52 protein-coding genes and 1 pseudogene are annotated in these 54,845 nt (G+C 68.0%); 36 read left to right on the top strand and 17 right to left on the bottom strand.

Annotated elements, in window-relative coordinates; translation table 11 throughout:
* The 3 genes and pseudogenes from DID96_RS29060 to DID96_RS29050 form a co-directional block, all read right to left on the bottom strand.
* Nucleotides 1-122, bottom strand: a pseudogene (locus DID96_RS29060) (ferredoxin--NADP reductase); the annotation flags it as partial.
* A 266-nt stretch (nt 123-388) separates the two neighbouring features.
* Nucleotides 389-1,207 carry an endonuclease/exonuclease/phosphatase family protein gene (locus DID96_RS29055; RefSeq protein ID WP_124602679.1) on the bottom strand — a complete coding sequence of 273 codons (819 nt, stop codon included), beginning with the start codon at nt 1,205-1,207 and terminating at the stop codon, nt 389-391.
* A 5-nt stretch (nt 1,208-1,212) separates the two neighbouring features.
* Nucleotides 1,213-1,695, bottom strand: coding sequence for a hypothetical protein (locus DID96_RS29050; protein WP_124602678.1), 483 nt, complete (start codon nt 1,693-1,695; stop codon nt 1,213-1,215).
* Nucleotides 1,696-1,972: 277 nt separating this feature from the next.
* Here DID96_RS29050 and DID96_RS29045 point away from each other — a divergent pair, with 277 nt between their 5' ends.
* From DID96_RS29045 to DID96_RS29000, 10 genes are all read left to right on the top strand, one after another.
* Nucleotides 1,973-2,953 carry an AAA family ATPase gene (locus DID96_RS29045; protein ID WP_124602677.1) on the top strand — a complete coding sequence of 327 codons (981 nt, stop codon included), beginning with the start codon at nt 1,973-1,975 and terminating at the stop codon, nt 2,951-2,953.
* 200 nt (nt 2,954-3,153) lie between these two features.
* Nucleotides 3,154-4,263 (top strand): NAD(P)/FAD-dependent oxidoreductase, encoded by a 1,110-nt coding sequence (locus DID96_RS29040; protein WP_124602676.1) that lies wholly within the window; start codon nt 3,154-3,156, stop codon nt 4,261-4,263.
* 162 nt (nt 4,264-4,425) lie between these two features.
* Nucleotides 4,426-4,740, top strand: a complete 315-nt coding sequence (locus DID96_RS29035) for a high-potential iron-sulfur protein (RefSeq protein WP_124602675.1) — start codon at nt 4,426-4,428, stop codon at nt 4,738-4,740.
* A gap of 182 nt (nt 4,741-4,922) precedes the next feature.
* Entirely contained in the window at nt 4,923-6,230 is a 1,308-nt protein-coding gene (locus DID96_RS29030) for an MFS transporter (RefSeq protein WP_124602674.1), read from the top strand.
* A 247-nt stretch (nt 6,231-6,477) separates the two neighbouring features.
* Nucleotides 6,478-8,106, top strand: coding sequence for an ABC transporter substrate-binding protein (locus tag DID96_RS29025; RefSeq protein WP_124602673.1), 1,629 nt, complete (start codon nt 6,478-6,480; stop codon nt 8,104-8,106).
* A 119-nt stretch (nt 8,107-8,225) separates the two neighbouring features.
* Entirely contained in the window at nt 8,226-9,236 is a 1,011-nt protein-coding gene (locus tag DID96_RS29020) for an ABC transporter permease subunit (RefSeq protein ID WP_124602672.1), read from the top strand.
* A 4-nt stretch (nt 9,237-9,240) separates the two neighbouring features.
* On the top strand, nt 9,241-10,158 hold the full coding sequence (locus DID96_RS29015; protein ID WP_124602671.1) for an ABC transporter permease subunit: 918 nt from the start codon (nt 9,241-9,243) through the stop codon (nt 10,156-10,158).
* Nucleotide 10,159: 1 nt separating this feature from the next.
* Nucleotides 10,160-11,158 (top strand): ABC transporter ATP-binding protein, encoded by a 999-nt coding sequence (locus DID96_RS29010; RefSeq protein WP_124602670.1) that lies wholly within the window; start codon nt 10,160-10,162, stop codon nt 11,156-11,158.
* Nucleotides 11,155-12,171, top strand: a complete 1,017-nt coding sequence (locus DID96_RS29005; RefSeq protein ID WP_124602669.1) for a peptide ABC transporter ATP-binding protein — start codon at nt 11,155-11,157, stop codon at nt 12,169-12,171. The genes DID96_RS29010 and DID96_RS29005 overlap by 4 nt, the downstream gene beginning before the upstream one ends.
* Complete coding sequence (locus DID96_RS29000) at nt 12,164-13,309, top strand: TraB/GumN family protein (protein ID WP_124602668.1); 1,146 nt, start codon at nt 12,164-12,166, stop codon at nt 13,307-13,309. Before DID96_RS29005 ends, DID96_RS29000 begins: the two co-directional genes overlap by 8 nt.
* A gap of 483 nt (nt 13,310-13,792) precedes the next feature.
* Here DID96_RS29000 and pxpA read toward each other — a convergent pair whose 3' ends face one another.
* From pxpA to pxpB, 3 genes are all read right to left on the bottom strand, one after another.
* Nucleotides 13,793-14,557 carry a 5-oxoprolinase subunit PxpA gene (gene pxpA, locus DID96_RS28995; protein ID WP_124602667.1) on the bottom strand — a complete coding sequence of 255 codons (765 nt, stop codon included), beginning with the start codon at nt 14,555-14,557 and terminating at the stop codon, nt 13,793-13,795.
* Nucleotides 14,558-14,619: 62 nt separating this feature from the next.
* A complete protein-coding gene (locus DID96_RS28990) occupies nt 14,620-15,687 on the bottom strand; it encodes a biotin-dependent carboxyltransferase family protein (protein WP_124602666.1) in 1,068 nt (355 codons plus the stop codon).
* Nucleotides 15,684-16,340 (bottom strand): 5-oxoprolinase subunit PxpB, encoded by a 657-nt coding sequence (gene pxpB, locus DID96_RS28985; protein WP_124602665.1) that lies wholly within the window; start codon nt 16,338-16,340, stop codon nt 15,684-15,686. The genes DID96_RS28990 and pxpB overlap by 4 nt, the downstream gene beginning before the upstream one ends.
* A 148-nt stretch (nt 16,341-16,488) precedes the next feature.
* Here pxpB and DID96_RS28980 point away from each other — a divergent pair, with 148 nt between their 5' ends.
* Nucleotides 16,489-17,001 carry a winged helix DNA-binding protein gene (locus DID96_RS28980; RefSeq protein WP_124602664.1) on the top strand — a complete coding sequence of 171 codons (513 nt, stop codon included), beginning with the start codon at nt 16,489-16,491 and terminating at the stop codon, nt 16,999-17,001.
* A 97-nt stretch (nt 17,002-17,098) separates the two neighbouring features.
* Here DID96_RS28980 and DID96_RS28975 read toward each other — a convergent pair whose 3' ends face one another.
* The gene (locus DID96_RS28975) at nt 17,099-17,707 is read right to left on the bottom strand and encodes a 5-formyltetrahydrofolate cyclo-ligase (RefSeq protein ID WP_124602663.1); all 609 of its coding nucleotides are present in this window, start codon (nt 17,705-17,707) and stop codon (nt 17,099-17,101) included.
* Nucleotides 17,708-17,715: 8 nt separating this feature from the next.
* Between DID96_RS28975 and DID96_RS28970 the strand changes: the two genes are divergently transcribed.
* The 4 genes from DID96_RS28970 to DID96_RS28955 all read left to right on the top strand — a co-directional run bounded on the left by DID96_RS28970 (nt 17,716) and on the right by DID96_RS28955 (nt 22,645).
* Nucleotides 17,716-19,668 carry a lytic transglycosylase domain-containing protein gene (locus DID96_RS28970; protein WP_124602662.1) on the top strand — a complete coding sequence of 651 codons (1,953 nt, stop codon included), beginning with the start codon at nt 17,716-17,718 and terminating at the stop codon, nt 19,666-19,668.
* A 99-nt stretch (nt 19,669-19,767) separates the two neighbouring features.
* Nucleotides 19,768-20,727, top strand: a complete 960-nt coding sequence (locus DID96_RS28965; RefSeq protein ID WP_124602661.1) for a complex I NDUFA9 subunit family protein — start codon at nt 19,768-19,770, stop codon at nt 20,725-20,727.
* Nucleotides 20,728-20,759: 32 nt separating this feature from the next.
* Nucleotides 20,760-21,407: a glutathione S-transferase family protein gene (locus tag DID96_RS28960; RefSeq protein ID WP_124602660.1), complete on the top strand. Its 648-nt coding sequence runs from the start codon at nt 20,760-20,762 to the stop codon at nt 21,405-21,407.
* The gene (locus DID96_RS28955; protein WP_124602659.1) at nt 21,404-22,645 is read left to right on the top strand and encodes a multifunctional CCA addition/repair protein; all 1,242 of its coding nucleotides are present in this window, start codon (nt 21,404-21,406) and stop codon (nt 22,643-22,645) included. Before DID96_RS28960 ends, DID96_RS28955 begins: the two co-directional genes overlap by 4 nt.
* Nucleotides 22,646-22,654: 9 nt before the next feature.
* Here the strand turns inward: DID96_RS28955 and DID96_RS28950 are convergent, their stop codons facing one another.
* Nucleotides 22,655-23,485 carry a helix-turn-helix domain-containing protein gene (locus tag DID96_RS28950; protein WP_124602658.1) on the bottom strand — a complete coding sequence of 277 codons (831 nt, stop codon included), beginning with the start codon at nt 23,483-23,485 and terminating at the stop codon, nt 22,655-22,657.
* A gap of 332 nt (nt 23,486-23,817) precedes the next feature.
* Here DID96_RS28950 and DID96_RS28940 point away from each other — a divergent pair, with 332 nt between their 5' ends.
* Entirely contained in the window at nt 23,818-25,668 is a 1,851-nt protein-coding gene (locus tag DID96_RS28940; protein ID WP_124602657.1) for a M24 family metallopeptidase, read from the top strand.
* A 10-nt stretch (nt 25,669-25,678) separates the two neighbouring features.
* Here the strand turns inward: DID96_RS28940 and DID96_RS28935 are convergent, their stop codons facing one another.
* The 3 genes from DID96_RS28935 to flgA all read right to left on the bottom strand — a co-directional run bounded on the left by DID96_RS28935 (nt 25,679) and on the right by flgA (nt 27,832).
* Entirely contained in the window at nt 25,679-26,119 is a 441-nt protein-coding gene (locus tag DID96_RS28935) for a flagella synthesis protein FlgN (RefSeq protein WP_124602656.1), read from the bottom strand.
* 76 nt (nt 26,120-26,195) lie between these two features.
* Nucleotides 26,196-26,531, bottom strand: a complete 336-nt coding sequence (gene flgM, locus DID96_RS28930; RefSeq protein WP_124602655.1) for a flagellar biosynthesis anti-sigma factor FlgM — start codon at nt 26,529-26,531, stop codon at nt 26,196-26,198.
* 152 nt (nt 26,532-26,683) lie between these two features.
* Nucleotides 26,684-27,832, bottom strand: a complete 1,149-nt coding sequence (gene flgA / locus DID96_RS28925) for a flagellar basal body P-ring formation chaperone FlgA (protein ID WP_124602654.1) — start codon at nt 27,830-27,832, stop codon at nt 26,684-26,686.
* 204 nt (nt 27,833-28,036) lie between these two features.
* On the opposite strand from flgA, the gene flgB reads away from it, so the two are divergent.
* From flgB to DID96_RS28860, 13 genes are all read left to right on the top strand, one after another.
* Complete coding sequence (flgB, locus tag DID96_RS28920) at nt 28,037-28,528, top strand: flagellar basal body rod protein FlgB (RefSeq protein WP_124602653.1); 492 nt, start codon at nt 28,037-28,039, stop codon at nt 28,526-28,528.
* A 60-nt stretch (nt 28,529-28,588) separates the two neighbouring features.
* Entirely contained in the window at nt 28,589-29,014 is a 426-nt protein-coding gene (flgC, locus tag DID96_RS28915; RefSeq protein WP_124602652.1) for a flagellar basal body rod protein FlgC, read from the top strand.
* A 37-nt stretch (nt 29,015-29,051) separates the two neighbouring features.
* Nucleotides 29,052-29,801: a flagellar hook assembly protein FlgD gene (locus DID96_RS28910; RefSeq protein ID WP_124602651.1), complete on the top strand. Its 750-nt coding sequence runs from the start codon at nt 29,052-29,054 to the stop codon at nt 29,799-29,801.
* Between the two features lie 25 nt (nt 29,802-29,826).
* Nucleotides 29,827-31,068, top strand: a complete 1,242-nt coding sequence (gene flgE, locus DID96_RS28905; RefSeq protein ID WP_124602650.1) for a flagellar hook protein FlgE — start codon at nt 29,827-29,829, stop codon at nt 31,066-31,068.
* A 19-nt stretch (nt 31,069-31,087) separates the two neighbouring features.
* A complete protein-coding gene (flgF, locus tag DID96_RS28900; RefSeq protein ID WP_124602649.1) occupies nt 31,088-31,846 on the top strand; it encodes a flagellar basal-body rod protein FlgF in 759 nt (252 codons plus the stop codon).
* A 36-nt stretch (nt 31,847-31,882) separates the two neighbouring features.
* Nucleotides 31,883-32,671 carry a flagellar basal-body rod protein FlgG gene (gene flgG, locus DID96_RS28895; RefSeq protein WP_124602648.1) on the top strand — a complete coding sequence of 263 codons (789 nt, stop codon included), beginning with the start codon at nt 31,883-31,885 and terminating at the stop codon, nt 32,669-32,671.
* Between the two features lie 21 nt (nt 32,672-32,692).
* Nucleotides 32,693-33,382, top strand: a complete 690-nt coding sequence (flgH, locus tag DID96_RS28890) for a flagellar basal body L-ring protein FlgH (protein WP_124602647.1) — start codon at nt 32,693-32,695, stop codon at nt 33,380-33,382.
* Complete coding sequence (locus DID96_RS28885; RefSeq protein ID WP_409333825.1) at nt 33,376-34,584, top strand: flagellar basal body P-ring protein FlgI; 1,209 nt, start codon at nt 33,376-33,378, stop codon at nt 34,582-34,584. Before flgH ends, DID96_RS28885 begins: the two co-directional genes overlap by 7 nt.
* Nucleotides 34,585-35,568 (top strand): flagellar assembly peptidoglycan hydrolase FlgJ, encoded by a 984-nt coding sequence (flgJ, locus tag DID96_RS28880; RefSeq protein ID WP_124602646.1) that lies wholly within the window; start codon nt 34,585-34,587, stop codon nt 35,566-35,568.
* A 256-nt stretch (nt 35,569-35,824) separates the two neighbouring features.
* Nucleotides 35,825-36,580, top strand: a complete 756-nt coding sequence (locus tag DID96_RS28875) for a flagellar brake protein (RefSeq protein ID WP_124602645.1) — start codon at nt 35,825-35,827, stop codon at nt 36,578-36,580.
* A 120-nt stretch (nt 36,581-36,700) separates the two neighbouring features.
* The gene (gene flgK, locus DID96_RS28870) at nt 36,701-38,698 is read left to right on the top strand and encodes a flagellar hook-associated protein FlgK (protein WP_124602644.1); all 1,998 of its coding nucleotides are present in this window, start codon (nt 36,701-36,703) and stop codon (nt 38,696-38,698) included.
* A gap of 25 nt (nt 38,699-38,723) precedes the next feature.
* On the top strand, nt 38,724-39,959 hold the full coding sequence (gene flgL / locus DID96_RS28865) for a flagellar hook-associated protein FlgL (RefSeq protein ID WP_124602643.1): 1,236 nt from the start codon (nt 38,724-38,726) through the stop codon (nt 39,957-39,959).
* 199 nt (nt 39,960-40,158) lie between these two features.
* Entirely contained in the window at nt 40,159-41,466 is a 1,308-nt protein-coding gene (locus DID96_RS28860; RefSeq protein WP_124602642.1) for a solute carrier family 23 protein, read from the top strand.
* A 74-nt stretch (nt 41,467-41,540) separates the two neighbouring features.
* Here DID96_RS28860 and DID96_RS28855 read toward each other — a convergent pair whose 3' ends face one another.
* Entirely contained in the window at nt 41,541-42,425 is an 885-nt protein-coding gene (locus DID96_RS28855) for a transcriptional regulator GcvA (protein WP_124602641.1), read from the bottom strand.
* Between the two features lie 96 nt (nt 42,426-42,521).
* On the opposite strand from DID96_RS28855, the gene DID96_RS28850 reads away from it, so the two are divergent.
* From DID96_RS28850 to gor, 7 genes are all read left to right on the top strand, one after another.
* A complete protein-coding gene (locus DID96_RS28850) occupies nt 42,522-43,211 on the top strand; it encodes a chromate transporter (RefSeq protein ID WP_260464034.1) in 690 nt (229 codons plus the stop codon).
* On the top strand, nt 43,208-43,735 hold the full coding sequence (locus DID96_RS28845) for a chromate transporter (RefSeq protein WP_124602640.1): 528 nt from the start codon (nt 43,208-43,210) through the stop codon (nt 43,733-43,735). The genes DID96_RS28850 and DID96_RS28845 overlap by 4 nt, the downstream gene beginning before the upstream one ends.
* Nucleotides 43,736-43,850: 115 nt before the next feature.
* Nucleotides 43,851-44,192, top strand: a complete 342-nt coding sequence (locus DID96_RS28840; RefSeq protein WP_124602639.1) for a zinc ribbon domain-containing protein YjdM — start codon at nt 43,851-43,853, stop codon at nt 44,190-44,192.
* A 106-nt stretch (nt 44,193-44,298) separates the two neighbouring features.
* Nucleotides 44,299-44,988 carry a YoaK family protein gene (locus DID96_RS28835; protein WP_124602638.1) on the top strand — a complete coding sequence of 230 codons (690 nt, stop codon included), beginning with the start codon at nt 44,299-44,301 and terminating at the stop codon, nt 44,986-44,988.
* A gap of 232 nt (nt 44,989-45,220) precedes the next feature.
* Entirely contained in the window at nt 45,221-46,342 is a 1,122-nt protein-coding gene (locus DID96_RS28830; protein ID WP_124602637.1) for a porin, read from the top strand.
* Between the two features lie 399 nt (nt 46,343-46,741).
* Nucleotides 46,742-46,969 (top strand): hypothetical protein, encoded by a 228-nt coding sequence (locus tag DID96_RS28825; protein WP_124602636.1) that lies wholly within the window; start codon nt 46,742-46,744, stop codon nt 46,967-46,969.
* Between the two features lie 241 nt (nt 46,970-47,210).
* Nucleotides 47,211-48,566: a glutathione-disulfide reductase gene (gene gor, locus DID96_RS28820; RefSeq protein ID WP_124602635.1), complete on the top strand. Its 1,356-nt coding sequence runs from the start codon at nt 47,211-47,213 to the stop codon at nt 48,564-48,566.
* Between the two features lie 63 nt (nt 48,567-48,629).
* Here gor and DID96_RS28815 read toward each other — a convergent pair whose 3' ends face one another.
* The 5 genes from DID96_RS28815 to DID96_RS28795 form a co-directional block, all read right to left on the bottom strand.
* Nucleotides 48,630-49,931, bottom strand: coding sequence for an FAD-binding oxidoreductase (locus tag DID96_RS28815; RefSeq protein ID WP_124602634.1), 1,302 nt, complete (start codon nt 49,929-49,931; stop codon nt 48,630-48,632).
* 25 nt (nt 49,932-49,956) lie between these two features.
* Nucleotides 49,957-51,261: an FAD-binding oxidoreductase gene (locus DID96_RS28810; RefSeq protein WP_124602633.1), complete on the bottom strand. Its 1,305-nt coding sequence runs from the start codon at nt 51,259-51,261 to the stop codon at nt 49,957-49,959.
* A 100-nt stretch (nt 51,262-51,361) separates the two neighbouring features.
* Nucleotides 51,362-52,936, bottom strand: coding sequence for a DUF3138 family protein (locus DID96_RS28805; RefSeq protein ID WP_124602632.1), 1,575 nt, complete (start codon nt 52,934-52,936; stop codon nt 51,362-51,364).
* A gap of 103 nt (nt 52,937-53,039) precedes the next feature.
* Nucleotides 53,040-53,879 (bottom strand): ABC transporter permease subunit, encoded by an 840-nt coding sequence (locus DID96_RS28800; protein ID WP_124602631.1) that lies wholly within the window; start codon nt 53,877-53,879, stop codon nt 53,040-53,042.
* On the bottom strand, nt 53,876-54,845 hold a 970-nt coding region (locus tag DID96_RS28795), incomplete at its 5' end, for an ABC transporter permease subunit (RefSeq protein WP_409333824.1). The genes DID96_RS28800 and DID96_RS28795, both read right to left, overlap by 4 nt.

Genomic DNA, 54,845 nt, shown 5'->3' with positions numbered 1-54,845 from the left:
CCGACCATCGTGAATTCGCCGTTGTTGAAGCGCAGGCCCGGCTCACGGGTGCAGGTGAAGCTGAAAAGCGTATCGGTCCAGTGGTGGACGGATTGGACGGTGGCGGTGTCGTATTTGCTCATGACTTCGAAAACGGACGCGTGTAACGAGCCCACGGACGGGCGAAAAACGAGGGGCGTCGGCCCGATCGGGGATCGGCCGGCCGGCGCGCCGAATACGCGCCTTCTCGATGACAGACGTTTGATGAACTGCTTATTTTACCTTGACTGTGCGAATCGCGTGCTTGCCCCCGGTGGATGCGCGGATTTGGCGCAACATTCGCTTTCGGATGGCTTTCGGCGATTGGCGACGATTGACGGAGAGCTTCGCGCGCGGCACGCCGCCGCGCTTACTGCGGATCGAGCCGCAGGCGGGCGATGTACGGCAGGTGATCCGACAGCCATGCGGTCTCGCCGGACGGCGCGCTCCATTCGAGCGGCGTCATCCCGCGCACGAACATCTTGTCGAGCGCGAGCGCCGGCGAGAACGCGGGGAACGTGCGCCCCGATTCGCCGAGCAGCGTCGCGACTTCGGACAGGCCGATCTCGGCGAACAGCGCGATCGAGTCGTTGCGCCAGTCGTTGAAGTCGCCGGCGAGCACGAGCGGGCCGTCCTTCGCGTTGCGCACGATCCAGTGCGCGATCCAGTGCATCTGGCGCAGCCGCGCCGCGCGCGTGAGCGCGAGGTGCGCACACAGCAGCGTGACGGGACGCGATCCGGCGAGGGTCGCGCGCGCGACGAGCAGGCCGCGCCGCTCGAAGCGGTGCGCGGAGATGTCCCAGCGGCCGCCGAGATCGAGCGGGTGCGGCGACAGGATCGCGTTGCCGTGCCGCCACGATGGCTTGAACACGTTCGGGCCGAGCGCGATCTGCCAGTCGAGCGCATGCGCGATCTCGGACGCCTGGCAATGCCAGACGTCGTCGTACGCGTCGTCCATCTGCGCGCCGAAGCCGGGCGCGAGCACCGGGCGCGGCAAGCGGCGCGCCATCGCTTCCTGCAGGAAATACACGTCCGCGTGCGTCGACTGCATCCAGTTGCGCATCGCGTTCCACGCGGTGAAGCCGAGCGGCGAGCGGCCCTTGTGCAGGTTCCAGCTCACCGCGGTGAGTTCGTCGGGCGCGGCGTGCGGCTCGGCGAACGGGACGGACAGGGCATCGAGCGCGTGCATGTCGGTCAGTCCTTCGCGACGTGCGCGCGCACGCGATAGACGAGGTGCGGATGTTGCTCGATCAGCGTCCAGTCGGTCCACGCGTCGCTGCCGACCGACAGCCCGGGGTGGCTTGCGACGATCTGTCGCGGCGACGCCGGCGCACACGGCGCAGCCGGCTTCGCGTTCGGATCGTCGAGCGTTTCCTGCACGTCGAGCGCGAGCGAGATTGCGTTCGCGTCGACCGTGAGCGGCGCGACGCTCACCGAGCGCGAGCGCTCGGTCGGCACCACGCGCGCGTTGTCGCCGCAGCCGACGGACACGTCGGACGGATAGCGATGGGTATCGGTGCGGGTCTGACCCACGGTGGTGTTCTGCTGGAACGTGTCGATCGTCTGACCGTCGCGCACCACCTGGATTTCCCATGCGACGACAGCGGGCGCGGGGCTCTGCGCATGAGCGGCAAGCATGACGCTCGCCAGCATGACGGCCAGGCCGTGTTTCAGCATGAAGCCTCTCCGGATTCGCGGGTAGCGGGGGAAACGGACGCACATCTTACGCCCGATCGGCAGCGTCATCGATGTGACCGGATGCGGCACGACAGGTTCGTCGCGCGACGCGGCCCTGCTAGAAAGGTAAGTGCGCGCCGCGCGTTTTCAAGCAAAAAAAAGCGCGACCTGTCAGCAGCACACGGGCGCGGCTGCTTGCTTGCACTGGGATGTCATCCCGCTACACTGAAATCGAAAGGGTCTGATGGTGCGGCAAGCAAGCGGTAGCGAGGTTCGTATGACGACGGCGATGGTGAAACAGGAACTGGCGGTCGCGTCCTTCAGCACGGTGTACGACCTGGAGCAGGTCGAGACCGCGCTGAGCGACCTGAACGAAGGCGCGAGCGACGCACTGCGCGCCACTTACGAGAGGATGCTCAAGACCGGCAATCTGCGCTTTTGCGTGAAGCCGAACCGGATGCCGTCGTTCGACGCGCTCGGTGAGGTGCTGCCGAATTTCACCGAGCCGCTCGACGACGTGCGCAAGCAGGTCGCGCTGTGCCTCGAGACCGACGACCGGCTCGAGCTGATGCCGATCCTGCTGCTCGGCCCGCCGGGCATCGGCAAGACGCATTTCGCGAAGGCGCTCGCGCAGTTGCTCGGCACGTCGTATCACTACGTGCCGATGAGTTCGCTGACCGCGGGGTGGATCCTGTCGGGCGCGTCGTCGCAATGGAAGAACGCGAAGCCCGGCAAGGTGTTCGACGCGCTCGTGAACGGCAGCTACGCGAACCCGGTGATCGCGGTCGACGAGATCGACAAGGCCGGCAGCGACGCGCAATACGATCCGCTCGGCGCGCTGTACGCGCTGCTCGAGCACGACACCGCGCGCGCGTTCGTCGACGAATTCGCGGAAGTGCCGATCGATGCGGGCAACGTGATCTGGGTCGCGACCGCGAACGATGCGCAGGCGATTCCGGAGCCGCTGCTGAACCGCCTGAGCGTGTACGAGATCGCGCCACCCGACGCGGCCGGCGCGCGCCGCATCGCGCAGACGATCTATGACGAGATCCGCACGTCGCACGCGTGGGGCCGGCGCTTTCCGGACACGCTAGGCGACGACGCGCTCGACGTGCTCGCCGCGACGCCGCCGCGCACGATGCGGCGTGCGCTGCTGCACGCGTTCGGCGCTGCGCGCCTCGACGGGCGCGATGCGATCGAGCCGCGCGACATCCGTGCGGACGAAGGCGCGACGAAGCGCCGGCCGATCGGGTTCTGATGCGGGGATCAAAGCGAGGGAGGGGCGCAGCGTTCAGGGGCGAGGATCAAGCGAGAGGGGGCGCAGCGTTCGGCGGCGGAGCCGGCGTGAAATATCCGGCTACACATGTCGCCGGCAAGCTACATATGTGGCCGGCAAGCGGGCGAACCGGGACGTACAATCAACTTCTCCCCCTCGACGCGCTAACGACGCGAAAAGCCATGGAGCAGATGGACTGTGTGGTGATCGGTGCGGGTGTCGTCGGGCTCGCGATCGCCCGCGAACTCGCCGCGCGCGGCCGCGAGACGCTCGTGCTCGAGGCGGCCGACGCGATCGGCACCGGCACGAGTTCGCGCAACAGCGAGGTAATCCACGCGGGGCTCTACTATCCGCGCGGCTCGCTGAAGGCGATGTCGTGCGTGCACGGCCGCGACCTGCTGTACGAATTCTGCGACACACATCATGTGCCGCATCGGCGCGTCGGCAAGCTGCTCGTCGCGACGTCGGCTGCGCAGGTGAAGCATCTGAAGGCGATCGCCGCGCGCGCCGAGGAAAACGGCGTGCTCGACCTGATGCCGCTCACGCGCGGCGAGGCGCAGACGCTCGAGCCCGAGCTCGAGTGCGTCGAGGCGCTGTTCTCGCCGAGCACGGGCATCGTCGACAGCCACCAGCTGATGCTCGCGCTGCTCGGCGATGCGGAACGCGACGGCGCCGTTTGCGCGCTGAAATCCCCGGTCGAAGCGATCGACGTGCTGCGCGGCGCGCGCTTCGTCGTGCGCACGGGCGGCGACGCGCCGACCGAGTTCGAGGCGGCCTGCGTGATCAACAGCGCGGGCCTCGGCGCGCAGGCGCTCGCGCGCCGCACGCGCGGCCTCGATCCGCGCTGGGTGCCGCCGCTCTATCTCGCGCGCGGCCACTACTTCAGCCTGTCCGGGCGCGCGCCGTTCTCGCACCTGATCTATCCGATGCCGGACCGCGCGGGCCTCGGCATCCACCTGACGCTGGACCTCGCTGGCCAGGCACGCTTCGGCCCGGACGTCGAATGGGTCGATGCGTTGCGCTACGACGTCGATCCGGCGCGCGCGGATGCGTTCAGCGCGTCGATCCGCGCGTACTGGCCGGCGTTGCCGGACGACGCGCTGCAGCCGGCCTATGCGGGCATCCGCCCGAAGCTCGCGGGGCCTGGCGAGGCGCCTGCCGATTTCATCGTGCAGGGCGCCGCGCAGCATGGCGTGCGCGGGCTCGTGAACCTGTTCGGCATCGAATCGCCGGGGCTCACCGCGGCGCTCGCGCTCGCGCAGCGCGTCGGCGACATGGCCGCGTACGGGTGATCGTGTACGGACGATGGCGGGAATGTGGCTGTCATGTTGAGCCGATTGCGAAATCCCTTATCTCCGGCATTTCGGGCCGCACATTCGCGCGTCTCAGCGTTATGCTGTCAATCGGCTGTCGCTAGAGCAGCTTTCGAATCGATAACATTGGAGCGAGTCCCCATGAAAACATCCCGTCGGAGTTTCCTGATTACGAGCGTTGGCGTCGTGTCGGCAATGGCCCTGTCGCGCGAGGCAGTGGCTGCCGATCTGCCGATGCTGTCGGAAAGCGATCCGACCGCGCAGGCGCTCGGCTACAAGGCGGACGCCACGAAGGTCGACAAGGCGAAGTATGCGAAGTACGCCGCGGGTCAGGATTGCGCCGCGTGCATGCTGTACCAGGGCAAGGCCGGCTCGGCATCGGGGCCGTGCGGCGCGTTCCCGGGCAAGCAGGTGTCGGCGAAGGGCTGGTGCAGCGCATTCACGAAGAAGGCGTGACGCTGCGCGGCATCGTGCGGTGCCGCAATCCCGCGAAAATCGCGTAACGCCCGCCATCAGCTGATGGCGGGCGTTTTTTATTGCTTGAAAACGGTTCCGTACCTTTCTACACTCGCACCAGACCGGCGCGCAGCCGCAGCGCCGCGCGCACCAAGACGGCCACCTCACGAGGCGAGACACGCATGGCGACGATTGCGGGTTCAACGAAGACGGTCAGGCCCGATCGCGCGCTGAACCGGCGCGCGGTGGCGGCGGCGGTGATCGGCAACGCGCTCGAGTGGTACGACTTCACGGTCTTCAGTTTCATGGTGGTCGTGATCGCCGAGCTGTTCTTCCCGACGACGAGCGAATACGCGTCGCTGTTGCTCGCCACCGCGACGTTCGGCGTCGCGTTCTTCATGCGGCCGATCGGTGGCATTGTGTTCGGGCTGTATGCGGACCGCGCGGGCCGCAAGGCCGCGTTGTCACTCGTGATCCTGTTGATGACGGCCGGCATCTTCCTGCTCGCGGTCGCGCCGCCGTATGCGGCGATCGGCATTGGCGGCCCGCTGATGATCGTGTTCGGCCGCCTGCTGCAGGGCTTCTCCGCGGGCGGCGAATTCGGCAGCGCGACCGCGCTCCTGATCGAAGCCGCACCGTTTTCGAAGCGCGGCTTCTACGGCAGCTGGCAGATGGCGAGCCAGGCGGCGGCGCTGCTGATCGGCGCGCTCGTCGGCGCGGCCGTCACGCGCGGCCTCACGCCCGATGCGCTGCGCGCATGGGGCTGGCGCGTGCCGTTCATCGTCGGGCTCGTGATCGGCCCGATCGGTTTCTACATCCGCCGCCATCTCGGCGATTCGGAAGCATTCCTGCACGCGCAGCAGAGCGCGCGCCGCGCGACGCTCGGCGAAGTGTTCACGCGCCATTCGCGCGAAGTGCTGTGCGGGCTCGGCTCGGTGGTCGCACTCACCGTGACGATCTACGCGCTGATCGGCTATCTGCCGACCTTCGCGGTGAAGCAGCTGAAGCTGCCGTACGCGCAGTCGTTCTACGCGGTGATCGTCGGCAACCTGCTGCTCACCGTGCTGTCGCCGGTCGCGGGCGCGTGGTCCGATCGCATCGGCCGCAAGGGGCTGTCGCTGTGGTCGCTCGTGCTGACGCTCGCGCTGATGTATCCGCTCTTCACGTGGCTCGACGCGGCGCCGAGCATCGCGCGGCTCATTACCGTGCAGGCCGTGCTGTCGGTGACGCTCGCGGGCTATTACGGGCCGTTCGGCGCGATGATCGCCGAGCTGTTCCCGGCCAACGTGCGCTCGACCGGGCTGTCGATCGCTTACAACGTCGCGGTGATGCTGTTCGGCGGCTTCGGGCAGTTCGTCGTCACGTGGCTGATCAAGGAGACCGGCACGCCGCTCGCGCCGACTTATTACGTGATGGCGGGGCTCGCGGTGTCGATCGTCGCGGTCGCGTTCGTGCCGGCGCGCAGCGCGGATCTCGACGCGCGCGGCTGAAGCGCTGCGCCCGTTCGCCGCAGCGCGGCAGATGTTTAGTTGTCAGACGAAACAGGCGCGACGTAGGCGCAATCGTCGCCGCTGCGTGCCAGTGCATCTTTTACGTGCCGAAAACATCCGCAAAAACCCGCGTTGTCGCGTGTGGAAGAGTTTTTTCTCCAGCTTGTTGCAGGATCGCCGGCTCAAGTAATATCCGCGTACACCGGCCCCCTGGGGGTCCGGATCCGAACCGGAGATTGGAGGAAACATGGAATACAACCGTCTGTTGCACACCCTGCGTGTTACCGCCATCGCAGGCGTGGCAGCGGCATCGTTCGGTATCGCGGGATCTGCATTCGCACAGGTCCCGAACAAAACGCTCGTCTACTGCTCAGAAGGCAGCCCGGCGGGCTTCGATTCCGCGCAATACACGACTGGCGTCGACTTCACTGCAGCGACGTTCCCGATCTACAACCGTCTCGTCGAATTCGAGCGCGGCGGCACGAAGGTCGAGCCGGGCCTCGCCGAGTCGTGGGACATCTCGCCTGACGGCAAGGTCTACACGTTCCACCTGCGCCACGGCGTCAAGTTCCACACGACGGACTTCTTCAAGCCGACCCACGAGTTCAACGCGGACGACGTCGTGTTCACGTTCGAGCGCATGCTGGATCCGAACCAGCCGTTCCGCAAGGCCTACCCCGTGTCGTTTCCGTACTTCACCGACATGGGCCTCGACAAGCTGATCACGAAGGTCGAGAAGGTCGATCCGTACACCGTGAAGTTCACGCTGTCCGAGCCGAACGCGCCGTTCATCCAGAACATGGCGATGGAATTCGCGTCGATCCTGTCGTCCGAATACGCGGACCAGCTGATGAAGGCCGGCAAGGCCGCCGACATCAACCAGAAGCCGGTTGGCACGGGCCCGTTCATCTTCCGCAGCTATACGAAGGATGCGACGATCCGTTTCGACGGGAATCCTGACTACTGGAAGAAGGGCGACGTGAAGATCGCGAAGCTGATCTTCTCGATCACGCCCGACCCGGGCGTGCGCGTGCAGAAGATCAAGCGCAACGAGTGCCAGGTGATGAGCTATCCGCGTCCGGCGGACATCGCGACGCTGAAGGCCGACTCGAACATCGACATGCCGTCGCAGCCGGGTTTCAACCTCGGCTACCTCGCGTACAACGTCGAGCACAAGCCGATGGACAAGCTCGAGGTGCGTCAGGCGCTCGACCTGGCGATCAACAAGAAGGCGATCCTCGAGTCCGTCTACCAGGGCGCCGGCCAGGCGGCTTCCGCACCGATGCCGCCGACGCAATGGTCGTACGACAAGAACCTGAAGATGCCCGCGTACGACACCGCGAAGGCGAAGGCGCTGCTCGCGAAGGCCGGTTTCGCGAACGGCTTCGAGATCACGCTGTGGGCGATGCCGGTGCAGCGCCCGTACAACCCGAACGCGCGCCTGATGGCCGAGATGATCCAGGCCGACTGGGCGAAGATCGGCGTGAAGGCGAAGATCGTCACGTACGAGTGGGGCGAGTACATGAAGCGCTCGCACGCTGGCGAGCACGACACGATGCTGATCGGCTGGACGGGCGACAACGGCGACCCCGACAACTGGCTCGGCACGCTGCTCGGCTGCGAGGCGGTGAAGGGCAACAACTTCTCGAAGTGGTGCTACAAGCCGTTCGACGACCTGATCCAGAAGGGCCGCACGACGACGAGCCAGGACGGACGCACGAAGATCTACACGCAGGCGCAGCAGATCTTCGCGCAGCAGGTGCCGTTCTCGCCGATCGCGAACTCGACCGTCTACCAGCCGGTGCGCAAGACCGTCGTCGACATGCGCATCGAGCCGCTCGGCTACGCGCGCTTCGACGGTGTTAGCGTGAAGTAACACGACAGGCGTAAGCTAGTCGCAGTTGAGAAGACCGGCTTGCAATCATCCGGCGGCGCGGGGCCACAAGCCCCTCGTCGCCGGTCGCACATTTCCCACGAGAAAATACGAGACGCATCATGCTCCGATTCGTGTTGCGCCGCGTGGGCATGGTGATCCCGACCTTCATCGGCATCACCATCCTCGCATTCGCGCTGATTCACCTGATACCGGGCGACCCCATCGAAGTGATGATGGGCGAGCGCGGCGTCGATCCCGTCATGCACGCAGAGGCGATGAAACGCCTCGGGCTCGACCAGCCGCTGCCCGTGCAATATGTCCACTACATCGGCCGCGCGCTGAACGGCGACCTCGGCACGTCGATCGTCACCAACACGAGCGTCGCGGGCGAGTTCTTCGCGCGCTTCCCGGCGACCGTCGAACTGTCGCTGTGCGCGCTCATGTTCGCGCTCGCCGTCGGCCTGCCGGCCGGCGTGATCGCGGCGCTGCGGCGCGGCTCGGTCGTCGACCACGGCGTGATGGGCACCGCGCTCACCGGCTACTCGATGCCGATCTTCTGGTGGGGCTTGATCCTCATCATGGTGTTCTCGTCGTATCTCGGCTGGACGCCCGTGTCCGGGCGCATCGCGGTCGAATACGACTTCCCGCACCCGACGGGCTTCATGCTGATCGACGCGCTGCTCGCGCCCGATGAGGGCTCGTTCAGGTCGGCGGTGAGCCACCTGATCCTGCCCGCGATCGTGCTCGGCACGATCCCGCTCGCGGTGATCGCGCGGATGACCCGCTCGTCGATGCTCGAAGTGCTGCGCGAGGACTACATCCGCACCGCGCGCGCGAAGGGGCTGTCGCCCGCGCGCGTCGTCGTCGTGCATGCGCTGCGCAACGCGCTGATCCCGGTCGTCACCGTGATCGGCCTGCAGGTCGGCACGCTGCTCGCCGGCGCGGTGCTGACCGAGACGCTGTTTTCGTGGCCCGGCGTCGGCAAGTGGCTGATCGATGCGATCAGCCGCCGCGACTACCCGGTCGTCCAGGGCGGCATCCTGCTGATCGCGACGCTCGTGATCGTCGTGAACCTGGTCGTCGACCTGATGTACGGCGTGCTGAACCCGCGCATCCGCCACACGAGGTAATTCCATGAGCAATCTGCAAAACACCCTGCCGAGCGAAGTTGCGGCGGTCAGCGGCCGCACGCTCGCGCTGCGCGAATTCTGGGCCAACTTCTCGCGCAACCGCGGCGCGGTGGGCGCGGGCATCGTCGTGCTCGTGCTGATCGTGGTCGCCGTGTTCGCGCCGCTGCTTGCGCCGCACAGCCCGGTCGAGCAATACCGCGACTACGTGAAGGTCCCGCCCGCGTGGCTCGACGGCGGCAACTGGAAGTTCGTGCTCGGCACCGACGAAGCGGGCCGCGATATCCTGTCGCGGCTGATGTTCGGCGCGCGGATGTCTTTCTGGATCGGCTTCGTGTCGGTCGTGCTCGCGCTGATCCCCGGCATCGTGCTCGGGCTCGTCGCCGCGTTCTTCCAGAAGTGGGCCGACACGGCTGTGATGCGCGTGATGGACGTGCTGCTCGCGCTGCCGTCGCTGCTGCTCGCGGTCGCGGTGGTCGCAATCATCGGCCCGGGCCTCACCAACACGATGTTCGCGATCGCGATCGTCGCGCTGCCCGCGTACGTGCGCCTCACGCGCGCGTCGGCGCTCGGCGAGCTGCAGAAGGAGTACGTGACGGCGTCGCGCGTGGCGGGCGCCGGCACGCTGCGCCTGATGTTCTCGCAAGTGCTGCCGAACTGCACGGCGCCGCTGATCGTGCAGGCGACGCTCGGCTTCTCGTCGGCGATCCTCGATGCGGCCGCGCTCGGCTTCCTCGGCCTCGGCGTGCAGCCGCCTACCGCCGAGTGGGGCGCGATGCTCGCATCGGCGCGCGACTACATCGACAACGCATGGTGGATCGTGACGATGCCGGGCCTGTCGATCCTGATCTCGGTGCTCGCGATCAACCTGCTCGGCGACGGGCTGCGTGACGCGCTCGATCCCAAACTGAAACGGATGGCCTGAGATGAGCAATAACCTACTGACCATCCGCAATCTGGCGGTGAACTTCAACGGCCTGCCCGCCGTCGACCGGATCAACCTGTCGATCGCGCCGGGCGAGGTGGTGGGCGTCGTCGGCGAATCGGGCTCGGGCAAGAGCGTGACGATGATGGCGCTGATGGGCCTGATCGACGCGCCGGGCAAGGTCACGGCGGACGAAGTGACGTTCAACGGCGTGGACCTGCTGAAGGCATCGCCGAAGGCGCGCCGCAAGATCGTCGGCAAGGACATCGCGATGGTGTTCCAGGACGCGCTGACGAGCCTGAACCCGAGCTACACGGTCGGCTACCAGATCAAGGAAGTGCTGAAGCTGCACGAAGGGCTGCGCGGCGACGCGCTCAACCGCCGTGCACTCGAGCTGCTCGACCAGGTCGGCATTCCCGACCCGAAGAGCCGCATCGATTCGTTCCCGCACCAGATGTCGGGCGGGATGAACCAGCGCGTAATGATCGCGATGGCCGTCGCCTGCAACCCGAAGCTGCTGATCGCCGACGAGCCGACCACCGCGCTCGACGTGACGATCCAGGCGCAGATCATGGACCTGCTCGTGAAGCTGCAGAAGGAGCGCGGGATGGCGCTCGTGCTGATCTCGCACGATCTGGCCGTGGTGTCGGAAGTCGCGCAGCGCGTCGCGGTGATGTACGCGGGCGAGATCATCGAGACCAACCGCGTGCCGGACATCTTCGCGCATCCGCATCATCCGTACACCGAAGCATTGCTCGCGGCGATCCCCGAGCACAACAAGGGGGCGCGGCGCCTTGCCGCATTGCCGGGCATGGTGCCGGGCCGCGATGATCGCCCGTCCGGGTGCCTGTTCGCGCCGCGCTGCAAGTATGCGGTCGACGACTGCTACAAGGCGCGCCCGGCGCTTGACACGCTGGTGCCCGGCAATGACGCGATGCGCGCACGCTGCATCAAGCCGCTCAATCTCTCGAACCTGAACCTGACCGGAGGCGCACGATGAATGCTGTCAACGAAACGCGTCGCGCGCCGCACGACGACGATGCGGTGCTGGTCGCCGACGGGCTCGCGAAGCACTACACGGTGAAGCGCGGGATGTTCGGCCAGGGCACCGTGAAGGCGCTTAACGGCGTGTCGTTCACGCTGAAGCGCGGCAAGACGCTCGCCGTCGTCGGCGAATCGGGCTGCGGGAAGTCGACGCTCGCGCGGCAGCTGACGATGATCGAGACGCCGACGGCCGGCCACCTGACGATCGACGGCAAGGACGTCGCCGGCGCGGACAGCAAGACCGTCGCCGAGCTGCGCCGGCGCGTGCAGATGGTGTTCCAGAACCCGTTCGCGTCGCTGAATCCGCGCAAGACCGTCGAGCAGACGCTGTCCGAACCGCTCGAGATCAACACGAACCTCACCGTGCAGGAGCGTGCGCAGCGGATCGCGCAGATCATGCGCACGGTCGGCCTGCGGCCCGAGCATGCGAAGCGCTATCCGCACATGTTCTCGGGCGGCCAGCGGCAGCGCGTCGCGATCGCGCGTGCGATGATCCTCGATCCGCGCATCGTCGTCGCCGACGAGCCCGTGTCCGCGCTCGACGTGTCGATCCAGGCGCAGATCCTGAACCTGTTCATGGATCTGCAGGAGCAGTTCAAGACGAGCTACGTGTTCATCTCGCACAACCTCGCGGTGGTCGAGCATGTCGCCGACGACGTGATGGTGATGTACTTCGGCAGCGTCGCCGAGCTTGGCGACAAGGCGACGATCTACGCGCGTCCGCGCCATCCGTACACGCGTGCGCTGATGTCCGCGACGCCGGCGATCTTCGAGGAGGACCGCCGCGTGCAGATCAAGCTGCAGGGCGAGCTGCCGTCGCCGCTCAAGCCGCCGTCGGGCTGCGCGTTCCATCAGCGCTGCCCGTACGCGGTCGAGCGCTGCCGGGTCGAGGTGCCGCAGCTGCGCGACGTCGACGGGCGGCGCGTGGCCTGCCATCGCGCCGAGGAGGTAGGGGAGGCGAATGCCTGAAGGGTTGGCGGCGCGCGCGGCGAGCGCGCGCCGTTCGGGAGCCGGCGGCACCCGCGTCGCGCGCGCGTGCCGTACCGCACGGCGCTGGAGCGTGCGCACCGTGACGGGCGCGGCGCTGGCCGGCGCATGCGTGACGGCCAGCTTGAGCGTGCCCGTCGAAGTCGCGCGGGCCGAAGGGCGCGCGCCGGCGACGGCGCCGCTCCATCCGTCGCAGGTGCCGCCGCCCGGCATGAGCCTGCCGGGCTTCCATACGCCGCCTTCCGTGTCGAACGGCACGGTTGCGCACGGTGCGGTGCGCGCGCAACCCGCGCGCATGCCGTTCTACGTCGCGACCAAGGGCAAGGTGACGATTTACCTGCTGGGCACGCTGCACACCGGCGACCCGTCCGACTATCCGGGCACGCAGCCGTTCCGGCCGAGCATCCTCGCGGCGCTCGCCGCGTCGCCGACGCTCGCGCTCGAGCTGTCGCCGGACGACCTGCTCGAATCGCAGGACGACGTGTCGAAGTACGGCGTCTGCAATTACCCGTGCCTGCCGCGCCTGTTGCCCGAGCCGCTGTGGCAGCGGCTCGCCGGCCGGCTGCGCGGCAATCCGGCCGCGCTCGTCGAGATCCGCAAGATGCGGCCGTGGCTTGCCGCGCTCGTCGTCGAGACCTACGATTCGCTGGCGGCCGGCCTGCAGACCGAGTACGGCACCGAAGCGCAACTGCAGAACGTGTACCTGAAGAAGAGCGGCAAGGTGGTCGGGCTCGAGACGCTCGCCGAGCAGATGCGCGCGTTCACGGGGCTCACGCTCGCCGAGCAGCGCGAGATGCTCGCGCAGGACATGGTGCAGACGCCCGCGCAGAACGCCGACGACATCAAGGTGCTGCACCGGCTGTGGCGGATCGGCGACGCCGACGCGCTGGCCGCGTGGGCGGTCGCGAAGACCGAGCGGCTGTCGCGTTCGAAGGCGCTGTCGGCGTCGATCGACAACAAGATCCTGTACGAGCGCAACCGGCGCTTCGTTGCGCGGATGACGGCAATGGCCGCGCCGAACCGGCCGCTGTTCGTCGCGATCGGCGCGCTGCATCTGGGCGGCCCGCGCGGCGTGCTCGAATTGTTGCGCAAGCAAGGATACCGGGTCGACGCGAACTGATTGCGCGGCGGAGCGCATCCGTAAGGAAAACCCTCGATTCGTCAGAAAATAGCGTTTAAAACGATTGACATCCCGATCGGGCAATATCTATTCTTCATCCCACAAGTTGAAAAATTGAAAAGAACAGTAAAGAGGTAAGTTCTACGGGGTAGCAGAAACAAAGCGCGGGGTTAGCGTTGCCGGCACGTGCATTGCGTGCCGGCCGCGGAGTGTCTGCATGCACGGCGGGGCCAACCATCGTCCGGTAGCAATTGCATGCGGGCCGACTTGCGGATAAGCGACGTTCCGTCGTCCGACCGGGGGAAGCAGTAGCGGGCGGCGGCGGACGTTTTTTAATCCGGAGCATCAAATTCCGGTCGCCGTCGCCAGACGGCTTCGGGTGGATGAATCGGTTTCCAGTCGCACCGGTACGGTTCAGCCAACAGAAAAGCGCCTCAGGGGCGCTTTTTTCTTGTACGCGCAATCACGTGAGATCACGCGCCTTCACCCGCCTTCGCCCGCCTGCAGCGCCCCCGGTGCGACGACGTCGATGCCCGCGGCGTCGAGCGCCGCCCGGATCCGCCGTGCGAACGCCAGCGCATGCGGCCCGTCGCCGTGCAGGCAGACCGTCTGCGCGTTGAGCGCCACCCATTCGCCGCTGACCGCGCGCACCCGCTGGTTGCGCACCATGTCGAGCGTGCGGGCGATCACTTCGCTTTCGTCGTCGACCAGCGCACCCGGCTCGCTGCGCGGCACGAGCGTGCCGTCCGCGCGATAGCCGCGATCCGCGAACACCTCTTCGACGGCCGCGAGCCCCGCGTGCCGCGCGGCCGCGACGAACGCGCTGTTCGCGAGCCCGAACACCGCGAGCGACGGATCGAAATCATGGATCGCGGATACCACCGCGTCGGCGATCAGCGGATCGCGCGCGGCCTGGTTGTACAGCGCGCCGTGCGGCTTCACGTGCACGATGCGGCCGCCTTCGGCCAGCGCGATCGCGGATAGCGCGCCGAGCTGGTACAGCACGCCCGCGTAGATCTCGTCGGCCGGCAGCTGCATTTCCTTGCGGCCGAAATTCTCCGGATCGTGAAAGCTCGGATGGGCGCCGATCGACACGCCTTTCTGCACGGCCCAGCGCACGCAGTCACGCATCGCGTTCGCGCCGCCCGCGTGCCAGCCGCACGCGATGTTCGCCGACGTGACGAGGTCGAGGAGCGCCTCGTCCGATCCGCATCCTTCGCCGAGATCGGCGTTCAGATCGATTTCCATGATGTTTCCGTCCATCCGTATGATGGTGCGTCCCCCGGGACGCGGTGCCGCTTCCTCCGTGTTCACGCCGCGCGAGACAGCGCGCGCACGCGCGCCTCCTCCCGCATCTCGATCGCGACGTCGATTTGTCGCAGGTACGCGCGCTCGGCCGCGAGCGCGCTGCGCGCGGCGTCGGCGGTCGTGCGCACGAAGCGGATCGGCAGGTTCAGGCGCGCCTGCGCGAGCTTCCACAGATCCGCGCGGATCACAGTGCCGATCTTAGGATAGCCGCCGGTTGTCTGCGCGTCGTTCATCAGCACGATCGGCTGGCCGTTCGGCGGAACCTGGATCGTGCCGGGCAGCACCGCGTGCGACAGCAGCTCGGCCGGCCGCTCGCGCACGAGCTCGACACCGGCGAGACGATACCCCATCCGGTTGCTGTTGGCCGTCACGAGCCATTCCTCGTCCCAGAATGCCTGCTGCGCATCCGTGGCGAACGACGCGTAGTCGGGGCCCGGCAGCACGCGCACGGGCATCGCCCACGGCGCGTGCGCGGGCCGATGGCGGCGCGGCGGCTCGTCGACTCGCGCGAACGCGCACCACGCGGGCGCCTTCACGCCGAACTCGGGCGCATCCGGCGCGAGGCAGCCGGCGCCCGCCGGCGGCACGCCGACCGGCAGCCGGTCGCCGTCGCGCAGCGCGCGGCCGCCGAGGCCGCCGAAGCGCGACGCGAGATCGGTGCTGCGCGAGCCGAGCATCGGCAGCACGTCGATGCCGCCGGCAATGCACAGATAGCCGCGCATCCCGCGCTTCGCGGCCGGCAGCGTGAGCGTCTGGCCGGCAACGACCGGCAGGCTCCACCATGAATGGACGGGCTTGCCGTCGAGCGACGCGCCGAACTCGGTGCCGGTGATCGCGATGCGCGCGTCGCGCGTGAAGCGGAACGCGGCGGGGCCGAACGTGATCTCGACGGCGGCCGCGTCGGCGCGGTTGCCGACGAGCCGGTTGCCGACCTCGAGCGCGAGGCTGTCGAGCGCGCCGCCCTGCGCGACGCCCAGATGGCGTGCGCCGCGGCGGCCGAGATCCTGCACGGTCGACAGCGGGCCGGCCCGCAGCACCTCGATGCTGCCCGGCGCTTTGCTGTGGCTCATGTCGCGTGGACTCCCGCAATGGTGAAGCGCACCCGGTCGCCGGGCAGGAGCAGCGTAGGCGGCTGCCGGGACGGATCGAACAGCATGCACGACGTACGGCCGATCAGCTGCCAGCCGCCCGGCGACGTGGCCGGGTAGATGCCGGTCTGCGCGCCGCCGATGCCGACCGAGCCGGCCGGCACCTCGAGGCGCGGCGCCGCGCGGCGCGGCGTGTGCAGCGATGGGTCGAGGCCGCCGAGATACGCGAAGCCCGGCTGGAAGCCGAGGAAGAACACGACGTATTCGGCGGCCGCGTGACGCGCGACGACCTCGTCGACGGCGAGGCCCGTATGTGCGGCGACGACCGCGAGGTCGGGCCCGGCTGCGCCGCCGTATTCGACCGGAATCTCGACTTCGCGGCCGCTCGCGTGCTCGACGTCGGCGGTTTCCCACGCATCGCGCAGCGCCGCCGACAGCGAGTCGGCGGACGCGGCGAGCACGTCGAACACGATCGTCAGGTTGTTCATGCCCGGCACGACGTCGATGACGTGCGGCCACGCGCGCGCGGCCTCGGCAACGGCCCAGACGCGGCGCTGGCAGTCGAGCGTGGCGGGCGGCGGCGCTTCGCAGACGAGCGCGGCGTCGCCGAGCGGGAAAATGCGTGGATGCGTCATCGGACTCGCACGGTTCGGACGGCAATGTTAGCGTACATTGTCAATAAGATATCGATAACTTACCAATAAGCGTTTATGCCTAGCTGGCGCGCGAAGGCATCTGACGTACACTCTGCGCACCCTGACATCCGCCAGCGCCGCCTGCCACATGAAGCGTCATCCGACCAAGATCGTGTCGTCCGAGCATCTCGTTTCCGATTCGAGCGCGGAGCTGTCGGAACTCGAATACGGGCTCATCATGGCTGGCAACGCGTTCAACCGCTGGATGGTGCGCTGCATGTCGGCCGCGGGTGCGAAGGACATGACGGCGGTCGAGGTGTCGCTGCTGCATCACGTCAGCCATCGCGAACGCAAGAAGAAGCTCGCCGACATCTGCTTCGTGCTCAACATCGAGGATACGCACGTCGCGACCTATGCGCTCAAAAAACTGATCGCGCGCGGCTACGTGAAGAGCGAGAAGAGCGGCAAGGAAGTGTTCTTCTTCGCAACGGACGCCGGGCGCGACCTGTGCCTCAGGTACCGCGAGGTGCGCGAGCACTGCCTGATCGAGACGCTCAAGGACAGCGGCCTCACCAACGAGCAGATCGGCGAAGCGGCGCAACTGCTGCGCCACGCGTCCGGGCTCTACGACACGGCCGCGCGGGCCGCGGCGTCGCTGTAGGAACGCGGCGCGCGGCCTGCTGCGAACGGGAGTGTAGACCGCCGAATGCGACGGTTTCTTGACGCGACCGGATACAGCCTGGAGTGTGCCGGCGCGCTCACGCGTCGGCTACGTAGGTTTCCTCGTCCGTCACGACCCAGTGCATTGCAAGATCGTGTCCTTCGGTCGGCAGCGTGTCGACCTTGCATGCCTCGTAGGCGATGCCGACCGTGACGGGCAGGGCGGCGCCGGGCCACGCGGCGAGCGTGCGGTCGTAATACCCGCCGCCATAGCCGAGCCGATACAGCCAGCTATCGAAGCCGACGCAGGGAATCAGCAGCAGATCCGGCACGACGACGACGCCCGACGCCGGTTCCGGAATCCGGTGATGGCCTTCGCGCATCGGCGTCGCGGCACCCCATGCATGGAACTCGAGCGGCGCGCGCTGCTCGAGGATCACGGGCAGCGCGGCCTGCCTGCCGGCGCCCGCCGCACACCACGCGAGCACTGCCGCGCGCGCGTCGAATTCCCCCGGCAGCGGCCAGTAGAATCCGACCGTGCGCGGTGCGAGCCGCTCGAGCAGCGCACGCAGCCGCGCGTCGAGCGCAGCGTTCGGCGCGGGCTGCGACGCGGCGTCGCGACGGGCTTTCGACAGCGTCTTGCGCAGCGCCGCCTTCCGTTCGGCGAAGGGGTTGCGTGCTATGCTTTCGTTCACTTCGTGCTCCATTCAATACGATGTCGAACAGCCTTTTCCGAGTATATCGCGCGGTCGCGCTGACGCTTTCGGCCGCCGCGCTCGTCGCCGGCACGGCCGCGTGCGCCGCGCCGTCCGACGACACGCTCTCCGGGGACGACCAGACCTTCGTCCAGCTTCGCGAAGCCGCGCGCCGCAACGACGCCGCGAAGGCCGCGCAGCTCGCCGCGACGATCCCGAACTATCCGGTGCCGTCCTACCTCGAGTATTTCCAGATCAAGCCGCAGCTGTTCGATGCGACGGGCCGCGCGCGCGTCGACGCGCCGGACGCGCCCGTGCTGTCGTTCCTGCAGCGCTACGACGGCCAGGCGATCGCCGACCGCATGCGCAACGACTACCTGCTCGTGCTCGGCGCGCGCCACGACTGGCGCAATTTCGACGACCAGTACAAGCGCTTCGTGCTCGACGACGACACGCAGGTCAAGTGCTACGCGCTCGAATCGCGCGCGGCGCGCGGCGAGAACGTCGCCGATGCGGCACGCGCGCTGCTCGTCGAACCGAAGAACTACGGCGACGCGTGCGTCGACCTGATTACCGCGCTCGCCGTCAACCAGCAGTTCTCGAGCGACGACGTGTGGCAGCAGGCGCGGCTCGCGTTCGAGCAGAACTACACGACGGTCGCCGGCAAGATCGTCGACGCGCTCGGCGCGCGCCCGGTCGCGTTCGACCAGGCGACGAGCGCGCCGCCGCTGTTCCTCGCGAACGGCGTCGGTCCCGACGCGACGTCGCACCAGCTCGCGCTGATCGCGATCGGCCGTCTGGCCCGCAACGATCCGGACCAGGCGGCCGCCATGCTCACGTCGATCGCTGCGTCGCTGACCAAGCAGGAACAGGCGATCGCGTGGGGCGCGGTCGGCTACCAGGGCGCGCTGAAGCGCTCGGCGCTCGCGTCGGTCTGGTATGCGAAATCGGCGAATGCGCCGCTGTCGAACTCCGCGTACGAATGGCGCACGCGCAGCGCGCTGCTGGTCGGCAACTGGCCGATGGTGCGCTGGTCGATCGAACAGATGCCGCCGTCGCTGCGCGACGATCCGGCGTGGGTCTACTGGCATGCGCGCGCGCTCAAGCAGAGCGGCGACACGCTGCAGGCGAACCAGGAATTCGAGCAGATCGCGGGCCAGTTCGGTTTCTACGGCCAGCTCGCCGGCGAGGAGCTCGGCCAGCGCACGAAGATCCCGCCGCGCACGACCGTCTCCGACGCCGAGATCAACGAGATGGGCAAGGTGCCGGGCTTCGCGCTCGCACAGCGCTTCTACGCGCTGAACCTGCGTCTCGAAGGCAACCGCGAATGGAACTGGCCGCTGCGCGGGATGACCGACCGCCAGCTGCTCGCGGCCGCCGAGTACGGCAAGCGGGTCGACCTGCTCGACCGCGCGGTGAACACGGCCGACCGCACGAAGGCCGAGCACGATTTCACGCTGCGCTATCCGTCGCCGTACCGGAACATCGTCGAGCGCTACGCGCAATCGACCGGGCTCGACATCGAGTGGGCGTACGGGCTGATCCGCCAGGAATCGCGCTTCATCACGAGCGCGCGTTCGTCGGTCGGCGCGGGCGGCCTGATGCAGCTGATGCCGGCCACCGCGCAGATCGTCGCGAAGAAGCTCGGCCTCGGCACGATCACGCGCGCGCAGATGCACGACATCGACACCAACATCCAGCTCGGCACCTGGTATCTGGCGGACATCTACAACAACTTCGACAGCTCGCCGGTGCTCGCGACCGCCGGCTACAACGCGGGGCCCGGCCGGCCGCGCCAGTGGCGGCAGGTGTTGACGCAGCCGGTCGAAGGCGCGATCTTCGCGGAGACGATTCCGTTCAACGAGACGCGCGACTACGTGAAGAACGTGCTGTCGAACACCGTCTATTACGCGGCGCTCTTCGAAGGCAAGCCGCAATCGCTGAAGAAGCGCCTGGGCATGATCTCGCCCTGACCGGCAACCTGCACGCTGCCGTGCGAGATGCGGCAGTGTGTTTTAGGGCCGGTTCACCCGCCCGCGACGGGCGCGCACCGGCACGATGGAGCATCGAACATGGATCGCCAGACCGTTGCGCTGCTGGGCGGCACCGGCTTCATCGGCAGCCGGCTCGTGAGTGCGCTGATCGATGCGGGCAAACAGGTGCGGATCGGTACCCGGCGCCGCGACCACGCGCGCCACCTGACGATGCTGCCGGTCGAGATCGTCGAGCTCCAGGATCTCGACACGCGTCATCTGGCCCGCTTCGTCGCGGGCGCGCACGCGGCCGTGAACCTCGTCGGCGTGCTGCACGGCGGCCACGGCACGCCGTACGGCCCGGGCTTCGAGCGTGCGCACGTCGCGCTGCCGGCCGCGCTCGCGAGCGCATGCATCGAGGCCGGCGTGCAGCGCCTGCTGCACATGAGCGCGCTCGGCGCGAATTCGCACGGCGCGAGCATGTACCAGCGCTCGAAGGGCGACGGCGAGGCCGCGCTGCATGCGGTCGCGGCCACCAACTCGCTCGCGGTGACGATCTTCCGCCCGTCGGTCGTGTTCGGGCCCGGCGACGCATTCCTCAACACGTTCGCGCGGCTGCACCGCACGCTGCCGGTGATTCCGCTCGCAATGCCCGACGCGCAGTTCCAGCCGGTGTTCGTCGGCGACGTCGCGCGCGCGTTCGTCAATACGCTCGATCTGACGGCCGCGCGCGGCAAGACCTATGAGCTCGGCGGCCCGAAGGTCTATACGCTCGAGGCGCTGGTCCGCTATTGCGGCACGCTGGTCGGCCGCGAGGCGCGGATCGTGCGGCTGCCCGACGCGCTCGCGCGGCTGCAGGCGAGCGTGTTCGAATGCCTGCCGGGCGAGCCGGTGATCACGCGCGACAACCTCGCGTCGATGTCGGTGCCGAACGTGCTGTCCGGCCCGCTCGCTCCGGAGCTTGGCATCCAGCCCGCGAGTCTCGAAAGCATCGTGCCGGCCTATCTCGGCGACGCGGCGATGCGCTCCCGCTTCGACTGGTTTCGCTCGCGCCGCTAGTCGACTCGTCATTACCTGTGTGGAATCCCGTCATGAAACTCGTCATTGGAGACAAGAACTATTCGTCGTGGTCGATGCGTCCGTGGCTGCTGCTCGCGCACTTCGGCATCCCGTTCGACGAAATCGTCGTCGAGCTGCGCCGCGACGACACGAAGGCGCGCATCCTCGAGCATTCGCCGTCCGGCAAGGTGCCGTGCCTGATCGATGACCACGGCGTCGCGATCTGGGATTCGCTCGCGATCGCCGAAACGCTCGCCGAACGCTATCCGCAATATCCGATGTGGCCGGCCGATCCGCTCGAGCGCGCGCATGCGCGCAGCATCGCTGCGGAGATGCATGCGGGCTTCGCGGCGCTGCGCACCGAGATGGGCATGAACATCCGCGCATCGATGCCGGGCCGCGGCGCGACGCCCGAGTCGCTCGCTGACGTCGCGCGGATCGACGCGATGTGGAGCGCGTGTCTCGAGGCATCGGGCGGGCCGTTCCTGTTCGGCGAGTTCGGCATTGCCGATGCGATGTACGCACCCGTCGTGATGCGCTTCAACACGTACGCGCCGGGGCTGTCGCCGGAAGCAGCCGGCTACGTCGAGCGCGTGACCGCGCTGCCGGCGGTCCGGCGCTGGATCGACGACGCGCACCGCGAAACCAACGTGATCGCCGACTACGAGCCGACGCCATGAATGTGTACGCAGTAGGCGGCGCGATCCGCGACGAGCTGCTCGGCGTGCCGGTGCAGGACCGCGACTACGTCGTGGTAGGCGCTACGCCCGAGCAGATGGCCGCGCACGGTTTCAAGCCGGTCGGCAAGGATTTTCCGGTGTTTCTGCATCCGGACACGCATGAGGAATACGCGCTCGCGCGCACCGAGCGCAAGACAGCGGCCGGCTATCACGGCTTCCAGTTCTACTACGCGCCGGACGTCACGCTCGACGAAGATCTCGCGCGGCGCGACCTGACGATCAACGCGATGGCACGCACGGTGAGCCCGGACGGCACGCTGGTCGGCCCGGTGGTCGATCCGTTCGGCGGGCAGGCGGACCTGCGCGCGCGCGTGTTCCGGCATGTGAGCGACGCGTTCGTCGAGGATCCGGTGCGGATCCTGCGCATCGCGCGCTTTGCCGCGCGCTTCACCGATTTCACGGTCGCGGACGAGACGCTCGCGCTGATGCGGCGGATGGTCGATGCGGGTGAGGTCGATGCGCTCGTCGCCGAGCGGGTCTGGCAGGAAATCGCGCGCGGGCTGATGGAGGCGCGGCCGTCGCGGATGTTCTCGGTGCTGCGCGAATGCGGCGCGCTCGCGCGCATCCTGCCGGAGGTCGATGCGCTGTGGGGCGTGCCGCAGCGCGCCGACTACCACCCGGAAGTCGACACGGGCGTGCACGTGATGATGGTCGTCGACCATGCGGCGAAGCAGGGCTATTCGCTCGCGGTGCGCTTCGCGGCGCTCACGCACGATCTCGGCAAGGCGACGACGCCTGAGGACGTGCTGCCGCGCCACATCGGCCACGAGGGGCGCAGCGTCGACCTGCTGAAGCCGCTGTGCGAGCGGCTGCGGGTGCCGAACGAGTGCCGCGATCTCGCGCTCGTCGTCGCGCGCGAGCACGGCAACCTGCATCGCGTGATGGAGATGGGCGCGGCGGCGCTTGTGCGCCTGTTCGAGCGCGCGGACGGGCTGCGCAAGCCCGCGCGCTTCGCCGAGATGGTGCAGGCGTGCGAGGCCGATGCGCGCGGCCGGCTCGGGCTGGAAGCGCAGCCGTATCCGCAGGCCGAACGGTTGCGCGAGGCACTCGTGGCGGCGCGCGGCGTCGATGCGGGCGCGATCGCGCGCGCGTTCGGCAACGATGTGGTGAAGATCAAGGATGCCGTGCATCGCGCACGGATCCAGGCGGTCGCGCGCGCGCTCGAGATCGGCGAATAGCGCCGGGGGTTATTTCTTCTTGCGTGCGGCAGCTTTGCGGAGCGGGGTGTCGTCGCCCGCCGGCCGCTTGCCGGCGGACGCGCGCGGCTTTGCGGGGGCTGTCTTGTCCACTTTCCTGGCTTGCTTTGGGGCAGGCCGCACCGCGCCCGGCGGCACGGGGTCCGCGGCGCGGCTGCGCTTCGACGCCGGAAGGCAGCGGCTCACGCGCGGCTCGCCCGGAAGCAGCGTGGCATCGCCGTCGGGCTGCCTGATTTCAGCCGATGCGGACGCGAATTCGGCATAGCTGTCGTCGAACAGCGGCAGCGTGCCGACCACGATCAGCTCCGCGGGCCCGGCGCCCACGTTCGCGACGCGGTGCTTCCGGTGCGCGTCGAAGTGAATCGAATCGCCGGGCGACAGCGGGTAGTCCTTCTTGCCGACCGTATAGCAGATCTGCCCGGACAGCACGTAGACGAATTCGTCGCCGCCATGCGCGACCCATTCCGAGCAGTAGCCTTCCATCATCTGAACCTTGACGGCGTTGATCAGACTGCCGTCGAAGGTGGTCGAGAGCCGCTCGTAGCTCTGCGACGTCTTGTCGACCGCATACGACTCCCGGCTGCCCTGATGCGAATCGGGCTGTTGCTGGCGCGGCTGGTCGATCAGCACGCCGATCGGCACGTTCAGCGCGTTCGCGACGTTGACGAGCGACGAAATCGAGATGCCCGTGAGATTGCGTTCGACCTGGGACAGGAACCCGACCGACAGCTTGGCTTCGGTCGCGACTTCCAGCAGCGTTTTCTTCGCTTCCCGGCGCAGGCGCCGAATGCGCTGGCCGATACGCATGAGGTCTGAATCCATGAATCTCTTTCGTGGCAACGAGTAGACGGCGAGCGGGGGCGGCGGCGCAGCCGCCAGGGCGAGCCTTTCCGCGAATCGCACGAAGCACGGCCGTTCGGGCGACGATGCCGGCGCATTGTACCGCGCAGCGGGCGATTCCCGTGCCGGACAGGCGCGTGGCACCGGTCCTGAATTTCAGTGTGACTAAAATTTTAGCTTGACCTCAATTCCGGCCCGTTCTAGATTCTTCCGCACGGCGCCAAAAATTTAAGTGAGACAAAAATTTTCGGGGCTGTGCCGCATGGACTGGCAGTCACGCGCGCTCCGACAACAATGAACAATGTGAGCATCCGATGATCGATCGACTGAAATACAGTTTCTCCAGCCTTCCTCCGTACGACGCATCCGTCGACGTGACCCACGCGGGGCTGTCGCGCCTGCTCGACGCGATGCAGCTCGACGCCGTGGTGATCACGTCGCAGGACGAGTTCATTACCGAGTACCTGCCGCGCCGCAACAACCCGCGCTACGCGCTGTCGGGCTTCGACGGCTCGGCGGGCTGCGGCATCTTCCTGAGCACGGCGGCGGCGCAGGCGCTCGGCGTGCAGCAGTTCGTGCTGTTCGTCGACGGCCGCTACCACCTGCAGGCGGAACAACAGTGCGATCCGGCGCGCGTGCACGTCGAGAAGCTCGGGCTGGACGCGTCGATGTGGCCGGCGATCGCCGACTGGCTCGTCGCGCGCGCGGGCCGGCTCGAGCGGATCGGCTATGACGGGCTGCGGCTCAGCGTCGCGCAGCGCGACCGGCTGCTCGACAGCACGCAAGCGGCGAAGCTGGACTGGACGAGCATCGTCGGCCGCGAAATCGACCGCGCGATCGCGCTGCCGGGGTGGTTCGTCGAGCGGCCGATCTTCGAGCTGCCGGAATCGATGACCGGCGTGAGCGTCGCGCAGAACATCGCGACGCTGAACCAGCGGCTCGCCGCGCACACCGGCGCGGCGGACGGCAAGACTGCGTTCGTCACCTGCGCGTCGGACGATCTCAGCTACCTGCTGAACAGCCGCGGCTATCACATCCCGAATGCGTCGTCGCATCTGGGCTTCCTGTTCGTCGTCGGCGAGCAGGTCGTGCTGTTCCTGCCGGAAGGCTGTGACCGCTGTCCGGTCGACCTCGAATCGTATCCGGCGCTGCACGTGATCCGGCGCGACGTCGCGGCGCTCGAACGCTTCCTCGCGCAGTTCGCGGTCGATCACGTGTGTTACGGCTTCGAGTCGGTCAACTGCGCGCTCGCCGATACGGTGAGCCGCGTATGGCCGCACGCGCGGCATGCCGATTTCAGTCCGGTCGAGACGATGCGGGTCGGCAAGACGCCGGAAGTGCTCGACCAGTTCCGCGACGCGTTCGCGCGCAGTTCCGCGGCGATCGCCGAGGCGATGCGCTGGGCGAAGACGGGCGAGCCGGGGCAGCGGCACTCCGAATACGACCTGGCCCGCGTGATCAACGACGCGTATGGCGCGCGCTCGGCGCTGGCGCTGACGTTCCCGTCGATTTCGGCGAACGGCGCGAACAGCGCGTCTGCGCATTACACGGCGGCGAGCGCCGACGTCGAGCTGACCGAAGGCGAGCTCGTGCTGCTCGACAGCGGCGCGTACTACGAAGGCGGCTTCGCGACGGACTGCACGCGCGTCGTGTTGCGCCGGACCCGGCCGGACACGGTTGCGCAGCCGTGGCAGCGGGAGATCTACACGGTCGCGCTGAAGGCGTGCATCAAGGGGCTCGTCACGCCTTTCCCGAAAGCGATGTCGGGCGGCGACGTCGACGCGGCCGTGCGGCAGGTGTGCCGCGATTACGGCTACGATTTCGGCCACGGCACCGGGCATGGCGTCGGGATTCACGTGCACGAAGGCGGCGTGCGGTTCGCGCCGGGGTCGAAATATGGGCTGGTGCCGAATGCGGTGATTTCGGTCGAGCCGGGCATCTATGTGCCGGGCAAGGGCGGCGTGCGGATCGAGAACATCGTGATCATCCATCCGAACGAGCACGAGCCGGACACGATGACGTTCGAGAACCTCGTCGCGGTTGGCTACGACTGGGATCTGATCGATCTCGACCTGTTGAGCGACGACGAACGCGATTACCTGCGCGATTACGAGCGGCTGTGCGCCGAGCGCGGCACGCAGGTGACGGCGTGTCCGCTGCTGTAGGCGCCGCCCGTCAGCGCGCGACGGCCGACACCCGGCCGTCCGGCCCGTAGAAGCCGACGCGTTCGGGCGCCGAGCGCAGCACCGCGAGCGCCCGTTCGTTGTAGTCCGTCCGGATGCGGATCAGCATGCCGTTGGTCGCGTTGGCCTGGCGCGCACGCTCCGCGGATTGCTGCAGCAATTGCCAGCGGCCGGCGAGGCGCGCGTCGCGTTCGGCGGCCTGATCCATGCCTTTCTTGCCGCCGGGAAAACCGAGCGCGGACAGCTGCGTGTCCCGCGTGCGTTCGAGCTGTGCGAGCCGGTCGATCAGCGCGGTCTTCTTCTCGATGATGCCCGGCAGCATCGCGAGCGGCTCGGCCGTCGTCAGCGCCTTCTCTTCGTAGGCGAGCAGGGACGCGAACGCTTCGACCGTCGCATGTTCGTCGTTGACCGTGGCCAGCAGCTCGTCTCTCATCGCGTCTCGCTCATCACGCCGGCGCACGGAGCCGCACGCCGGCAAAAAACCATGGGCGCCGGCCTGTCGGGCCGGCTCAGCTGCCCTGCGGGCGCTGCTGCTGCAGCAGCTCGCGGGCGGTATTCAGCACGCCGTCGGCGATCTTGCCCGGATCGATCGTCAGCGTGCCGTTGTTCAGTGCGTCCTTGATCGACTGGACGAGGCCCGTGTCGATGTCCGCGTTGCCGGACGCCGACCCCGTGCGCAATTGTCCGGACAGGCCCGACAGGTTCACGGTCGCGTCTCCGTCAGCCGCGCCTGCGGGCGCCGATTGCGCGCCGGACGCCGCGGGCGCGCCTTGCTGCGGGCGGGCCGCGCCGGTGCCGGTGGCCGGGGCGCGGGTGTTCGGGGTGGGCGTGGAATCGATTTTCACGATGGTGTTCCTGTGCGGTTTGACCCAGATAACGGCATGGCGGGGCCAAACTTTAGCATCGCGTTTCGGGCGATTCCTCCGAATAAACAATCCTTTGCATTCTTACGACAGCTCCCGCCCCAATTGTTGGCGGGTGTCGCCGCTAACCGGCTCTATAGCGGAATCTCCACCGTTCCCGCGTCCTTGACGATCGCGGTGACGATCTGCCCGGCCGCCATCCTGACCCGCACCGACTGGCCGGGCGCCGCGTTGGCGAGCGCGCTGCCCTCGGCCGAAATCGTGAAGCCGCGGCCGGCCGCGACGACCCGCACGGTCTGCCCGGCCGATACCGACGCGGCGCTCTTCAGCATGTCCTGCCGCAGCGGCAGCCCGGCGGCGACGCGCGCGAGCGCGGTCGCGCCGATCGCCTGCGCCGGATCGGTGATCACGGCGAGCGGCAGCACGGTCAGGTCGCCGTCGCGTGCGACGAGGTCGGCGGCGGTCAGCGGCTCGCCGGGCGCGATCTGCCGCGCAGCGACGTAATAGGTGGCCTGCACGGTGACCTTCGCCTGCAGGTAGACGGTCCACGGCCGTTCGCCCGCGCAGCGCACGCCGACCGTCGTGCGGCCCCACAGGCGCGCGCCGGTCGGCAGGAACGGCTCGAGCGTCGTGCAGGCGGCGAGCCCGCGCGGGAACGCGGTCGAGACGGTCGCGGTCGGCTTGCCGGGCAAGCCGGCGATCTGCTGCTGGAGGAACGCGAGCGCGGTGCGCCGGATCGACTCGGGGTCTTGCTGGCCGGGCGGCGGGGCGACCGGCGCGGTGGTGGCGTTGGCGGTCGCGGCAGGCGATGCGGGTGCGCGCAGGGCCGTCGCGGCCGAGCCGGCGCGCTGCGCCGGCGTGCGCGCCGCAAGCGCCGGTTGTTGCGGCGGCCGCGCGGGGCTCGACGCGGGTTCGGTCGCGCCCGTGACGACCGTCACGATGCCGTTCGAGTCGGCGGCGCGGGGCGCGCCGTACGCGGCGTTCGTGCGTGCCGTCATGTAGGCGGCCGCCGCGCGGCCTGCGTTCGCCGAATCCGGCGTCACCCCCGCGCTCCCGTCCGCGCCCGGGCGAGCGCCGCTCGCCGCATTCGCATGCGCGAGCGCGGACTCGGCCGTCTCGCCACGCCCCGGAATCACGATCATCCCGTCGTCCGCGGCCTGCGCCGCCGCGGCGCCCGTCCACAGCGCGACGGCGAGCGAGAGCGGAACGGTGAACCCGAGCGCGAACGCGCGCCGCGTGCGCTGCCGCCGCCCGTCGTCGCCGCGAAATGCGCTGGGAGTCATCGCCGTGTCCTCGATCCGTTGATCCGATTCGCATTCTAGGGAGCCGGCCCACGGCGGAAACGACGAATAGAGGGGGGCTTTGCCGCGTTATTCGCCCGATTGCCGGTTGCGTCGGCCGCCTACCATGCGTGTCATGGAAAAAAGCCTCTTTGGCCGCCATGCGGCGAAAGAGCGGTGCAGCGCTGCCAACGGAGAGATGCACAGATGCTGGACAGACTCGATGCCGAATTCGCGTTCGGCCGCCAGGCGCTCGACGTGCGCGCCTATCGGCAGGAACTGCTGTCGTCGAACATCGCGAACGCGGACACGCCCGGCTACCAGGCGCGCGACGTCGATTTCGCGTCGACGCTCGCCCGCTCGCTGAAGCAGACGGGCCCGGGCGGGCTCGCGCCGAGCAACGCAACGTCGCTCGCGATGGCGCAGCCGGCCGGCGTGACGAGCGGGATGTCGATGGTGTCGACGGCGCCGGGCCACATGGCCGGCACCGCGAAGCTGACGCCGACCGGCGGCCCGACCGACGACTACGGCCGCGCGCAATACCGGATGCCGCTGCAGCCGGCGCTGGACGGCAACACCGTCGATCTCGACGTCGAGCGCGTGCAGTTCGCGAACAACGCGCTGCACTACGAGACCGGGATGACCGTGATGACCCAGCAGATCAAGGCGATGATCGCCGCGATCACGTCGAATTCGTGACCGCGCGCGGCCGCCCCGAACCGAAAGCCCGCCTCTGAAAGCCCGCATTAAGGAGCCTCCATGCCCTCGTTGATGAACATCTTCGGCGTCGCCGGCTCGGCGCTGTCCGCGCAGTCGCAGCGCCTGAACGTCACCGCGTCGAACCTCGCGAACGCCGACAGCGCGACCGGCCCCGACGGCAAGCCGTACAAGGCAAAGCAGGTCGTGTTCGCGACCGATCCGATCGGCGGCGCGCGCACCGCGTCCGGCCAGGGCGTCGGCGGCGTGCGCGTGCAGAAGGTAATCGACGATCCGTCGCCGATGAAGTCGACCTACGACCCGGCGAACCCGGCCGCCGACGCGAATGGCTATGTGCAGATGCCGAACGTCGACCCCGTGCAGGAGATGGTGAACATGATCTCGGCGTCGCGCTCGTACCAGGCCAACGTCGAGACGCTGAACACGGCGAAGCAGCTGATGCTGAAGACGCTGACGATCGGCTCGTGAGCCGCATTTTTACTGACCTGACAGAAGGCCCGACCGGATGACTTCCTCCTCCACGACGATCGGCTCCAGCGGCACGAACGTGTCGACCCTGCCGACCGACACGATGAAAACCGGCAACGCGTCGAGTACCAGCACGTCGGCAAGCGACCTGCAGACGACGTTCCTGAAGCTGCTCGTCACGCAGCTGCAGAACCAGGATCCGACGAGCCCCGTCGACAGCTCGCAGATGACGACGCAGCTCGCACAGATCAACACGGTGAGCGGCATCGCGCAGCTCAACACGTCGCTGACGTCGCTGTCGTCGCAGCTCGCCGCAGGCCAGCAGACCCAGGCCGCGCTGCTGATCGGCTCGAACGTGCTCGCGCCGGGCAATGCGGTCACGGTGAAGAGCGGCGCGGCGACGCCGTTCGGCGTGTCGCTCGCGAGCTCGGTGTCGAACCTGACGATCACCGTGAAGAATGCGTCGGGCATCGTCGTGAACACGATCAACGCAGGCGCGCAGTCGGCCGGCACCGTGCCGTTCAACTGGACGCCGACCGACGCGGCGGGCAACGCGCTGCCGGACGGCAAGTACACGATCAGCGCGAGCTACAACGACAGCACCGGCACGCCGCAGCCCGCCACGACGCTCGCGGCCGCGCAGGTGCAGAGCGTGGTCAAGCAGGCGGACGGCACCGCGGGGCTGATGCTGTCGAACGGCGCGACGGTCGGCCTGTCGCAGGTCGCGTCGATCTACCCGAATGCGTCATCGTCCGCGTCGACGTCGACCGGCGCCACCACCAACTGATTCAGCTTCACACACGGAGACCGAGATGGGTTATCAACAGGGTTTGAGCGGTCTGGCGGGCGCGTCGACGGCGCTCGACGTGATCGGCAACAACATCGCGAACGCAAATACGGTCGGCTTCAAGTCGAGCACCGCGCAGTTCGCGGACATGTACGCGAACTCGATCGCGACGTCGGTGAACAACCAGGTCGGCATCGGCACGTCGCTGAACTCGGTGCAGCAGAACTTCAGCCAGGGCACGATCAACACGACGAACTCGTCGCTCGACGTCGCGATCAACGGCAACGGCTTCTACCAGATGTCGAACAACGGCGCGATCACGTACTCGCGCGACGGCACGTTCCAGCGCGACAAGAACGGCTATCTCGTCAATGCGCAGGGCATGAACCTGATGGGCTACGCGGCGAACGCGAAGGGCGTGATCAACAGCGCGCAGACCGTGCCGCTGCAGGCGCCGACGACCAACATCTCGCCGACGCCGACGACCTCGATCGCCGGGCAGTTCAACCTGAACTCGCAGGACACGGTGCCGGTCACGACGCCGTTCAACTACACCGACTCGACGAGCTACAACTACTCGACGTCGGTCCAGACCTACGATTCGCTCGGCGGCTCGCAGCAGGTCAACATGTACTTCGTGAAGACCGCGACCGGCACGTGGGAAGCGTATGCGGGCGTCGCGAACTCGGCGCCGTCCGACCTCGGCACGGTGACGTTCAACGCGACGGGCGGCATCGCCAGCACGACGCTGCCGGGGGTGGCGACACCGACCGCGGCGCTCGGCAAGTTCCAGTTCACGATCCCGACCACCGACGGCTCGACGACGCCGCAGAACCTGACGCTCGACCTGACCGGCACCACGCAGTACGGCGGCAAGGACGGCGTGAACAACCTCGCGCAGGACGGCTACGCGAGCGGCACGCTGACGACCTTCTCGATCGGCAGCGACGGCAAGGTCACGGGCAACTACTCGAACGGCCAGACGGCGACCCTCGGCCAGATCGTGCTCGCGAACTTCAACAACCCGAACGGCCTCGTGTCCATCGGCGGCAACCAGTACATCGAGTCGGCGCAGTCGGGCGTGCCGCAGCTCTCCACGCCGGGCAGCACCAACCACGGCACGCTGCAGGGCAGCGCGCTCGAGAACTCGAACGTCGACCTGACGAGCCAGCTCGTGAACCTGATCACCGCGCAGCGCAACTACCAGGCGAACGCGCAGACGATCAAGACGCAGCAGACCGTCGACCAGACGCTGATCAACCTGTAAGCGCGGATAACGGGCAGCCATGGACCGACTGATCTACACGGCGATGACGGGCGCGTCGCAGTCGCTCGACCAGCAGGCGATCGTCGCGAACAACCTCGCGAACGCGTCGACGACCGGGTTTCGCGCGCAGCTCGCGACCTATCGCGCGGTGCCGATGAATTTCGGCGACGGCAGCGCGATCGATCCGACGACGACGCGCACCTACGTGCTCGCGTCGACGCCGGGCGCGGACTTCGCGCCGGGGCCGATCACGCGCACCGGCAATCCGCTCGACGTCGCGGTGCAGGGGGCCGGCTGGCTGTCCGTGCAGCTGGCCGACGGCAGCGAGGCGTACACGCGCGCGGGCAACCTGCACGTCGACCAGAACGGCCAGCTCGTCACCGCGACCAACCTGCCGGTGGTCGGCAACGGCGGCCCGATCTCGGTGCCGCCGAACGCGCAGGTCACGATCGGCAAGGACGGCACGGTGTCCGCGCTGATGCCGGGCGACCCGCCGACCGCGGTCGCGATCGTCGACCAGATGAAGCTCGTCAATCCCGATCCGGCGACGATCACGCGCGGCAACGATGGCCTGTTCCGCACCGCGGACGGCAACCCGGCAGATGCCGACCCGAACGTCGTCGTCGCGCCGGATTCGATCGAAGGCAGCAACGTGAACCCCGTGAACGCGATGGTCGCGATGATCGACAACGCGCGTGCATTCCAGCTTCAGACGAAGCTGATCCAGACGGCCGACCAGAACGAGCAGTCGGCGAACCAGCTGCTCAACTTCAGCTGAGCGACCAGCGCCAGCCTACGCAGGAGAACCTAACAAGTGAACCGTTCGCTCTACATCGCCGCCACCGGCATGAACGCGCAGCAGTCGCAGATGGACGTGATCTCGAACAACCTCGCGAACGTCAGCACCAATGGCTTCAAGGGCTCGCGCGCGGTGTTCGAGGATCTGCTGTACCAGACGATCCGCCAGCCCGGCGCGAACTCGACGCAGCAGACCGAGCTGCCGTCGGGCCTGCAGCTCGGCACCGGCGTGCAGCAGGTCGCGACCGAGCGCCTGTATACGCAGGGCAGCCTCACGCAGACCGGCAACTCGAAGGACGTCGCGATCAACGGCGCGGGTTTCTTCCAGGTGCTGATGCCGGACGGCACGAACGCGTACACGCGCGACGGCTCGTTCCAGTCCAACGCGCAGGGCCAGCTCGTCACGTCGAGCGGCTACCAGGTGATCCCCGCGATCACGATCCCGCAGAACGCGACGTCACTGACGATCGCCAAGGACGGCGTCGTCACGATCACGCAGCCGGGCTCGACCAATGCGGTGCAGATCGGCGCGATCCAGGTCGCGACCTTCATCAACCCGGCCGGTCTCGAGGCGCGGGGCGAGAACCTGTTCTCGGAAACTACGTCGTCGGGCGCACCGAACGTGTCGCAGCCGGGCCTGAACGGCGCGGGCACGCTCAACCAGGGTTATGTCGAGGCGTCGAACGTGAACGTCGTGCAGGAGCTCGTCAACATGATCCAGACGCAGCGCGCGTACGAGATCAACAGCAAGGCCGTGACGACGTCCGACCAGATGCTGCAGACCGTCACGCAGATGAAGAGCTAACCGGAAACGCCCGCCGTCGCCATGAAGCAGGTTCGCCTCCCCTCGTTCGCCACCGTCCGCGCCGCGTGCGCGCTCGCGGTGGCGGCGCTCGCCGGCTGCGCGCAGATTCCGCGCGAGCCGATCATCCAGCAGCCGATGACGGCCCAGCCGCCGATGCCGCAGTCGATGCAGGCGCCGGGCTCGATCTACAACCCGGGTTATGCGGGCCGGCCGCTGTTCGAGGACCAGCGGCCGCGCAACGTCGGCGACATCCTGACGATCGTGATCGCGGAAAACATCAACGCGACGAAGTCGTCCGGCGCGAACACAAACCGCGCGGGCAACACGAGCTTCGACGTGCCGACCGCGGGCTTTCTCGGCGGGCTGTTCGCGAAGACGAACCTGTCGGCCGAAGGCGCGAACAAGTTCACCGCGACGGGCGGCGCGAGCGCGGCGAACACGTTCAACGGCACGATCACGGTGACCGTGACCGGCGTGCAGCCGAACGGCAACCTCGTCGTCAGCGGACAGAAGCAGATGCTGATCAACCAGGGCAACGAGTTCGTCCGTTTCTCGGGCGTCGTGAACCCGAACACGATTTCCGGCGCGAACTCGGTCTACTCGACCCAGGTCGCCGACGCGAAGATCGAATACTCGGCGAAGGGCTACATCAACGAAGCCGAGACGATGGGCTGGCTGCAGCGCTTCTTCCTCAACATCGCGCCGTGGTGAAGACGATGCGTACCCTGCTCGCGCGCGTGATGCGCTTCCTCGCCCGATCGATTTCCCGCTCGATTCCCCGCTCGGCCGCCGGCGCACTCGCGGCTGCCTGCGCGCTTGCGCTCGGGCCCGGTGCCGCGCATGCGGAGCGCCTGAAGGACCTCGCGCAGATCCAGGGCGTGCGCGACAACCCGCTGATCGGCTATGGCCTCGTCGTCGGCCTCGACGGCACCGGCGACCAGACGATGCAGACGCCGTTCACGACGCAGACGCTCGCGAACATGCTCGCGAACCTCGGCATCTCGATCAACAACGGCTCGGCCAACGGCGGCAGCTCGTCACTGTCGAACATGCAGCTGAAGAACGTCGCGGCCGTGATGGTCACCGCGACGCTGCCGCCGTTCGCGCGGCCCGGCGAGGCACTCGACGTGACCGTGTCGTCGCTCGGCAACGCGAAGAGCCTGCGCGGCGGCACGCTGCTGCTCACGCCGCTGAAGGGCGCGGACGGGCAGGTGTATGCGCTCGCGCAGGGCAACATGGCGGTCGGCGGCGCGGGCGCGAGCGCGAACGGCAGCCGCGTGCAGGTGAACCAGCTCGCGGCGGGCCGCATCACGGGCGGCGCGATCGTCGAGCGCGCGGTGCCGAACGCGGTCGCGCAGATGAACGGGATGCTGCAGCTGCAGCTGAACGACATGGACTACGGCACCGCGCAGCGGATCGTGTCCGCGGTGAACGCGAGCTTCGGGCCCGGCACCGCGACCGCGCTCGACGGCCGCACGATCCAGCTCACCGCACCGGCCGATTCGGCACAGCAGGTCGCGTTCATGGCGCGCCTGCAGAACCTCGACGTGAGCCCCGACAAGGCCGCCGCGAAGGTGATCCTGAACGCGCGCACGGGCTCGATCGTGATGAACCAGATGGTCACGCTGCAAAGCTGCGCGGTGGCGCACGGCAACCTGTCGGTCGTCGTCAACACGCAGCCGGTCGTGTCGCAGCCGGGGCCGTTCTCGAACGGGCAGACGGTCGTCGCGCAGCAGTCGCAGATCCAGCTGAAGCAGGATAACGGCGCGCTGAAGATGGTGACGGCCGGCGCGAACCTCGCCGACGTCGTGAAGGCGCTCAACACGCTCGGCGCGACGCCCGCGGACCTGATGTCGATCCTGCAGGCGATGAAGGCGGCCGGTGCGCTGCGCGCCGATCTGGAGATCATCTAAATGGCAGCGAACCTTCCGGACGCGAATGATCTCACGCAGCGCTTCGCGCTCGACGTGCAGGGGTTCGACGCGCTGCGCGCGCAGGCGAAGCAGTCGCCGCAGGCGGGCGCGAAGCTCGTCGCGGGGCAGTTCGACGCGATGTTCACGCAGATGATGCTGAAGAGCATGCGCGACGCGACCCCCGACGGCGGGCTGTTCGACTCGCATACGTCGAAGATGTACACGTCGATGCTCGACCAGCAGCTCGCGCAGCAGATGTCGTCGAAGGGGATCGGCGTCGCCGACGCGCTGATGAAGCAGCTGATGCGCAACGCGCACCTCGGCGCAGGCGCCGATGCGGCGACCGAAGCCGGCGCAGACGCCGGCGCAGGCGGTTTCGGCGCGGCCGGCAGCGAAGGCGGGATGGTCGCGATGAACGCGATGGCGAAGGCCTACGCGAACGCGGCCGCGAACAACGGAGCGCTCGCGAACGGGCGCGGCTACTCGGCGGGCAGCGCGCTGACGCCGCCGGTGAAGGGGGCGAGCGGCGTGGCCGACGCCGACGCGTTCGTCGACCGCCTCGCGGCCCCCGCGCAGGCGGCGAGCGCGACGACCGGCATCCCGGCGCGCTTCATCGTCGGCCAGGCGGCGCTCGAATCGGGCTGGGGCAAGCGCGAGATCCGCGCGGCCGACGGCTCGACGAGCTACAACGTGTTCGGCATCAAGGCCGGCAAGGGCTGGAGCGGCCGCACGGTGGCGGCGCTGACCACCGAATACGTGAACGGCACGCCGCGCCGCGTCGTCGCGAAGTTCCGCGCATACGACTCGTACGAGCATGCGATGACCGACTACGCGAACCTGCTGAAGAACAATCCGCGCTATGCGGGCGTGCTGAGCGCGAGCCGCAGCGTCGAAGGCTTCGCGCACGGGATGCAGAAGGCCGGCTACGCGACCGACCCGAACTACGCGAAGAAACTGATCTCGATCATGCAGCAGATCGGCTGATCTGCCGGTCAGACCGCCTTTCAGTACGTCCGTCAGACCGTCCGTCAGAACATCCAGTCGGCTATATCTTGTCCGACCGCGCCAGGTTTTGCCGCGCGCGGTTTGAACGTTTGCGCGAAAAAATTCGGGAAATCGATCTAAACTTTCGGACAGCACTGCCGCTAAGTGTGAGAGACCTGCGACCGGGTTGATGTTATGGCCCGGTTTTAATGCGCACCGGTTCCCGTGCGCCCATGACAAGAAAGACCGGCAAGCCATGAATATCGAACAGTCGACGGACCCGAGTTCCGATGCAGGACATTCCGGGCCGGACTATGCCCGCCGCAATCCGCTGGAAATCGGCGTGCAGCTGCGCAACCTCGTGAACCGGGGCGATTTCCTCACCGTCCAGTACCCGGGCGGCCAGCTCGTCACCCGGCTGCTCGAGGTCGACGTCGGCGCGCGCACGTTCGTGTTCGACTGGGGCGCGCTCGCCGAGCAGAACAGCGCGATCCTGGCCGCGTCGCATTGTACGTTCGCGGCCGCGCCGGACGGCGTGCGCGTCGAGTTCGTGACCGGCACGCCGCGCGAGACGCGCTACGAAGGGCTGCCCGCGTTCGAGGCCGATTTCCCCGACCTGCTGTATTGCATCCAGCGCCGCGAATACTTCCGCGTCGACGCGCCGGTCGTCGATCCGTACCTGTGCCGCGGCACGCTGCCGGACGGCGAGAGCTTCCTGTTCGAGGTGCACAACCTGTCGCTCGGCGGCGTCGGGTTGCGCACGGCCGACGAGCGCGTCGAGGCGCTCGAGGTCGGCACGCTGCTGCCCGAGGTCGAGCTTCAGTTGAACGGCCACGGCAAGCTGCTGCTCGACCTGACGCTCGTGTCGCTGCGCTCGACCGAACTGCCGAACGGCTCGCGCCGCTACCAGCTCGGCTTCCGCTTCATGTCGCTGCCGGGCAGCGCGGAGAACACGCTGCAGCGCCTGATCACGCAGCTCGAGATGAAGCGCCGCCAGCTCGCGCGCGCGTGACCGGCGCGCGGGCAGCACCGCCCGCGCGCATTTTCCCCTCAATTTTTTCGATCCGCGGCCGTTATACCGGGAGTCACGCAACCCGGCGGCCGCAGCGCGGCCGGCCCTTCAGGATCGCGCATGTCCAACACTCTGATGAACCTCGGGGTCAGCGGCTTGAACGCCGCGCTCTGGGGCCTCACGACGACCAGCCAGAACATCAGCAACTCGGCGACGCCCGGCTATTCGGTCGAGCGGCCCGTCTATGCGGAGGCGAGCGGCCAGTACACGGGCAGCGGCTACATGCCGCAGGGCGTCAACACGGTCACCGTGCAGCGTCAGTACAGCCAGTACCTGAGCAACCAGCTCAACAGCGCGCAGACGCAGGGCGGCGCGCTGTCGACGTGGTATTCGATGGTCTCGCAGCTGAACAACTACGTCGGCAGCCCGACGGCCGGGATCTCGACCGCGATCACGAACTACTTCACGGGCCTGCAGAACGTCGCGAACAACGCGGCCGACCCGTCCGCGCGGCAGACCGCGATCAGCAACGCGCAGACGCTCGCCGACCAGATCACCGCGGCCGGCCGGCAGTACGACGCGCTGCGCCAGAGCGTGAACACGCAGCTCACGAGCACGGTCTCGCAGATCAACGGCTACACCACGCAGATCGCGCAGCTGAACCAGCAGATCGCGGCCGCGAGCGGCCAGGGCCAGCCGCCGAACCAGCTGATGGACCAGCGCGACCTCGCGGTGTCGAACCTGTCGAGCCTCGTCGGCGTGCAGGTCGTGAGCAACGCCCAGGGCTACAGCGTGTTCCTCGCGGGCGGCCAGCCGCTTGTCGTCGCGGACAAGAGCTACCAGCTCGCGGCCGTCACGTCGCAGTCGGATCCGAGCGAGCTCACCGTCGTGTCGCAGGGGATCGCGGGCGCGACCCCGCAGGGCCCGAACCAGAACCTGCCGGATGCGTCGCTGTCGGGCGGCACGCTCGGCGGCCTGCTGTCGTTCCGCAGCCAGACGCTCGATCCGGGGCAGGCGCAGCTCGGCGCGATCGCGACCAGCTTCGCCGCGCAGGTCAATGCGCAGAACGCGCTCGGTATCGACCTATCGGGCAACGTCGGCAGCAACCTGTTCTCGGTCGGCGCGCCGGCCGTCTACGCGAACCAGGGCAACACGGGCAACGCGACGCTGTCCGTGTCGTTCGCGAATGCCGCGCAGCCGACGACGAGCGACTACACGCTGTCCTATGACGGCAGCAATTACACGCTGACCGACCGCGCGAGCGGCGCGGTGGTCGGCACGTCGGGGTCGATGCCGGGCTCGATCGGCGGGCTGAACTTCTCGTTCTCGTCCGGCTCGATGCTGGCCGGCGACAAGTTCACGGTGGAGCCGACGCGCGGCGCGCTCGGCGGCTTCGCGCTCGCGACGTCGAACGGCTCGGCGATCGCGGCGGCGTCACCGGTCGTGTCGTCGGTCGTGCCGACGAACGCGGGCACCGCGACGATCACGCAGGGCACCGTGAGCGCCGGCTACCAGCTGCCGGCCGGCAAGACCACGCTGACCTACAACGCGACGACGCAGACGCTGTCGGGCTTCCAGCCCGGCACGACGGTGACGATCGCGGGCACGCCGCCGACCTCGGTGGCGATCACGAGCGCGACGACGCCGGTGCCGTACAGTGCGTCGACGGGTGCGACGCTGTCGATCGCGAGCACGGTGCAGCCGCCGGCGGCGGGCACGATGAACGGCATCACCGTGTCGCTGGCGGGCGCGCCGGCGGACGGCGACCAGTTCACGATCGGGCCGTACGCAGGCGGCACGAACGACGGCAGCAACGCGCTCGCGCTGTCGAAGCTCGTCACCGCGAAGACGCTCGGCAACGGCACGACGACGCTGACGGGCGCGTATGCGAGCTACGTGAACGGGATCGGCAACACGGCCAGCCAGCTGAAGTCGTCGAGCGCCGCGCAGACCGCGCTCGTCGGCCAGATCACGTCCGCGCAGCAGTCGGTGTCGGGCGTGAACCAGAATGAGGAAGCGGCGAACCTGATGCAGTACCAGCAGCTCTACCAGGCGAACGCGAAGGTGATCCAGACGGCGGCGACGCTGTTCCAGACCGTACTCGGCCTGTTCAACTGATTTCGAGATCGAGAGGATCCAGGCGATGCGGATTTCCAGCGCCCAGTTTTTCCAGCTGAACGTCGCGCAGATGAGCGACCAGCAAGCGCAGCTGTCGCAGCTGTACCAGCAGATTTCGAGCGGCGTCAGCCTGCAGACCCCGGCGGACAACCCGCTCGGCGCGTCGCAGGCCGTACAGTTGTCGATGTCGTCGGCGACGCTGTCGCAATATGCGTCGAACCAGAACGTCGCGCTGTCGTCGCTGCAGAAGGAGGACTCGGCGCTCACGAGCGTCAACAACCTGCTGAACAGCATTCACGGGGTCGTGATCCATGCCGGCGACGGCGCGCTGACCGACAGCGACCGCGCGGCGCTCGGCACGCAGCTCCAGGGCTACCGCGACCAGCTCGTGACGCTCGCGAATACGACCGACGGCACGGGCAACTACCTGTTCGCCGGCTTCCAGTCGACGACGCCGCCGTTCACGAACAAGCCGGGCGGCGGCGTGATCTACAGCGGCGACAGCGGTTCGCGCGAGGTGCAGATCGCCGACACGCGCACGGTCTCGCAGGGCGACACCGGCACGAGCGTGTTCCTGTCGGTGCCGATGCTCGGCAGCCAGCCGGTGCCCGCGGCGGGGGCGGCCAACACCGGGACCGGCACGATCGGCGCGGTGACGATCACGAACCCGGGTGCCGCGAGCAACGCGCACCAGTTCTCGATCACGTTCGGCGGCACCGCGGCCGCGCCGACCTATACGGTCACCGACAACACGGTCGTGCCGCCGTCGACGACGGCCGCGCAGCCGTATTCGGACGGCTCGGCGATCGCCGTCGGCACCGGCATGACGGTGCCGGTGTCCGGGTCGCCGGCGCCCGGCGACACGTTCTCGGTCACGCCCGCGCCGCAGGCGGGCACCGACGTGTTCGCGGCGCTCGACTCAATGATCTCGGCGCTGAATACGCCGGTCGGCAGCAGCACGACCGCTGAGGCGGCGCTCGCGAACGCGATGACGACGGGTACGACGAAGCTGAACAACACGATGACGAACATCCTCACCGTGCAGGCGTCGGTCGGCGGCCGCGTGCAGGAAATCCAGGCGATGCAGGCGGTCACGCAGACCAATACGGTGCAGACGACCAGCGACCTGTCGAACGTGACGAGCACCAACATGGTGTCGGCGATCAGCTCGTTCCTGCAGATGCAGAACGCGCTGACCGGCGCGCAGAAGGCCTACGTGCAGCTGCAGAACCTGTCGCTGTTCCAGTACGTCAACCCGTGATGCTATGGGCGCCGGACGCGATGTGAGCGCACGCTCACATCGCGCGGCCCGTCCTCGCCGCGCGTCCCGCGCCGGCTTCCGCTTGCCCACGCCGGCTCCCGCTTGCCAGCGCCATTCCCGCTCCGTAAACTTCGCGCCAGATTCCAGACCCGGCGCATCCGTCGCAGCCGGGCGACCGACAAGACAGGAGCATGTCCCGATGTCCGATTCCTATTTCCCGCGCTGGCGGGTGCAACCGACCGGCGCGGCCGCGCGCGTCGTCGGCCTCGACGAACGCCTGTTGTGGCCGCAGATGATCGCGATGGGCGTGCAGCACGTGGTCGCGATGTTCGGCTCGACCGTGCTCGCGCCGCTGCTGATGGGTTTCGACCCGAACCTGTGCATCTTCATGTCCGGCGTCGGCACGCTGCTGTTCTTCGTGCTGGTCGGCGGCCGCGTGCCGAGCTACCTCGGCTCGAGCTTCGCGTTCATCGGCCTCGTGATCGCGGTGACAGGCTATGGCGGCAGCGGCCCGAACCCCAATATCCCGGTCGCGCTCGGCGGCATCATCGCGTGCGGCGTCGTGTATGTCGCGCTCGGCGCGATCGTGTCGGCGGTCGGCACGCGCTGGATCGAGGCGCTGATGCCGCCCGTCGTCACGGGCGCGATCGTTGCGGTGATCGGGCTCAACCTCGCGCCGATCGCGGTCAAGGGCGTGTCCGCGTCGACCTTCGATTCGATGATGGCGCTCGTCACCGTGCTGTCGGTCGGCGGCGTCGCGGTGTTCGCACGCGGGATGATGCAGCGCCTCTTGATCCTCATCGGGCTCGTGATCGCGTATGCGATCTACGCGGTCGCGACCAACGGGATGGGCCTCGGCAAGCCGGTCGACTTCTCGATCGTCGCGCACGCCGCGTGGTTCGGCATCCCGACCTTCCATGCGCCGGTGTTCGATCCGCACGCGATGCTGATGCTCGCGCCGATCGCGGTGATCCTCGTCGCGGAGAACCTCGGCCACATCAAGGCCGTGAGCGCGATGACGGGCCAGAACCTCGACCGCTACGTCGGCCGCGCGTTCATCGGCGACGGGCTCGCGACGATCGTGTCGGGCAGCGTCGGCGGCACGGGCGTGACCACCTACGCGGAGAACATCGGCGTGATGGCCGTCACGCGGATCTACTCGACGCTCGTGTTCGTCGTCGCCGCGCTGATCGCGATCGGGCTCGGCTTCTCGCCGAAGTTCGGCGCGGTGATCCAGACGATCCCGGGCCCGGTGCTCGGCGGCGTGTCGATCGTCGTGTTCGGGCTGATCGCGGTGACGGGCGCGCGGATCTGGGTCGTGAACAAGGTCGACTTTTCCGACAACCGCAACCTGATCGTCGCGGCCGTCACGCTGGTGCTCGGCGCGGGCGACTTCTCGCTGAAGTTCGGCGGCTTCGCGCTCGGCGGGATCGGCACCGCGACGTTCGGCGCGATCCTGCTGTACGCGATCCTGCGCAAGGAGAAGGAGCCGGGCCCGGTGGTGTGAAGCCGGGCGCGGGCGGTGCAAGGCCGCTCGCGTGATTTAGCGTCGCGTGTCGTCCGGGCCACCCGGCGGTCGCATCACGCGACGGCGTTCGCCTGCGCTTCGAGCCACGCACAGAACTGCGCGACGAGCGGCTCGTCCGCGCGCTCGCGCGGCGTGATCCACCAGTAGCTGCGCGTCGCGATGCGCGGCCCTTCGAGCGGCATCACGAGCCGGCCGCTCGCGAGTTCGTCGTCGATCAGCGGCAGCGGGCCGAGCGCGACGCCGAGCCCGTCGACCGCCGCCTGCAGCGCGAGGTAGAAGTGGTCGAACGACTGCCGCTTGCGGGCCTTTACCGTCACGTCGGCCGCGGCGAACCAGTCGCGCCAGCCTTCCGGGCGTGTATCCGAATGCAGCAGCACATGGCGCGCGAGATCGTCCGCGCGCGCGATCGGCGCGCGTTTCAGCAGCGCGGGGCTGCACACCGGGATCACGCTCTCGTCGAGAAAGCGGCCGCTCGCGCAGTTCGGCCAGTGGCCGGGGCCGCGGCGGATCGCGACGTCGAAGCCGTCGAGCATGTCGAGCGGCGCATTCGACGTCGACAGCTTCAGCTCCACGTTCGGCACGTCGCGCTGAAAGCGCGACAGGCGCGGCAGCAGCCATTTCATCGCGAAGGTCGGCAGCGCGTTGATGCGCAGCACGCGCGCGGTGCCGGTCGCGCGCAGGCGTTCGGTGGCGAGCGCGATGCTGTCGAACGCGGCGCGCACCGTGTCCAGGTACTGGCGGCCTTCGTCGGTCAGTTTCACGCGCTTGCCGAGCCGGTGGAACACGGGCTTGCCGAGCCAGGCCTCGAACCCGGCGATCTGCCGGCTGATGGCACCGTGAGTCACATGCAGCTCGTCGCCGGCAGCACTGAAGCTTTCGTGTCGTGCCGCGGCTTCAAAGGCCCGAAGCGCGGAAAAAGGCGGGAGATCGCGTGGCATGCTTGTGATTCTAGATCACAAGGGCACGCCGATAAAATCGTTTTGCGCGGGCGCCGCACGGCGGTACGCTCGACCTGTCGTTTGTCGAGGACTCCCATGCAATCCGTTTCCACACCCCCTGCCGGCCCCGCGAAGCACGTCGGGCTCGCCGAGCTGTTCGTCGGCTTTCTGACCCTTGGGCTGATGTCGTTCGGCGGCGCGCTGCCGTTCGCGCGGCGCGCGATCGTCGATGAGCGCAAGTGGCTCTCCGCCGACGAATTCACCGATCTGCTCGGCCTGTGCCAGTTCCTGCCCGGCGGCAACGTGATCAACCTGTCGGTCGCGGTCGGCATGCGCTTTCGCGGCGTGCCGGGCGCGTTCGCCGGAATCCTCGGGCTGATCGCCGGGCCGACGCTCGTCGTTGTCGCGCTTGGCGTGCTGTACGCGAAAACCGAGAGCGATCCGCGCGTCCAGCATCTGTTCGCCGGGTTGGCCGCCGCGGCGGCCGGGCTGCTCGCGGCGATGGCGGTGAAGGTCGCGAAGCCGCTGCGGCACGCGAGGGCAGCGGCCGGCATCGCGGCGCTCGCATTCGTCGCGATCGCCGTGCTGCGCATGCCGCTGCTGACGACGATGCTCGTGCTGACGCCGGCGAGCGTGTGGTTCGCCGCGCGCCGCCGCGCGGAGCCGGCGGCATCGCCCGGGCCTGCCGCGTCGCCGGGGGCCGTGCCGGCGCCGCGTGACGGCGAGCAGCGCGGGCACGGCGAGCACGGCGGGCACGGCGGCAAGCGGAACGGAGGCCGGCCATGAACGACACGCTGATCGCGATCGCGACGATCTTCGGCCAGCTGTCGCTGCTCGCGTTCGGCGGCGGCAACACGATCCTGCCCGAGATGCAGCGGCAGGTCGTCGACGTGCACCACTGGATGAGCGCACACGAGTTCACCGCGCTGTTCGCGCTCGCGCAGGCAGCGCCCGGGCCGAACATGATGATCGTGTCGCTGGTCGGCTGGCACGTGGCCGGCTGGCCGGGCCTCTTGGTCGCGACGCTCGCGAAGTTCGGGCCGTCGTCGGTCGTCACCGTGCTCGCGCTGCACGCATGGGAGCGCTTTCGCGACCGTCCGTGGCGGCGCTACGTGCAGCAGGGGATGATGCCGGTCACCGCGGGCCTCGTCGTCGCGAGCGCGGTGCTGATCGCCGAAGCGTCGAACCGCACGGCCGTGCAATGGGGCATCACCGCCGCGTGCGCGGTGCTCGCGTACCGCACGCGCATCCATCCGCTGTGGCTGCTCGCGGCCGGCGCGCTGATCGGGCTGACGGGCGTCGGGCAGTGAGTGCGCGCCGGGCTGGCTGTCGCGTAGCGCGGCAGGATCGGGCAGGATCGGGCCGGTAGGCGGGGGCGGGCCGGTATACTGCGGGGTTTGAATTCGAACCGCAGGACTTTGCACCATGTCGACGATTCCCGCCTGTCCGCAATGCGCGATGGAAAACACCTACCCCGATGGCGACCATTTTGTTTGCGCCGATTGCGGACACGAGTGGTCGAGTGCCGCCCCGCAAACGTCCGACGATGACGCGGCGCGCATCGTCAAGGACGCAAACGGCAACGTGCTCGCCGACGGCGACTCGGTCGTGCTGATCAAGGACCTGAAGCTGAAGGGCTCGTCGATCACGCTGAAGATGGGCACCAAGGTGAAGAGCATCCGTCTCGTCGGCGGCGATCACGAAGTCGACTGCAAGGTCGACGGGATGAGCGTGATGCTGAAGGCCTGCTACCTGAAGAAGAACTGACTGTCGCACCACCCGCTATGCACCGCCCGCCACGCGCGGCCGGGCGGCGCGCGCCGGGCCTGCCCGGGTCGGTGGTGAATCACGCCGCGCGGGAAACGGAGCATCGATGGATCTCGACGGCGCCAGCCGCAATCTCACGGTCGCCGCGCTGCTGACGCTGTCGGGCGGCTATCTCGACGCGTACACGTACGTCGGCCACGGCCACGTGTTCGCGAACACGATGACGGGCAACGTCGCGCTGCTCGGCATCAATCTGTCGGCCGGCGAGTGGGCCGCGGCGCTGCATCACGTGCCGCCGCTCGTCGGCTTCGTGATCGCGGTGTTCGTCGCACACCTGCTCGGGCTTGCCGCGCGGCGCGGCTGGATGCGGCATACCGCGTTCGCGAGCCTGATCGTCGAGATCGCGTTTCTCGGCATCGCGGCGAGCGGCGTCGTCGGCGCGTCGAGCGCGTGGCTGATTCCCGGCATTTCGTTCGTCGCGACGCTCCAGACGCTGTCGTTCACCCACCTCGAAGAACTGTCGTACACGTCGGTGATGACGACCGGCAACCTGCGGCGTGCCACGCAGAAGCTGTTCGTCGGGCTGATCCCGCGCTACGACGCCGGCGCGCTGCACGACTCGGCGCTGCTGGCAACGATCAGCTTCTGCTTTCTCGCCGGTGCGGTGGCCGGCGGCCTCGTGACGCGGCTCGTGCCGGCGCTCGCGCTGTGGGGCGCGGTGCTGCTGCTCGCCGGCGCGTTCGCGGAGATCGTGCGGCGTGCGTGGCGCCGCGCGGGCGTGGTCGAGGCCGGCTGAGCGCCGAAACCGCCGGGAATTGCCGGGAATTGCCGCCCGGCAGGCAAGCCCCGCGCGGCATAGCGTTGTGTGCTGGCGACAATCCGGCCGTTCCTGCGTGTTTCAATTTCTTTCAAGGGTCGGGCTGGTCTTATGATTCTCGCCACATCGTGCGCGCCAAGAGCGTGCGCGATCCCACCCGGCTGCGCACGCGGCCGGCAATGATCGGAGACACCAACAAAAAGGAACGCTCATGAAGCAGACCACCAGACTCGCAGCACTCGCAGGGGGCGCCTTCCTGGCATTCGCCAGCCAATACGCAGCAGCACAAAGCTCGGTCACGCTCTGGGGCGTCGCCGACGTCAGCGTCCGCTACCTGACCAACGCGAACGCCAAGAACGACGGCCTGCTGTCGATGACCAACGGCGCGATCACCAATAGCCGCTTCGGCATCTACGGCACGGAAGACCTCGGCGGCGGCCTGAAGGGGCTGTTCAAGCTCGAGAGCGGCGTGAACCTGCAGAACGGCGCGTTCTCGGACAGCGGCCGCCTGTTCAACCGCGCGGCCTACGTCGGCCTTGGCAGCCAGTACGGCACCGTGACCCTCGGCCGCCAGAAGACGCCGCTGTTCGACCTGCTGTCGGACACCTACGATCCGCTGACGGTCGGCAACTACTTCGAAAACGCATGGCTGCCGGTCGCACTCGGCGGCGGGCTGTATGCGGACAACCAGATCAAGTACACGGGCACGTTCAGCGGCCTGACCGCGAGCGCGATGTACTCGACGGGCACGAACTACGAGTCGACCGGTGCCGGCGGCTTCTCCGGCCAGATCCCCGGCTCGCTCGGCAAGGGCAATGCGTGGGGCGTCGCGCTGTCGTACGTGATGGGCCCGCTGAGCATCGCGGCCGGCGCGCAGCAGAACAGCGACAACTCGGCACGCAAGCAGACGATCTACCACGCGAACGTCGTCTACGCATTCAGCAAGGCGAAGGTCTACGCGGGCTACCTGCGCTCGAAGGACGACACGGGCTTCGTCGACAGCCTGCTCGCGCAGCAGACGATTCCGGTCGCGAAGGGCACCGGCCGCATCGACGACGGCCCGTACGCGGGCGTGAGCTGGCAGGTCAGCGCGCCGCTGACGCTGACGGGCGCGTTCTACTACGACCATATGCGCAACGCGATGACCGCGAACGGCACGCTCTCGAGCGGCAACCGCTACGCGATCGTCGGCATCGCCGAGTACGCGCTCAGCAAGCGCACCGAAGTCTACGGCACCGTCGACTTCAACAAGACGAACGGCGCGGCCAACGTCGAGCTGCCGGGCCGCAGCAACCAGACCGGCATCGCGATCGGCCTGCGCAATATCTTCTGACGAACGGCGCACGGTACGACATACGCCGGGCCGATGTCCGGCTGATGACGAAGAGGCTCTGCGGGGCCTCTTTTTTTTCGTGCGCGCCGCCGATCGAGCGGCGGCATCCGGGCTCATACGCGTGCGCGGCTATCCAGCGTCCGCTCCATAGCCGAACATGTAATCCGTAAGCTGTCCGTCGGCATTCCAAAACATATTTTTACAGTGCGCGCGGCACCTTTCCGCTAATCTGCGTGGATCGTCCGGCGTGTGCCCGTGGCGCGCACGCGCGTCGCTTGCGCGCGCGGCGGGCGCGGCCGGCATGGTCCGTAATTTGTGTATCCGGTGATGACAAACGCTGTCCGCCGGTTTTTTTTGTGTGACGATGCGCGTCACAATTCACGTTTGAAGGGGATGACGATGGGTATCCTGAACACCGTTGGCGAAATCGCAGGCGCCGTGGCGGCCGTCGAGGCTGCAGAGAAAGTCGATCCGGATGCGGGTTTCCTGACCAAGGCGGCAGCGGCCGTCGCCGGCTTCAAGGGCGCGGAAGCGCTCGAAGGCATGCTCGAGAAGAAGGAAGAGAAGCCCGAAGAAGCTGCCGACGACACGCAAGCCACCGACGGTAGCGACACGTCGCAGGCATGAGCATGGCGGCCGGCTCGGCCGCGTCCGCGCATCCCGCACGGACGGGCGAGCCGGTGCCGCGCAGCCGGCAGGTCGGGCATGCGGTCGATCGGTGACGCATGGCACACCCGGCAGCTGGATTGACAGGCGAGAGGCAATGTCTCTCGCCGTTTTTTTTGCGCGCGCGCCGGGCGCCGCAAGAAAACCGGAAACTTGCTATCGTGCCGTCATCCGAACTGCTGAACCATGATGAGGGCATGCGATGGAATTCGACTACGACCTGTTCGTGATCGGGGCCGGCTCGGGCGGCGTCAGGCTGGCCCGGATGTCGGCGTCATATGGCGCGCGCGTGGGCATTGCGGAAGAGGAGCAGATCGGCGGCACCTGCGTGCTGCGCGGCTGCATTCCGAAGAAGCTGCTCGTCTACGCATCGCATTACCCGCATGAAGTCGAGGACGCGCGCGGCTTCGGCTGGACCTTCGGCGCCGGCTCGCTCGACTGGCCCGCGCTGATTGCCGCGAAGGATCGCGAGATCAACCGGCTGAGCGGCATCTACATCAACCTGCTGCGCCAGTCCGGCGTCGAGATGCACGCGGGGCGCGCGACGCTCGTCGATGCGCATACGGTCGCGCTCGGCGAGCGCCGCATCACCGCGCGCCACATCGCGATCGCAACCGGCTCGCGGCCGTCGCTGCCGCCGCTGCCGGGCATCGAGCACGCGATCACGTCGCGCGAGGCGCTGTCGCTGCCCGCGCTGCCTGCGCGCATCGCGGTGGTCGGCGGCGGCTATATCGCGGTCGAGTTCGCGGGCATCTTCAACGGGCTCGGCAGCCAGGCCGACCTGTTCTATCGCGGCGAGCAGATCCTGCGCGGCTTCGACGACGACATCCGCAATTTCCTCGCCGACGAAATGACGAAGCAGCGCGTGACGATCCATACCCGCGCATCGGTCGACGCGATCGAGCGCGCGAGCGACGGCACGCTCGGCGTGCGGGTCGGCGGCACGCATCATGGGCCGTACGACGCGGTGCTCTATGCGACCGGGCGCGTGCCGAACGTCGACGGGCTCGGGCTCGAGCAGGCCGGTGTCGCGCTCGATGCGCGCGGCGCGATCGCGGTCGATGCGTATTCGGCGACGTCGGTCGCGTCGATCCACGCAATTGGCGACGTGACGTCGCGCCCGCAGCTCACGCCGGTCGCGACGCGCGACGGCGGCCTGCTCGCGATGACGCTGTTCGGCGGGCAGCGTGTCGCGGCCGATCACGAGTGGGTGCCGTCGGCCGTGTTCAGCCAGCCGGAGGTCGCGACGGTCGGTCTCGCCGAGGCGCGCGCGCGGCACGTGTACGGCGACGTCGACATCTACCGCACGTCGTTCAAGGCGCTGCGCCACACGCTGTCCGGACGCGACGAGCGCACGCTGATGAAGCTCGTCGTCGCGCGCGACAGCCAGCGGGTCGTTGGCGCGCACATGGTCGGCCGCGACGCGGGCGAGATCATCCAGGGCATCGCGATCGCGATTCGCGCGGGCGCGACGAAGGCGCAGTTCGACGAGACGATCGGCATCCATCCGACCGCGGCCGAGGAGTTCGTGACGATGCGGCAGAAGCTGGCCGATTAGCGGGATGCGGCGCGCGTATGCTGGCGGCCGGCGGCGCGCGTACTCGGCCGTGATGCTCGATGCTCAATGCACCCCGAAAGCATCGAGCAGCCGATACCAGCTCATCGCGAGCACGAGCGCCGGCGTGCGCAGCAGCGCGCCGCCCGGGAAATCGCGATGCCTGATCTTGCCGAACAGGTCGAAGCGGCTCGCCTGGCCATCGATCGCCTCGGCGATCAGCCTGCCCGCGAGCGCGGTCGTGTTCACGCCGTGTCCCGAGAAGCCCTGCGCGTAGTACATCGTCGGCGCGACGCGCCCGAAATGCGGCGCGCGGTTCATCGTGATGTCGACGAACCCGCCCCACGCATAGTCGACCTTCACGTCCGCGAGTTGCGGGAACGTCTTCAGCATGTCGCGCCGCATCGACTCCGCGAGATTGCGCGGCGGCAGCGTCGAATAGCTGACCTTGCCGCCCCAGAGCAGACGCGTGTCCGGTGCCGGGCGGAAATAGTCGAGCACGAAACGGCTGTCGCAAACCGCCGCGCGCGCGGGCATCAAAGCGGCGGCGCGCGCCTGGCCGAGCGGCTCGGTTGCGATCACGTAGGTGCCGACCGGCATGATCTTGCGCGACAGCGCCGGCGCGAGCGTGCCGAGATACGCGTTGCACGCGAGCACGACGAAGCGCGCACGCACGTGGCCCTGACTGGTCTCGACGAGATGGCCGGCAGGAATGTCGCGCACGCGCGTCACGCAACTGTTCTCGTGGATGCGCACGCCGGCTTCGCGAGCCGCGCGCGCGAGGCCGAGCGTGTAGTTGAGCGGATGCAGGTGGCCGCTGTCCGGGTCGTACAGGCCGCCCCGATAGCGCGACGACTGCACGTAGTCGCCGAGTGCTTCCGGCTCGACGAAATGCAGGCGGTCGTAGCCGAAGCGCTTTGCGGCCTCGTCGCGCCAGCGCTTCAGCGCATCGGCGTCGCGCTCCGTATTGGCGGCCGTCAGGTAGCCGGGCACCAGCGCGCAATCGATGTGATGTTTCGCGATGCGTGACTTCACGAGCGACAGCGTCTCGAGCCCCATCTCCCAGATGCGCTTCACGTCGCCTGCGGGCATGAAGTGCGCGAACGTATCGATGTCACACGCGAAGCCGCCGATCAGCTGGCCGCCGTTGCGGCCGCTCGCGGCCCATCCGACCCGCGACGCTTCGAGCACGGTCACCGAATAGCCGCGCTCGGCCAGGTTGAGCGCGGCCGACAGGCCGGTCAGGCCTGCGCCGATCACGCACACGTCGGCGTCGGTTGCGCCGGCGAGCGGCGGGTGGCGGGTCGTGTCGTTGACGGTCGCCGCGTAGTACGACGCGGCATGCGGCTGGTTCGCGAATGTCTGCATGGTCAGTAGAACGGAGGAGTTTTTCTCAAAGCAACTCGCGGACGCGGTGATACAGCATCCCGAGTTCGAGCGCGGGCTGGCGCCACGCGTCGCCGCCGGGGAAGCGGCGGTGGCGCAGGCGCGCGAACAGGTCGAACGCGCGCGTGTCGCCGGCGATCGCGCCGGCGATCGTGCGGCCGGCGATGCCGGTGAGCGCGACGCCATGACCGCTGAAGCCCTGGACATAGAAGAAGTTCGGATCGAGCGCGCCGAAATCCGGCGCGCGGTTGCGCGTGACGTCGACGAAGCCGCCCCACGCGTAGTCGACGCGCACGTCGCCGAGCTGCGGGAACACGCCGACCATGCGGCGCCGGATCGTGTCGGCGAGCGCGGCGGGCGACGCGCCCGCGGAGTCCGCGCGGCCGCCGAACAGCATCCGGTGATCGGCGGACAGCCGGAAGTAATCGAGGAAGAAATTGTTGTCGCACACGGCTTCGCGCTGGGCGATCAGTGCGGTCGCGCGTGCGTCGCCGAGCGGTTCGGTCGCGATGATGTACGACGCGATCGGCGCGATGCGCGCGGCGGTCGCGGCGGGCAGCACGCCGCCCGGCCCCGCGTTGCAGCACGACACGACGAATCGGCAGCGGATCTCGCCGGACGGCGTGCGCACGACGGGCCGCACGCCGCGCACGACGTCGAGCGCGGGCGTGTGCGCGAACAGCGCGACGCCATCGCGGCGCGCGGCATCGGCGAGACCGAGGCAATACTTGAGCGGATGCAGGTGGCCCGACAGCGGATCGTAGACGCCGGCAAGGTAGCGAGCCGACGCAATGCGCGCGCGGATTGCGTCGGTATCGAGCCAGGTCAGCGACGGATGGCCCCAGCGCGACGTGGCCGCCTCCATCCACGCGCGCAGGTCGCCGATGCGGCGCGGCTTCGTCGCGACGGTCAGGTAGCCGCGCGTGAAGTCGCAGTCGATTCCGTAGCGCGCGATGCGCTCGGCGATCAGCGCGACGCCGTCGAGCGACAGCGCCCACGCGGCGCGTGCGCCGTTCGCGCCGAGCTGGCGCTCGATCTCCTCGTCCTTCGCGAAGCCGGTGATCGCCTGGCCGCCGTTGCGTCCCGATGCGCCCCAGCCGGGACGATGCGCATCGATCACCGCGACGGACAGCCCACGCGCGCGGCAGTCGAGCGCGGTCGACAGGCCCGCGAAGCCGGCACCGATCACGCAGACGTCGACGTCGAGCGTGTCGTCGAGAACGGGGTCATCGATCACGGCGCGTGCGGCGCTTGCTTCGTAGTACGAGTCACGCGCGAGCGCGTCGGCGCGGCGGGTGAAAGACTGGCTCATGAAACCGACTCCGTCGAAGCGGCGCGCAACGCGCCGGAATCCTGCCCGGGAAGCGGCGCGGGACGCCGTACGCGCTGCACGGCGTCCCGCGCGCCCAGCGTCAGAACGAGTAGATGAACTGCGTCGCGAGCAGGTCGTTGGACTTGCCGTACGAACCGTCGTTGCGCAGGAACACCTTGTTGTTCGCCCAGTCGTGCCGGTATTCGACCTTCACGGTGATCTGCTGGGTCGGATAGAACAGCAGGTCGAGCGCGACGTCCTGACGGATCGCACCCTTGCACTCGAAGCCGAGCCCGCCGCCGGCCTTCGACATCGCGAGGCAATCTGCGTCGACGCCGAAGCCGTTGCTCGTGTCCATCCCGTTGCCGTTCAGCGCGATGCCGCCGCCGCCACCACCGTTCTTGCTGTTGACGAGCGCATCGTAGCGCAGCGTCACGCCCATGCGGCCGACCACCGGCGCATTGAACTTGCGGTGCGCGAGCAGCGACAACCCGTACCACTGTGCGAGCCCGCCGTTGAACGCCGCATGGTCCTGCCGGCCGTAATCGACTTCGGCGTTGTACTGCACGTCGGCGAGCGTGTAGGTCGCGTCGAGCTCGCCGAAGAAGAACGAGCCGTACGCGCTCGGCGCGTTGCCGCCAGGGCCGTAGTGGACGACGCCGTTCGAATCGATCGCGCTCGCGAGCGTCTGGCGGCCGATGTTGAACGAACCGCCGATGTCGAGCGCGCTCGACCACGTGTAGTCCGCGCGCGCGGTGAAGGTCGGTACCTTGTTGCTGGTCGTGATCGGATCGCCGAGCGCATTGGTGCCGGTCTGCGTGACCGACCCGTAGGTGCGGTACTGCTCGTTGCCGACGAAGAACTTCCACGCCCAGTTGCCCTTCGTATAGTTCGCGCCGGCACCGATGTAGCTGCCCGGATCCGAGAAGTCGTACAGCAGGCCGTGCGTGAGCGTGAGCATCTGGTTCGACTGCTGCACTTCGTAGCCGCCGAAGCTCGGAATCAGGCCCGCGACGAGCGTGGTCGACGCCGTGATCGGCACGTTGACGACCGCCGTGTTCAGGATGTTGTTGCCGATATTGCCGCGCGAGTTCTGCAGCAGCGTGATGCCGTTGCCGCGGTTCGGCATCAGCGTAATCTCGGCCGACGGCGCCATCGGGCCGACACCGAAGGTCTTCTTGATGTCGAGGTACAGGTCGCCGAACGTGCTGTTGAAGTAGTTGTACGAACTCTCGTGGTTCGCGAACAGGAACGACGACGAGCTCGCCGCACGGTTGTACACGTAGGTCGGATCGATGTAGCCCGTGATGGACAGGCCCGCGATCGGCCCGGTGTTCGCGGCGTCGGTCAGCGAATCGACCTTCAGCTGCTGATTCGCGATCTGCTGCTTCATCTCGGTGACGTCGTCGTTGCTCAGCACCGCCGGCGCCTTGCCGTAATCGGGCGACGACTGGTCGGCGGCGACCGCGACCGTCTTGCCGCCCGTCGACGCGCCGGCTTGCGCGGTCGCAACAGCGCCCGGCTTCGCGGCGAGCTGCGACTGCATCGCCTTCATCTGCTTCTGCAGCGCGGCGACCTGCGCCTGCAGTGCCTTGATCTGGGCGGAAGTGGAGTCGGCCAGCGCGATGCCGGGCAGCGCGCCGGCGACCAGCAGGCAGATCAGTTTCTTCTTCATTGCGGATTCTCCTTGTCGTGTGCCTGTCAATGCGTATTCAGATCGCGCGCCGCGCGAGGCGGCGCGCTGTGGTTGTTATCCAACGAGGGTAAGAGGGGCGGCCTCACGCCGCCGCGAACGCCGCCTTCATGTCGGCCACGCGCCGGCGTTCGCGCGCGATCATCATCTGGTTCACGACGATCACGCCGACCGTCACCGCGGTGATGAACAGCGTCGCGAGTGCGTTCATCTCCGGATTCAGGCCGAGACGCACGCGCGAGAACACCACGAGCGGCAGCGTCGTCGAGCCGGGGCCGGACAGGAACGCCGACAGCACGAGATCGTCGATCGACAGCGTGAACGACAGCAGCCACCCCGACAGCAGCGCCTGCGAGATCAGCGGCAGCGTCACCACGAAGAACACCTTCAGCGGCGTCGCGCCGAGATCGAGCGCGGCCTCCTCGAGCGACTTGTTCATCTCCTTCACGCGTGACTGCACGATGATCGCGACGTACGACACGCACAGCATCACGTGCCCGATCCAGATCGTCACCATCCCGCGCCCCTTCGGCCAGCCGAACATCTGCTCCAGCGCAACGAACAGCAACAGCAGCGAGATCCCCTGGATCACCTCCGGTATCACCAGCGGCGCGTTGATCATCCCCGTGTACAGCGTGAAGCCCTTGAAGCGGCCGAAGCGCGCGAGCACGAAGCCCGCCCACGTGCCGATCACGACCGACGCGGTCGCGGTCAGCAGGCCGATCTTCAGCGACAGCCACGCGGCAGTCAGCAGCTCGTCGTCCTGCCACAGCGCCGCGTACCACTTCAGCGAAAAGCCCGACCAGACGGTCACGAGCTTCGACTCGTTGAACGAGTACACGACGAGGCTGATGATCGGGATGTACAGAAACAGGAACCCGAACGCGAGGACACCCGTCGACAGCGGTTTGTTCGGCTTGATCATTTGACGTCCTCCAGTTCCTTGACCTGGTAATACTGGAACAGCGCCATCGGCACGAGCAGCAGCACCACCATCGCCACCGTCACCGCGGACGCCATCGGCCAGTCCATGTTGTTGAAGAACTCGTCCCACATCACGCGGCCGATCATCAGCGTGTCCGCGCCGCCGAGCAGTTCCGGAATCACGTACTCGCCGACCGCCGGGATGAACACCAGCAGGCTGCCCGCGATGATCCCGTTCTTCGACAGCGGCAGCGTGATCTGCGTGAACGCGACCCACGGCTTCGCGCCGAGGTCGTATGCGGCTTCGAGCAGCGTCAGGTCCATCTTCACGAGGTGCGCGTATAGCGGCATCACCATGAACGGCAGGTACGAATAGACCATCCCGATGTAGACGCCCGCATCGCTGTGATACAGGCGCAGCGGCGTGTGGATGATGCCGAGCGCGATCAGCGCGTGGTTCAGCAGGCCGTCATCCTTCAGGATGCCGATCCATGCATACACGCGGATCAGGAACGACGTCCAGAACGGCAGCATCACGGCCATCATCAGCACGTTGCGCGTGGCCGGTTCCGAGCGCGCGATGTAGTACGCCATCGGATAGCCGATCAGCAGGCAGAAGAACGTCGATACCGCGGCCATCTTCAGCGAGCTGAGGTAGGTCGCGACGTACAGGTCGTCCTGCAGCAGGAACGCGTAGTGGCCGAGCTGGATCGCAAAGTGCACGACGCCGTCCTTGATCTGCATCAGCGCCGTGTACGGCGGGATGCCCATCAACTGGTCGGCGAAGCTGATCTTCAGCACCAGCACGAACGGCAGCGCGAAGAAGACCGTCAGCCACACGAACGGCACGCCGATCGCGACGCTGCGGCCGGATGGCAGGAAGCGCGACAGCGACGCGAAGCGGCTTGCGCGCGCGCGGGCCGCGGTCGCGGCCACGGCGCCGGTCGATACTGACGTGGGTGGCGTG

This window comes from Burkholderia sp. Bp8963, assembly GCF_003854275.1.
Taxonomy (GTDB): Bacteria; Pseudomonadota; Gammaproteobacteria; order Burkholderiales; family Burkholderiaceae; genus Burkholderia.
This window is presented reverse-complemented; position numbering and strand designations above follow the sequence as displayed.

Excerpts from the sequence above, each read along its gene's own strand:
- DID96_RS29055 (WP_124602679.1), bottom strand. The coding sequence starts at position 1,207 with ATGCACGCGCTCGATGCCCTGTCCGTCCCGTTCGCCGAGCCGCACGCC.
- DID96_RS29050 (WP_124602678.1), bottom strand. The coding sequence starts at position 1,695 with ATGCTGAAACACGGCCTGGCCGTCATGCTGGCGAGCGTCATGCTTGCC.
- DID96_RS29045 (WP_124602677.1), top strand. The coding sequence starts at position 1,973 with ATGACGACGGCGATGGTGAAACAGGAACTGGCGGTCGCGTCCTTCAGC.
- DID96_RS29040 (WP_124602676.1), top strand. The coding sequence starts at position 3,154 with ATGGAGCAGATGGACTGTGTGGTGATCGGTGCGGGTGTCGTCGGGCTC.
- DID96_RS29035 (WP_124602675.1), top strand. The coding sequence starts at position 4,426 with ATGAAAACATCCCGTCGGAGTTTCCTGATTACGAGCGTTGGCGTCGTG.
- DID96_RS29030 (WP_124602674.1), top strand. The coding sequence starts at position 4,923 with ATGGCGACGATTGCGGGTTCAACGAAGACGGTCAGGCCCGATCGCGCG.
- DID96_RS29025 (WP_124602673.1), top strand. The coding sequence starts at position 6,478 with ATGGAATACAACCGTCTGTTGCACACCCTGCGTGTTACCGCCATCGCA.
- DID96_RS29020 (WP_124602672.1), top strand. The coding sequence starts at position 8,226 with ATGCTCCGATTCGTGTTGCGCCGCGTGGGCATGGTGATCCCGACCTTC.
- DID96_RS29015 (WP_124602671.1), top strand. The coding sequence starts at position 9,241 with ATGAGCAATCTGCAAAACACCCTGCCGAGCGAAGTTGCGGCGGTCAGC.
- DID96_RS29010 (WP_124602670.1), top strand. The coding sequence starts at position 10,160 with ATGAGCAATAACCTACTGACCATCCGCAATCTGGCGGTGAACTTCAAC.
- DID96_RS29005 (WP_124602669.1), top strand. The coding sequence starts at position 11,155 with ATGAATGCTGTCAACGAAACGCGTCGCGCGCCGCACGACGACGATGCG.
- DID96_RS29000 (WP_124602668.1), top strand. The coding sequence starts at position 12,164 with ATGCCTGAAGGGTTGGCGGCGCGCGCGGCGAGCGCGCGCCGTTCGGGA.
- pxpA (WP_124602667.1), bottom strand. The coding sequence starts at position 14,557 with ATGGAAATCGATCTGAACGCCGATCTCGGCGAAGGATGCGGATCGGAC.
- DID96_RS28990 (WP_124602666.1), bottom strand. The coding sequence starts at position 15,687 with ATGAGCCACAGCAAAGCGCCGGGCAGCATCGAGGTGCTGCGGGCCGGC.
- pxpB (WP_124602665.1), bottom strand. The coding sequence starts at position 16,340 with ATGACGCATCCACGCATTTTCCCGCTCGGCGACGCCGCGCTCGTCTGC.
- DID96_RS28980 (WP_124602664.1), top strand. The coding sequence starts at position 16,489 with ATGAAGCGTCATCCGACCAAGATCGTGTCGTCCGAGCATCTCGTTTCC.
- DID96_RS28975 (WP_124602663.1), bottom strand. The coding sequence starts at position 17,707 with ATGGAGCACGAAGTGAACGAAAGCATAGCACGCAACCCCTTCGCCGAA.
- DID96_RS28970 (WP_124602662.1), top strand. The coding sequence starts at position 17,716 with ATGTCGAACAGCCTTTTCCGAGTATATCGCGCGGTCGCGCTGACGCTT.
- DID96_RS28965 (WP_124602661.1), top strand. The coding sequence starts at position 19,768 with ATGGATCGCCAGACCGTTGCGCTGCTGGGCGGCACCGGCTTCATCGGC.
- DID96_RS28960 (WP_124602660.1), top strand. The coding sequence starts at position 20,760 with ATGAAACTCGTCATTGGAGACAAGAACTATTCGTCGTGGTCGATGCGT.
- DID96_RS28955 (WP_124602659.1), top strand. The coding sequence starts at position 21,404 with ATGAATGTGTACGCAGTAGGCGGCGCGATCCGCGACGAGCTGCTCGGC.
- DID96_RS28950 (WP_124602658.1), bottom strand. The coding sequence starts at position 23,485 with ATGGATTCAGACCTCATGCGTATCGGCCAGCGCATTCGGCGCCTGCGC.
- DID96_RS28940 (WP_124602657.1), top strand. The coding sequence starts at position 23,818 with ATGATCGATCGACTGAAATACAGTTTCTCCAGCCTTCCTCCGTACGAC.
- DID96_RS28935 (WP_124602656.1), bottom strand. The coding sequence starts at position 26,119 with ATGAGAGACGAGCTGCTGGCCACGGTCAACGACGAACATGCGACGGTC.
- flgA (WP_124602654.1), bottom strand. The coding sequence starts at position 27,832 with ATGACTCCCAGCGCATTTCGCGGCGACGACGGGCGGCGGCAGCGCACG.
- flgB (WP_124602653.1), top strand. The coding sequence starts at position 28,037 with ATGCTGGACAGACTCGATGCCGAATTCGCGTTCGGCCGCCAGGCGCTC.
- flgC (WP_124602652.1), top strand. The coding sequence starts at position 28,589 with ATGCCCTCGTTGATGAACATCTTCGGCGTCGCCGGCTCGGCGCTGTCC.
- DID96_RS28910 (WP_124602651.1), top strand. The coding sequence starts at position 29,052 with ATGACTTCCTCCTCCACGACGATCGGCTCCAGCGGCACGAACGTGTCG.
- flgE (WP_124602650.1), top strand. The coding sequence starts at position 29,827 with ATGGGTTATCAACAGGGTTTGAGCGGTCTGGCGGGCGCGTCGACGGCG.
- flgF (WP_124602649.1), top strand. The coding sequence starts at position 31,088 with ATGGACCGACTGATCTACACGGCGATGACGGGCGCGTCGCAGTCGCTC.
- flgH (WP_124602647.1), top strand. The coding sequence starts at position 32,693 with ATGAAGCAGGTTCGCCTCCCCTCGTTCGCCACCGTCCGCGCCGCGTGC.
- flgJ (WP_124602646.1), top strand. The coding sequence starts at position 34,585 with ATGGCAGCGAACCTTCCGGACGCGAATGATCTCACGCAGCGCTTCGCG.
- DID96_RS28875 (WP_124602645.1), top strand. The coding sequence starts at position 35,825 with ATGAATATCGAACAGTCGACGGACCCGAGTTCCGATGCAGGACATTCC.
- flgK (WP_124602644.1), top strand. The coding sequence starts at position 36,701 with ATGTCCAACACTCTGATGAACCTCGGGGTCAGCGGCTTGAACGCCGCG.
- flgL (WP_124602643.1), top strand. The coding sequence starts at position 38,724 with ATGCGGATTTCCAGCGCCCAGTTTTTCCAGCTGAACGTCGCGCAGATG.
- DID96_RS28860 (WP_124602642.1), top strand. The coding sequence starts at position 40,159 with ATGTCCGATTCCTATTTCCCGCGCTGGCGGGTGCAACCGACCGGCGCG.
- DID96_RS28855 (WP_124602641.1), bottom strand. The coding sequence starts at position 42,425 with ATGCCACGCGATCTCCCGCCTTTTTCCGCGCTTCGGGCCTTTGAAGCC.
- DID96_RS28850 (WP_260464034.1), top strand. The coding sequence starts at position 42,522 with ATGCAATCCGTTTCCACACCCCCTGCCGGCCCCGCGAAGCACGTCGGG.
- DID96_RS28845 (WP_124602640.1), top strand. The coding sequence starts at position 43,208 with ATGAACGACACGCTGATCGCGATCGCGACGATCTTCGGCCAGCTGTCG.
- DID96_RS28840 (WP_124602639.1), top strand. The coding sequence starts at position 43,851 with ATGTCGACGATTCCCGCCTGTCCGCAATGCGCGATGGAAAACACCTAC.
- DID96_RS28835 (WP_124602638.1), top strand. The coding sequence starts at position 44,299 with ATGGATCTCGACGGCGCCAGCCGCAATCTCACGGTCGCCGCGCTGCTG.
- DID96_RS28830 (WP_124602637.1), top strand. The coding sequence starts at position 45,221 with ATGAAGCAGACCACCAGACTCGCAGCACTCGCAGGGGGCGCCTTCCTG.
- DID96_RS28825 (WP_124602636.1), top strand. The coding sequence starts at position 46,742 with ATGGGTATCCTGAACACCGTTGGCGAAATCGCAGGCGCCGTGGCGGCC.
- gor (WP_124602635.1), top strand. The coding sequence starts at position 47,211 with ATGGAATTCGACTACGACCTGTTCGTGATCGGGGCCGGCTCGGGCGGC.
- DID96_RS28815 (WP_124602634.1), bottom strand. The coding sequence starts at position 49,931 with ATGCAGACATTCGCGAACCAGCCGCATGCCGCGTCGTACTACGCGGCG.
- DID96_RS28810 (WP_124602633.1), bottom strand. The coding sequence starts at position 51,261 with ATGAGCCAGTCTTTCACCCGCCGCGCCGACGCGCTCGCGCGTGACTCG.
- DID96_RS28805 (WP_124602632.1), bottom strand. The coding sequence starts at position 52,936 with ATGAAGAAGAAACTGATCTGCCTGCTGGTCGCCGGCGCGCTGCCCGGC.
- DID96_RS28800 (WP_124602631.1), bottom strand. The coding sequence starts at position 53,879 with ATGATCAAGCCGAACAAACCGCTGTCGACGGGTGTCCTCGCGTTCGGG.